This is a genomic window from Alistipes sp. UBA6068 (genome assembly GCF_949428155.1).
Lineage (GTDB): Bacteria > Bacteroidota > Bacteroidia > Bacteroidales > Rikenellaceae > Alistipes > Alistipes muris.
The window spans coordinates 1-57,671 of record NZ_CASQFS010000011.1; the positions used below are offsets into that span (position 1 = coordinate 1).

Consider the following 57,671-nt stretch of genomic DNA (forward strand, 5'->3'; position numbering starts at 1 on the left):
AAGCCTGCCGCTAGCGTTCATCCTGAGCCAGGATCAAACTCTCCATTGTATAAAATGTTTTGTTCTAAATCTTTAGCTCTAATCTCAAAGGTATTGTTTGAAATCACTCTCCGAAGAGAGTGGGAAAACTTTAGCTGCTCAAATACTTCAAAGAACGCTGTCCGTTATATTGCTATAAAGAACATTTTCTGTTTCTGTCGGAGGGTTGCCCCTCCCGGTTCCGTCCGCTGCTTTCGCAGAGCGGAAAGTGGTGCAAAGGTAAAAACCTTTTTTGAAACCGCCAAATCTTTTCGGAAGATTTTTTCAGAAATTTTTTCAGAACCTTTTTCGCTTCTTCGCCGACAAGGCGTCGTTGTCAAAGCGGATGCAAAGGTAATTCAAATTTCCGAAACTCCAAAAAATCCGGAACTTTTTTCAAAACTTTTTCAGAACCCGTATCGCTTCGGAGGGTTGCTTTCTCTCTCGAAGCGGGTGCAAAGATAAAGGTTTCCGGATGTTATTTCCAAATATTTCAGCGACTTTTTTTTGACATTTTTCCGCGCTTTTTTACACCCGGCTATAAGTCAGGAAGTTAGTTATGAAAAATTTTTACTATATTTGGCTTCATCGCAGATGCTGCACCCCGGCAATGCCCGAACTTATTTGGCATTGCGTTCGATTTGCGTTATCTTTCGCCTTGCAATCGGGTCGCCGGACGACATAGCAACACCGGAGAGCCCGCAGTACGAATTCATACACAAAGATTCAATAGGATGCGAACCCTTATATTATATATAGGTATATTGGCCGGGGCGGCATGCACCCAGCAGCGGGAACAGCTCCGTTCGGGTGACCTGCTGTTCCAAGTCGGCCACGAATCGGCCATGAGCGGCGCCATTATGGCCGCCACAGGCAAAAGCGAAGAGGTGAAATTCACTCACGTGGGAATCGCCGTCATCAGCAGCCGGGCCGATTCGGTGCTGGAGGCCACCTCCGACGGCGGTGTGCGCATGACCGCACTCAGCGACTTTCTGAACAAGTCCGCCCGACTGAATGGTCGACCCGTCGCCATTGCCAAACGCTTGAAAGACACCGCAGGCATCGCCGCTGCCGTCGCCCGCGCACGCACGTTCCTCGGACAGCCCTACGACTATTCGTTCCGCCCCGACAACGGGAAGTTATATTGCAGTGAATTGGTATGGGAAAGTTACCTCGCCCCCGACGGCCGTCGTTTGTTCCCGGCGCAGCCTATGAATTTTCGCGCCGCCGACGGTTCGATGCCGCCGTTCTGGAACGAGTTGTTCGCAAAACTGGGTGAAGAGATTCCCGAAGGATTGCCCGGCACCAATCCCAACGACATGTCGCGCGACACCTCGCTGACCGAGGTTTTCCGTTGGTTTTGAAAGCCGTGCCGCCGTCCCAGCTATCTGCCGCCGCTCCGAACCCGCCTTGCCGCAACACCACAGCAGCAAATCCGCCGCTCTCAGTCCGCCCTGCCGCCGCTCCGAACCCGTCGCGGCTCAGACAATCCGTTCGACCGTAATGTCCTGCGATTCCCGCAGCAGGTTGACGAATTCTTCCTCCTCGGCAATGCCCTTGGCCCGAATGACCAGCGTCGCCCGGTAGACGGTCGCACCGTCCATGCGAGTCGGTTCGATTTCGTAGGAGATGACCGTGTATTTCGAGGTCTTGAGTTTGTTGAACATGGCGTCGATTACCTCGCGGCGCCCCGACGAGTAGACTATCAGCGTGCGTTTGCGGCCCAGCCCGCCGAAAAAGAGGGTCAGCGCTTCAAGCCCGAAAAGCGTCAGCAGCGTCGCCGCCCCGGCCACTACATACATGTGCGCACCCGCCGCCAGCCCGATGCCTGCCGTTGCCCACAGGCTCGCGGCCGTGGTCAGCCCGCGCACCAGCTGACGGTGCAGAATAATCGTTCCGGCACCGATAAAGCCGATGCCGCTGACCACCTGCGCCGCAATCCGTCCCGGGTCGAAGCGCAGTCCGTCGTACGTCGCCAGCAGGTCCTCGAATCCGTATTGCGACACAATCATCATCAGGGCGCTGCCCAGCGCCACCAGGAAATGGGTGCGGAATCCCGCATCCTTCACCCGGTATTCGCGGTCAAGGCCGATAATCGTGCCGCACAGACCCGCCGCGCACAGCCGCCAGATAAAATTCCATTCCATGTTTTTTCCTTACAGCCAGCCGTTGTTGGCCGCCACCCGTTCGCGGACGATCAGTGCGATTTCGCGCGACACGGAGGTCTGGCCGATCTGCGTCGAAAGGCGGACCGTCGCCACACCCGTTTTCGAGCACGCAACAACAAGTTTGCCATTGCGCACCGCCAGCGTCCCGATGCCCAGCCGATCCTTCGCCTCGGGCGTCGCTTCCGCTTTCAGCAGTACTCCGGTCGAGCCGCCGAAATAGCGGTCGAGCGGGATTTCGCTCTCCTTGCCGCGCTGTACGTACACGCCCGGAGTTCCCTGGATATTCAGCAGCAGCAGATAGGCGTCCACATAGCCCGCTCCCATCTTCTTGCGGTAGTCCGTCAGATTGAGCAGCGACACACCGCCGTTCACATCCACAAAAGGTTTCGAGCCTTTCATATAGCCGTCTATGTCGTGTACGCTGCTCAGCAGCAGCGATTTGAACTGCGCGGGCGTAAAGCGTTTCCCGAGTTTGGAGGCATACGCAAGCCCCAGCGCCGCCACGCCCGAGACATGGGGACAGGCCATCGAGGTGCCTTGCATGTAGCCGACCGCCGCTTTCCGGCCGTCTTGGAACTGCATCGCGGGGTCTTCGAGTATCGTACTCAGCACAGCGCCCTCTTCTCCGTACAGATAGTCACCGCCCGGGGCCGTAATGTCGACCCAGCTTCCGTAGTCCGTATAGTAGGCAGGTGTGAAGTCCGGGGCCATCGACGCCACGGCCACCGTCGGCGAGTAGGCCCCCGGCCACATCATCTGGTCGCCCACTATGTCGCCGTCGTTGCCCGCGGCGAAAATCACCAGCCCGCCGCTCAGCGGTGCGTTCGGGTCGTCGGCACCCGCATACTTTATAAAATAGTCCACGGCACGTTTCTCCATCCCCTGGGCGATGCCTGCCCATTGGGCCTCGGTCTTCAGGTTCGTGCCGTAGCCCCAGCTGCACTGGGCGATCAGCGCGCCCCGGTCGGCCGCATAGACGAAGGCCCGGGCCGCCGCGTCGTCCGAATCGTTGGCCGGGTCGCCGTCGCTGTCCAGAATCTGGCACGACATGATTTTCACGCCGCCTTTGCCGTCGGCTCCGCCCGCTATGCCGCAGACGTCGATTCCGTTGCCGTTGACCGCCGCAATCGTTCCGGCCACATGGGTCCCGTGGTCAGCGTACATCCACTCTTTGTTCTCGCTGTCGTAATAGTTCCCCTGCCAGTTGAGTTTGTCCGTGCGGTTGCAGAAGTTGTAGCCATGGAGGTCATTGCCGAACTCCGCATTTTCGCCCGCATGGGGATTGACCCACATATTGGCCGCCAAATCGGGATGGGTGGACTGCACCGGTTCGTCGAGCACCGCCACCACGATTTCGGGCGAACCCGTACAGAGTTTCCACGCGTCGAACAGATTCACGTCGCACCCGGCCCGGAACTGGAATACGAAGTTGCCGTAGGAACCCAGCGTCTTGTTCCCCGTGTTGTTATAGTGCCATTGGTCCGGCAGCCGCGGGTCGTTGGCGGGCATCGCCGCACGCGTCGCAGGACGGGCCGCGGCGGCAGGAACCATCGGCCCCCGGCGCCCCGACTCGATGGGATGTCGGTACTCCACCGCCGAAACGCCCTCCACACGGCTCAGCAGCCCTGCCGCCGCGGTCAGTTCCTCCTCGCTGTCGAAACGGACCGTATACCAGCGGTGGAGCCCGAACTCGCGGTGCCGCTGCTCGAAGCGTGCTTCGTAGGGAAATACCCGGGCGAACCGCTCGGCCCCGATGCGCTCCAGCACAAGGTCCATGTCGGCCACGCCCGAACGGGTCATCGCTCCCCCGCCGCTGCGCGTCGCTGCCTGCGCCGTCTCGATACGCTCGGCCAGCTCGTCGGTCACTTCGACGGACAGGCACCCCGCAACAGCCCCCTGCGGCACACTGAGAATCTTCGCGCCGGACTGCGGAAGCGTCTTATCGGAGGCGGTCTCCGTAGCGTCATTCGCACAGGCGGCCAGACCGAGCAGCGCCGCTATCCATATCAGTCGTTTCATATCCTTTAATTATAAATATCCGTTTTTGCGCCGGAACACTCCGACCGCCGATAAAGGTAGGAATTTTTCGGTGAAAATCATATTTCGGCCGCCGGATTTTGCAATTTGCCGCCGAACGACTATATTTGTCTGAACATCCAAAACTTCCGAATCATGATGCGACTTTTACAATACGCTTTTCTCGCGTGCACACTCTTGTGCTCCTCGTGCAAGAACGACAAGGATTCTGTCCCCACGATTGAGCCCGCCGTGGGCATCGAAATCGCAGACTTCGCCGGGGAATGGCGTCTGAGCGCCTGGTCGGGCGGCACGGACCTCGACAAGGAAATCTACCTGCGGCTCAACGCCGACCAAACTTTCACTCTCTATCAGAACATCGTCTCGCACGGATTCGAGTGCTTCGACGGCACTTTCACGTTCGATTCGCAGAGCGCACTCATTCGCGGCACCTACGCCAGCGGCACCCCGTGGGGGGGGGAATACATCATCGGAGCGCTGACCGAAAACAGCATGCAATGGCAGATGACCGGGACCAGCGACATCGCCACCTACACCCGCAGCGTCATCCCCAGCCTACCGCTCCAACCCGCCTCGCGCAGCGGCAGCGTACCGTTCCTGTAACAAATACAACAAAACAGCAGAACCGAGGTTCTGCTGTTTTTCGTTCTGGCATAGCGAACGCAACCAATCGGCGTCATGTCATTCCGAATATCTACCCCCTGCTTTCCATACTTTCGATGGAAGGGTTCGTCGCAGTAACGTCCTGCTCGATCTGCTGCTGCGTAGGCGCTTCGCCTGCGGCGGCGGGAGTGATGCGCTTCCCGTTCTCGGGCATGTTCTGCGTCACGGTAGGAATGCGCATGGCGCATCCGGGACGCGTATCGGCGGGGGTCATCTTGTTATTTTGGCCAGGCATGGGCTTGCTGCAATCGGTCTTTTCCATAATCGTCATTTTCCTGCGACCGCTGCAAAACACGTACCGCCCCGAAAAGAAGCAGGCGGGGAACGCCGAAACGCTCTCCGCCTGAAAACAGCTGCCGTCCCCCGATTCGGGCCGTCCGACCCACTACCGGAATCCTGCAGCCATCGGACGGCCCTGCCTGCGGTGACCCGCAGCCCGGCCGTCGGCTACATTGCTATTTGACTGCTTTGACGATTGCCGCAAATGCTTTCGGCTCGTTCATCGCCAGGTCGGCCATCACCTTGCGGTTGAGCTCGATACCCTTGGCGTTGAGTTTGCCGATAAACTGCGAATAGGTCATCCCCTGCGCGCGGACCGCAGCGTTGATACGCGTGATCCACAGCGAACGGAACGTCCGCTTCTTGAGCTGGCGGTGTGCATAGGCATACTGCAAACCCTTTTCGACCGTGTTTTTCGCTACGGTCCAAACGTTTCCCCTTGAACCAAAGTTACCCTTGGCAAGTTTCAGAACTTTCTTTCTGCGTGCGCGGGACGCAACGGCATTGACTGAACGTGGCATAGTCTGAAATGTTTTTTTTTAAGAGCTGTCAGCGACGCGGTTCTCCCGCGTTCTTCGGGGCTGATTCGCTCCGGTTAATAATTCTGCCCGACGGTTATTTAACCAGCAGGTTCTTGATTTTGGCCTCGTCGGCCGGTGAAACGATCCCTGCGTAGCAAAGATTGCGTTTCTGCTTAGTCGTCTTTTTGGTCAGGATGTGACTGTGATAAGCGTGCTTACGCTTGATCTTTCCTGTGCCGGTGAAGGTAAAGCGCTTCTTCGCCGCGGCATTGGTTTTCATTTTCGGCATTGTCGCAAACAGTTATTTAGTTAAACATAGCCTGCAAAAGTACTATTTTTTTCGCATTCTGCAACCTTTTTTGCACGCATAAAACAAAAATTCTTCGTATCTTTGACTTTGTCTTGGATACCCGGGCCCCGGCGATGCCCGAATAAATTCGGCATTGCGTTCGGCTCACTCGTATCCTCGATTCACCCACATGTTGAAAGCAATACTCGTATCTATGTCTCTGCTCTCGTTTTTCGGCTGCGGCCGGACCAAGACCCCGGAATATCCCACCGACACGCTGACGGCGCGCGACGGCACCGAATTCACGCTTACGTTCTTCCAACACGCCTCGATAGGCATCCGGGTCGGCGGCCACCATATATATATCGACCCGGTGGGCAACTTCGCGGGCCAGCCCAAAGCCGACCTTATCCTGCTGACCCATTCGCACAACGACCATTTCGACCTGGCGACCGTCGAGAAACTGCGGACCTCGAAGACCGACATCCTCAGCGACCGCACCACGGCCGAAGCGTTCGGCATGGAAGGGCACGTGATGCGTCCGGGCAGCATCGCCACGCCGCGCGACTATGTGAAAATCGAAGCCGTAGCCGCCTACAACACGACCAAGGAACACCAGCAGTTCCACCCCAAACTGCGGGAAGACTGCGGTTATCTGCTGACCATCGGCGGCACACGGATCTACGTGGCGGGCGACACCGAACCGACGGCCGAAATGAAAGCCCTGCGCGACATAGACATCGCTTTCCTGCCTGTCAACCAGCCCTATACGATGACCGTCGACCAAGCTGTCGACGCAGTCAAGGCGCTGAAGCCCACCATCTTCTACCCCTACCACTTCGGGCAGACCGAATTCAAGACCGACATGGACCGCCTCGTGCGCGAAGTCCGCGCCTTGGACACCACCGACATCCGCGTTTTCCCGATGGAATAAGCGGGCCTACCCTACGGTACACGCACGTTCGCCGAGTAACAGATTCTTCGTCGGTCTTGCGACCTCCTCAGAATGACAGAGGAAAGGCCACAGAATGACAGAGGGGCGGGTAAAAGAATGCAGGGACGAAGCTCGGAAAGGCTGACGGACAGCACAAAGCAAAAAAAGCCCGGAACCCACTCAAGGCTCCGGACTTTTCATAAACAGCCGACCGAACTATTTGGCGGCTACGGTCTTGGGCTGGGCCTTGACCTTGAGCGAAGCGAGGCCCTTGACGATATTCTGGTCGGAATTCTTGGCGGCATCGTAAGTCACGCTGACTTCCTTGGCGGCCACATCGACCTGGACGTCCTTGATACCCTTGCCCAGCGAGGGAATATTGTTCATGATTTTCTGCGCGCAATGGTCGCAGTCGATGTCGGTAACGAAGACCGTCGTCACGGTTTTCTTCTCGGCCGCGGGTTTCGCAGCCATCGTCATGCCTGCGCCCATCACCAGCGCCAGGCAAAGCATTGCAAGTTTTTTCATGGTTACTTAAATTAATTCGGTTATGATTATTTCAACTTCTTAACTACGCTACGCTTGTTTTCCTCCTCCTTGCATGGCAAAAAGATTCTTCTCTTCGTTCAAAATGACAAAGGTAAGGATTCAGCGGCACATTACTTTTCACCTTTCACTCTTCACCTTTCACCTTAATAAAGGTTCCAGCGCATGCCGATGTAGAATTTGCGGCCCATGAGCGGTCCCCAAACGTTCATCGAGTTGAACTCCGCGGACCACGGGTTGCCGGCCCCCACAATGGGGTCCTTCTGGCGGTAGTCGGCAATGTTCTCGCAGCCCACATAGACGTCGAACTTACCCAGCTTGCGGCTCACCTGCGCATAGAACATCGGATAGCTGGGCGAATAGTTGTCGAAATCGGGCTGTCCGTCAGCCCCGAAACGCGGCACGCGCGACGGACCGTTGAGCTGCGCCGTAGCGTCGAAGACCCAGCGGCGGAACTTGGTGGCATACTGAATGTTGAGCAGCGTTTTGTAGCGGCTCACCAAGGGTCGTTCGACCCGCTTGGTGGTGCCGTCGGGACGGTCGATCGTCATTTCGCTGTCCGTATAGCGGAACGTCGCGAAGATGTCGAGCCGCTCGACGGGCGTCCACGAGAAATCCACCTGATAGGTATCCGTGAAGGAACGGCCGCGGCTGTCGTAGATGTTGATATACTGCGGGTTCCACTCTTGGTCGGCCACCACGGCACGGTAGAACTGCGTGCGGAAATAATCGAAGCTCAGCGTCATGTTGTCCTGCCCCAGCGCCGAGAAAGTCTGCGTCAGGCTTCCGCCCGCGGTCAGCGCCATTTCCATCCGGTCGAGGCTGCGGAAAGCCGTCTCGCTCGCCGCGGTGTCACCGTCGAAGATAATCCGGCGCCCGGTGGCCAGGATGCCGATGTTGTCGGTGATGACGTTGGTCGAACGGTAGCCCAGGCCCGCCGAAGCTCGCAGCGTGGTCGTCGGCGTAATGTTCCACTTCACATGCCCGCGCGGCGTGAAGTAGAACTTGTCGTAATAGCTGTTGTAGTCGCCGCGCACACCCGCCACCAGCGAAAACTTATCCTTAATAGTATAAGTATACTCGGCGTAGGCGCCCGCCTCGTGTTCGGTGCGGTTGAGCTTGTAGAGCGCCGCCCCCTGCCCCGCAATCCAGGGCGTTTTGTTGAGCAGCGTCTCGCGCACGGCCGAAGTATGGCCCTGCAAACCCACGTTGAGCGACGAACGGTAGGTGAAATAATGGGCATACATCAGATTGGCCGACAGCGTGTTTTCGTTGCCGCCGTAATCGTTGAGCCCGAAATAGGCGTCCTCGTTGAAGTGGTCGAAATCGACGACGAAAGCGAGGTTGGAACGCATCTCGTCGGCTTCCTCCTCATCGTAGACCGACGGACCGACGGGGGTGCCGACCTTGAAATACCCGTTGGCCCCACGGTTGCGGATGTGCGAGCCGTAGAGCGCCCGTTCCGCGCCCGTCTTGTCCCAGTCCTCGGCCATCGCTTCGCGCATAGCGGCCGTATTCTTATAGCCGATCTCCCCGCCCAAACGGTTTTCCTGCACGAACTTCCAGCCCCAGCGCACCTGCGTACCGTTGTCGGCCGCGTAGAGCCACTTGTTGGCCACGTTGATCTGGTCGGCCTTGGGCAGGTCGCGGAATCCGTCGTGGTTGTGGTCCATCTTGCGCACGTCGGTGTCCATCGAACCGTGGAGCAGCACGACGGACGAAAGTTTCTTGTCGCGCGAAACGGGAAAAGCCGACGACAGATTGACTTCGGGCCGCAGCTCGTCGTCGAGGTAGAGATTGACGAAGAGCCGTTCGTCGTCCGTAGGCTTGCGGTGCTCCAGATTGATCTGGCCCGTGATGGCCTCGTGGCCCGCCGTCACCGACGAAACGCCCTTGGAGACCTGAATCGAATTGAGCCACATGCCCGGCGTGTAGCTCAGCCCGTAGGGAGCCGACAGACCGCGCATGATGGGGCGGTTCTCGTCGAGAATCTGCGTGTAGGTTCCGGCCAGCCCGAGCATCTTGATTTGCCGCGCCCCCGAAATGGCGTCGCTGTAACCGACGGTGACCGACGCCGAATTCTCGAACGACTCGGCCAGGTTGCAGCAGGCCATCTTGCAGAGCCCCGCGAACGAAATCATTTCGCCCTTGAGAATGCCGTCGCGCTTGACGTAGTTGCCGCTGAGCGTACCCTCGATCACCACGTCGTCCAGCGCGACGCCCTCGTTCTGCAAGGCGAATTCGACGCGCGGCGTACCGGCCGCCACCTGCAAGGTGTCGTTCAGATAGCCCAGATAAGTAGCTACCAGCTTATTGTAATTCTTCACGCGGTGCAGTTGGAACGCACCCGTCGCATCGGTGCTCGCCCCCACGTTCGTGCCGGCCCAATAGACCGCGGCTCCGACCAAAGGCTGCCCTTCGGCATCGCGCACCGTCCCCCGCAGCTCCTGTGCGGCGACTGCGCCGCAAACGGCAAGGGACAAAAACGAAAGAATGAATGTCTTGATTTTCATGATTTTCCGTAATCGGTTAAAAACTCTTTTCCGGTCGGATGCCTGCACGAGGTATCCGCCGCAACGTTTCTAAGCCGACACGGGAGGAGCCCGCAGTCCGCCGACCGCCAAGAACGGCGCGGCTATCAAAGGAACGGGCTGCGCGGGAGCATTCCGGCGCAGGGCGGGCACATGGGCGGGACACGGACACTCGACCGCCAGCGACGGCGGCAGGAACGTCACGGCACAGCGCGTGGCTTTGTCGTCGTCGTTGTGGATGCCGGTGTAGAGCTTGACCGCGGTGGAATGGCGGTCGCAGGGACATGCCGTGTGCAGCGCTTCGGCACCGCCCACGGCCTCGGCGTCAACGTGTCCGGACGCACAGCAGAGGTGCTCCGCAGCGTGGACCGCTTCGAGACAACGGCACGACAACGAACGATAGGCCGTCCCGCCCGTCGCCAGCAGATAGACGACGAGCAGCAAGAACGATATGTATCTTCTGAAGCCCATTGTTACCATGGCCGGGAACTTGGCGCACCCAACGTCAAACGGCCCGACCGACCGCAAAGGTATGAAAAATAACGGAAATATCCAACAACCGGGCCGAAAGAGCAGCCGAAGGAACCCGAAGCGCGAATTATGAATTGCGAATTATGAATTGTGAATTCAAATTAAACTATCTTTGTGCTATGCAACCGGGCGACGAAAAAACATACGAAGCGCTGCGGCGCTACTGGGGATTCGGCGAGTTCCGGCCCGTACAGCTGGAAATCATCCGCTCGGTGCTGGCCGGGCGCGACACGCTGGCGCTGATGCCCACGGGCGGCGGCAAGTCGCTGACGTACCAGGTGCCGACGATGACCCGCCAGGGGCTCTGCATCGTCGTGACGCCGCTCATCGCCCTGATGAAGGACCAGGTCGACCGCCTGCGCGCACGCCGCATCCCGGCCGTCGCCATCCACTCGGGCCTCACACCGCGGCAAATCGACATCGCGCTGGACAACTGCGCCTACGGCGACGTAAAATTCCTCTACGTGGCGCCCGAGCGGCTGGCCACCGAAGCGTTCCGCCTGCGCGTCGAGCGGATGAACGTCCAGCTTATCGCCGTCGACGAAGCCCACTGCATCTCGCAATGGGGCTACGACTTCCGGCCGTCGTACCTGCGCATCGCCGAACTGCGCGAAAAACTCCCCGGCGTTCCGGTCCTGGCGCTCACGGCTTCGGCCACGAAACCCGTCACGGACGACATCATGCACCGTCTGCGATTCGCCGAACCCCGCCTGCTGCGAAGCAGCTTCGCCCGCCCCAATCTCTCCTACAGCGTCCGCCGCACGGACGACAAGAACGGCCAGCTGCTGCGTCTGGTGCGCAACGTGGCGGGGTCGGGTATCGTCTACATGCGCACGCGCGAGGGCACCGAACAAGTGGCGGCGCTGCTGCGCGACGAGGGCATCGCGGCGCTGGCCTACCACGGAGGACTGCCCTCCGCCGAACGCGCCCTGCGGCAGGAAGAATGGGTCAAGAACAAGGTCCGGGTCATGGTGGCGACGAACGCGTTCGGCATGGGCATCGACAAGCCCGACGTGCGGTTCGTGGTCCACTACTCGATTTGCGATTCGCTCGAAAGCTACTACCAGGAAGCCGGGCGGGCCGGACGCGACGGACAGCGGGCCTATGCCCTGCTGCTCGCGGCGTCGGACGACAACGCCCGCGCAGAACAGCGCTTCAAGAAGGAATTTCCGCCGCTGGACCAAATCAAGGATATTTACGAACAGGTCTGCTCCTACCTCCAGGTCGGCATCGGCGACGGGGCCGGAACGGCCTGCTTGTTCAACCTCCACGACTTCTGCGCCCGGCAGCACCTGTGGTCGGGCACGGTCGTGGGAGCGCTCAGGCTCCTGCAGCAGAACGGCTATCTGACGCTGACCGACGCGCAGGAGAACCCCGCGCGCATCATGTTCGCCGTCCACCGCGACGACCTCTACAAGCTGCGCGTCGAGCGCAGCGATCTCGACCACTTCATCCGCACGCTCCTGCGCCTGTACAACGGCATCTTCACCGAATTCCGCCCCATCGACGAAGCCGAAATCGCCACCTGGAGCGGCTACACCGCCGACAAGGTCAAGGAGCTGCTCAAGCGGCTGTGGCAGCTGCGCGTCATCCGCTACGTCCCCTCGAACCGCTCGCCTATCCTCTATTTCAACCAGGAACGGCTGCCGCGCGCCGACCTCTACATCGCCCCCGAGACCTACCAGCGGCGGCAGGAGCTGCTGCGCGAACGCTTCAGCCACATGACCGCCTACGCCGCCAACGACACGGAGTGCCGCAGTGCGGTGCTGGAACGCTATTTCGGTTCGGAAGAAACAACAGCGTGCGGCATCTGCGACCTCTGCCTGGCGCGCCGCCGGGCCGCGAAACAGGATGACGGGCTGCCTGCGCGGATACTGGAGCAGCTCGCGGCGGGCCCGGCCAAGGCACGCACGCTGGCAGACGCAGTCGCAGCACCGCCCGAACGGGTGGCCGAAGCGGTGCGCCGGCTGCTCGACGAGGGGAAAATCGCGGCCGACGAAGCGGGAAATCTGAGAATTATTGCGTAAATTTGCGGGAACATCACGGCTACCCAATGTCTACGACCAACACCTTTACGGACAAGATAAGCAACGAGCTGACGGCCGGGCTTCCGGCCATCGAATTCCGGGGCGAAATCCGCATTGTCGACCACGAACGCGACATCGCCGCGGCCTGCAAGGACCTTGCGCGGCACCCCGTCATCGGATTCGACACCGAGACGCGCCCCTCGTTCCGGCCGGGAGTGACCTACCGCGTATCGCTGCTGCAACTCTCCACACCGGAACGCTGCTACCTGTTCCGGCTGAACAAGATACCTCTGGCCAAACCCATCCTGCAACTGCTCGAAGACCGCAGCGTGCTCAAAATCGGCGCCGACGTCAACGGCGACCTGCGCTCGCTGCACCAGATCCGCCACTTCCGCGACGGCGGGTTCGTGGATCTGCAGCTCCTTGCGGCCGAATGGGGCATCGCCGAAAAGAGCCTGCGCAAACTCTCGGCCATCGTGCTGGGCAAACGCGTATCGAAAGCCCAGCGCCTGAGCAACTGGGAAGCGGCGACGCTGACCGACAAGCAACAACTCTACGCCGCGACGGACGCGTGGGTCTGCACGCGCATCTACGAACGTCTGCTGCGAACTCCGAAACTCAAAAAACCGCAACCATGATACCTCAAGTATACCTGCGCAAAGGCAAGGAAGAATCGCTGGCCCGCCGTCACCCCTGGATTTTCTCGGGCGCCATCGACTACATCAAGGCCGAAGAGGAGGAATTCGCCGAAGGGGCGCTGGTCGAAGTCTACACCCGCGCAGGCGAATTCATCGCCCAAGGCCACTACCAGGTAGGCTCCATCGCGGTGCGCGTACTCTCGTTCGAGCGCGAGGCCATCGACCAGGCGTGGTGGAACCGCCGCATAGCCAGCGCCTACGGCGTGCGCCGCACGCTGGGACTGACCGACGACCCGTCGACGACATGCTACCGGCTGATTCACGGCGAGGGCGATTCGCTGCCGGGGCTGGTAGTCGACATCTACGGCACGACGGCCGTGGTGCAGTGCCACTCGGTAGGCATGTACCTTGCGCGCCGTGAAATCGCCGAAGCGATCCGCGCAGCATACGGCGACAGCATCACAGCCATCTACGACAAATCGTCGCAGACACTGCCCTACAAAGCGGAGCTGAACGCGGTGGACGGCTATCTGTGGGGCACGACGGACCATGCGTCGCAGGTAGTGCTGGAGCACGGCGAGAAATTCGTGGTCAACTGGGAAAAAGGCCAGAAGACGGGCTTCTTCCTGGACCAGCGCGAAAACCGCGAACTGGTGAAACGCTACGCCAAAGGCCGCACGGTGCTGAACACGTTCTGCTACACGGGCGGATTCTCGGTCTACGCACTCTCGGGCGGCGCCAAGGAAGTCTGCTCGGTGGACTCGTCGGAGCGGGCCGTAGCCCTGGCGACGGAAAACATGCGGCTGAACTTCGGCGAAGGAGCCCCCCACACCGAAGTGGCGGCCGACGCGGTGGAATACCTGCGCGACATAGGCGACAAATACGACCTGATCATTCTCGACCCTCCGGCCTTCGCCAAGCACCACAAAGTGCTCGGCAACGCGATGCAAGGCTACAAGCGACTGAACGCCAGAGCCATGGCGCAGATAAAACCGGGCGGCATCCTCTTCACGTTCTCGTGCTCGCAGGCGGTATCCAAGGAGTTGTTCCGCACGACGGTATTCTCGGCGGCGGCCATAGCGGGGCGCAAGGTCCGCATCCTGCACCAACTGACCCAACCGGCCGACCACCCGATCAACATCTACCACCCCGAGGGCGAATACCTCAAGGGGTTGGTGCTGTATGTGGAATAGATTTCGGGGCGTTCGCACCTCCGACAAACAAAACCCCGCCATTTCATTCATTATTAACTATACGCTATTCACTCAAAAAACCGCGCCGGAAAAACCGACGCGGTTACTGCATAAGCGGATGGCCCGCTAAGCATTCTTACTTCTTCCGTGCGTGCTGCTGGGCCTCCTGCTGGCGCAGAAGCTCCTCGTAACGCTGTTGGAACTTCGATTTCTTGCCGTTGGACTTCTTGGCGGCATTGGCGGCCATGACGGCCTGAATCTTCCCGTCGTCGACCAGCCGCCGGATGACGAGCGTCTGCCCGATAGTCAGCAAGTTGGAGAGCAGGTAGTAATAGCACAGACCGCTGGCGTAGTCGTTGAACCAGAAGAGCAGCATCAGCGGCATCATGTAAACCATCATGAACTTCATGCCGGCCATCTGCGGCTGCGAAGAAGCGGTCTGCTGGTAATTGTAGTAAGAATAGGCGAAAGTCGAAAGGCACATCAGCAGCGCGAACAACGACACATGGTCGCCGTAGAACGGAATCGAAAACGGCAGGTTCAAGATGCTGTCGTACGACGAAAGGTCGTGCGCCCACAGGAACGACTGCCCGCGCAGCTCGATGGAAGCCGGGAAGAAGCGGAACATGGCGATAAGGATGGGCATCTGGATGAGCATGGGGATGCACCCGCCCATGGGGTTGATGCCTGCCTTTTTGTAGAGCTCCATGGTGGCCTGCTGGCGTTTCATGGCGTCCTCCTGCTTGGGATACTTCTTGGTCAGCTCGTCGACCTGCGGCTTGATAAGGCGCATCTTGGCCATCGAAATGTAGCTCTTGTAGGTGAGCGGCGAAATGACCAGCCGGATCAAGACGGCGAGAATCAGAATGATGATGCCGAAGCTGCCTATGTAATTGCGCAGGAAATCGAAGACGGGGATGACGCACCAGCGGTTGATCCACCCGAAGATGCCCCAGCCGAGCGGGATGAGCCGTTCGAGCGAAAGGCGTTCGCCGCCGGCCTCGACCTTGCGCAGGATGGAATACTTGTTGGGCCCGAAATAAAAGGCGAAGTCGTAGCCCTGCGTCTGCGGAGTATAGGGCACGGCCATCTGTGCGGCGAAGTCCTTGACGTAACCGCTGCCGGGCTGTGCCGTGGCGAACGACATGTCGGCGTAGGAGACGTTCTGCGGAGCGATGAAGACCGACGAGAAGAACTGCTGCTTGAAAGCCACCCAGTTGACCGCCGTGGTAACGTTCTTGGACTTGGTGCCGTCGCTCATGCCCAGCTCTTCGATGGACGATTCGTCGGGGAAACGGTAGGCGACGGTCGTATACATGTTCTCGTTCTTGAACCCGCGCTCGTTCTGATAGGAGACGTTGGCCCACTGGATGCCGATGGACGACTGGTTGGCCATTTCGGGCGCCATGCCGACCAGCCGCACGTCGAAGTCGACCAGATAGTCGCGCTGGGGCGAGACCCCATTATATATAAGGTATTCGTATTCGAGCCAGGCCCCGCCGCTGACGGGCAGACGCATGACCACCGACTGCGCACCCTCGGCCGCGGTCCGGACGGGCTCGGCGGCAAAGGTGTAGTCGGCCGTATTGACAGGCACGTTGTTCGTGCCGTTCTTGACGTAGAACGTGAGGGCGAAACGGGCGCTGGCCGGGTCGAACAGCTCGACCGGCTGGTGCCGCTCGTGACGCGGTGCATACTTCGTGTAATCCTTGAGGGTCACGCCCTTGATTTGTCCGCCGCGGGTGGAGAAACGCACCGTCATGACGTCGTTCTCGACGGTGAATTCCTCGGCAGCGGCGGCCTCGGCTGCTGCCAGCGTCTCGCCGACGAGCGAAACCCGGCGCTGCTGCTCCTGCTCGGTGGCCACCGATTCGGCGGCGCTTCCGCTCCCGGCCGCATCGGCGGGCAGCACGGCGGGTGCCGACGCTGCGGCGACCGAATCCTGATAAGCCTGCCACTGGGCCAGCTCCTGCTGGTAGCGCTTCTGCTCGCGGCTGCTGTAAAAGGTGAATCCCGCGAAGAGGAGCGCGATCACCACGATTCCTATGATTGATTTCTTATCCATCTATGAATTGACTATTTATTTTTTCTGTGCGTCGTACTTCAGCGCTGCGCCGACGAACGCGACGAACAACGGCGAGGGGCTCTGAACGGTACTCTTGTACTCGGGGTGGTACTGCGTCCCGACGAACCAGGGATGCCCTTCGATTTCGACCACCTCGACGAGCCCCGTATCGGGATTGATGCCCACGGCGTTCATCCCGGCGCTCTCGAACTGCGCCAGATAATCGCTGTTGAACTCGTAACGGTGGCGGTGGCGCTCCGAAACGTTGAGCTTGCCGTAAGCGGCGGCAACCCGCGAACCCTTCTTCAGCTGACAGGGATAGGCTCCCAGACGCATGGTGCCGCCCTTGGCCGTGACCCCTTTCTGCTCCTCCATCAGGTCGATGACGGGATGCGGCGTAGGCTCCATCTCGCTGGAATTGGCGTCGGCGAGGCCCAGCACGTTGCGGGCGAACTCGATGACGGCGCACTGCATGCCGAGACAGATGCCGAGGAACGGAATATTGTTCTCGCGCGCAAAACGCACGGCTTCGATCTTGCCCTCGATGCCCCGGTTGCCGAAACCGGGCGCGACGAGGATGCCGGCCATCTTGCCCAGCTGGGCTTCGACGTTGTCGCGGGTGATTTTCTCGGAATTGACGTAGCGCAGCTTGACCTTGCAGTCGTTCATGGCCCCGGCGTGGACGAACGATTCGCAGATGGACTTGTAAGCGTCGGGCAGTTCGGTGTACTTGCCGACCAAGGCGATTTCGACCCGCCGCGACGGATGCTTGACGCGCTCCACGAAATCGCTCCAGGCAGCCATGTCGGGCTCCTGCTCGGAGGGCAGGCTGAGCTTGTCGAGCACCACCTCGTCGAGGTGCTGGGCGTGCATGCGCAAAGGCACCTCGTAGATGGTGGGCACGTCGATGGACTCCATGACAGCGTTGGCGTCGACGTTGCAGAACAGCGCGACCTTGCGCCGCAGGGCGGGCGTGAGCGGATGTTCGGTGCGCAGCACGAGAATGTCGGGCTGCAAACCGTTCTCCAGCAGCGCCTTGACCGAATGCTGCGTGGGCTTGGTCTTCAGCTCGCCCGAAGCGGCCATGTAAGGGATGAGCGTAAGGTGGACGAGGGCCGTATTGCGGTGGCCGAGCTGGTAGCGCAGCTGACGCACCGATTCGATGAACGGCAGCGATTCGATGTCGCCGACCGTACCGCCGATCTCGGTGATGATGACGTCGTACTTCTTGGTCTGGCCGAGGAGCTGGATGCGCCGCTTGATTTCGTCGGTGATGTGGGGAATGACCTGCACGGTCTTGCCGAGGTACTCGCCCTTGCGCTCCTTCTCGATGACGCTTTTGTAAATCTTGCCCGTCGTGACGTTGTTGGCCTTGGACGTGGGATGGTCCGTGAAGCGTTCGTAATGGCCCAGGTCGAGGTCGGTCTCGGCACCGTCTTCGGTGACGTAGCACTCGCCGTGCTCGTAGGGATTGAGCGTTCCGGGGTCGACGTTGATATAGGGATCGAGCTTCTGGATGGTGACCGAGTAACCGCGCGCCTGCAGCAGCCGGGCGATGGAGGCGGAGATGATGCCCTTGCCGAGCGACGAAGCGACGCCGCCCGTGACGAAGATGTACTTGGGTTTCGAGAGTTTCATATTGGATGTATGCTATTCGTTGCTGGTGGACGGCCCGGAGACGGGGCGGTCGATTTCGCGTATCTTCTCGACGGTGGCAGCTATCTCGTCGCGCAGGCGGGCGATTTTGGCCTCGACATCGGCGATGAGTTTGTCGGCTCCCTTGGAGCGGGCGAAGAACCCGATGTTGTTTTCGAGCTGCGCGGCTTCCTGCTCCAGCTGGCGGACGCGCCCCGCGAGCTTCTCGCGCTCGGAGCGGAGCCGGCCCTCGCCGGAAGCCTTGAGCGAAGAAACCTTCTCGCGGAAACGGTTCAGCTGCCGGTCGCGCTCGGAACCCCGCACGGCGCGGAACAGCGCGTCGACAACTTCCTTGTAACGCTTCTGCAAAGTCTCCTTGTGCTTGATGGGCACGAAACCGATTTCGCCCCACCGCCGCTGGAAATCGCGGATAAGGTCGTAGCCGCCCTGCCGGACCTCAGCCGCCTGCATCTCGTCGAGCAGGGCGAGCTTCTTCTGCAAATTCTCCTCCTGCTCGCCGCCGACCGACGCGAAATGGGCGCTCTTGCGCTCGAAGAAGCGGTCGCAGGCAGCGCGGAAACGTTTCCAGAGGGCGTCGGAATGACGGCGCGAAACGGCGCCGATTTCTTTCCAGCGGGCCTGCAAGGCAATAAGTTCGTCGGTGGCCTTCTTCCACTCCTCGCTGTTCATCAACGATTCGGCCGCCTCGCACAACTCGCTTTTGAGCTGGAAGTTATGGTCCATTTCGGTCTTGAGCCCGGCGAAGAAGCGACGCTTGGCGTCGTAGAACTTGTCGCACGCAGTGCGGAACCGTTCGTAAATCCGGGTATTGTCTTTCTTGGGCGCAAAGCCGATAGTCTTCCAGGTCTGCTGAATGGCGAGCAGCCGTTCGCTGGCGCGGTTCCACTCCTTGCGGGCGGAGAGAGGCTGCGAAAGCAGTTCTTCGCAGGCGGCGCAAAGCTCGGTCTTGAGTTCTAAGTTCTTCAGCTGCTCGGCCTTCAGGGCGTCGAAATACTCCTGGTGCAGCTTGTTGATGCGCGAAGATGCCGCCTTGAAGCGCTCCCACAAAGTCTCCTTGAACTCGTGGGCCACGGGGCCCGTCTCGCGCCACTCGTCGTGGAGCTTCTGCAGCCTGCGGGAAGCCTCGACGATCGACGGTTCGAGCAGCAGCGCCTCGGCCTGCTCGCAAAGGGCGACTTTCTGCTCGTAGTTCTTCTTGAGGTCAAGGTCACGCAGCTCCTTGTTTATCTTGATGAAACCGTAGAAATTCTCGACATGGAGGTTGTAGGTCTCCCACAAATCCTTGACATGGGCCTGCGGCACGATGCCGGTCTCTTTCCAGCGGGCCTGCAGGTCGCGGAACCGGGCAAAGGTATGGTTGAGCGTTTCGTCGGAAGAAACCAGTTCCTTGAGTTCCTCGATGATGGCCAGCTTGGTACGCAGATTGTTCTCTTTCTCGGCTTCGAGGTTGGCGATGAATTCGTCGCGGCGGGCGCGGTAGTCCTTGAAAAGTTCCTTGAAGCGCGTTTCGAGCCCGTCGACCGGGGCCACGAAACTCTCCTCGGGCTCGCCCGATTCAACGAACGCGCGGCGGACGGCTTCGACCTCGGCGCGGCGAATCCGGTAGAATGCGATTTTCAGCGCTTCGACCTCGCGGCGGATGCTCTGGACAGGACGCTCGGAAAGCAGGCGGGCGAAGAGGGCCAACAGCTCCTCCTTGGTCTTGCCTGCGAAAGTCTCGGCCGCAGGCTGCGCTTCAGCTTCGCTCTCCTCGGCGGTCTCGCCCTCGATTTCGAGCCCGGCATCGCGGGCGGCCAGCGCGGCGTCCTCCTCCGAAAAATCGACCTCGGGCAGCTCCTCCGTCTCCTCGGCGGCCGCGTCGGCGGCTCCGACGCTTTCGGCCTTGATACGGGGACGCCGGGCCCGCGGAGCCTGCTCCCCGGCGGAGAGGGTCTTTTCGGGTGCCGCAAGCGTATCGGGCGACGGTTCGGCCGTTTCAGTCGGTTCGGTCATTTCGGCCTGCGGCCCGGCCGCAGGAACGTTCAGCGCATCTTCGGCCGCAGGGCCGGCATGCTCCTCGGGAGCCTGGAGAAGAGGATTTACGGTAGCCATCTCAATCACTTTTAGGTCGGTTCCCGGCCGCTGAGCCAAGGAATCTTGCAAATATAGCCATTTTTCCCGGGCCGCCGCACGATTTCCGGGGAAAATTCGTATCTTCGCATAAGCGACGGAGCAAGAACCGAAACAACGAACGATGACAAAACACCGCATCCTGCTGGTCGACGACGAAGCCGACATCCTGGAATTCGTGCGCTACAACCTGCTCAAGGAAGGCTACGAGGTCCACACGGCCTCGAACGGCGCCGAAGCGCTGGAGGTCGCCGCCGCGACCCGCCCCCACCTGATATTGCTGGACCGGATGATGCCCGTCATGGACGGTGCGGAGACATGCCGGGCCATCCGCCGCGACCCGCGCCTGCGCGGCACGATAGTGGTGTTCCTCTCGGCGCTGGGCGAGGAAGAGCAGCAGCTGACGGGATTCGGAGTGGGTGCCGACGACTATCTGGTGAAACCCATCCGGATGAAGCTGCTGGTGAGCCGCGTCAAGGCGATACTGAACCGCATAGACAGCCAGCCCGCACCGCCGCAGCCGGGCATCGCGATAGACCGCGAGCGCTACACGGCCACATGCGACGGCCGCGAAATAACCCTGCCGCGCAAGGAGTTCGCCCTGCTGGACCTGCTGATTTCCTCGCCGGGAAAACTGATTCCGCGCGAAGAGATCTACGCCCGCATCTGGGGCCACGAAGTGGTGGTCGGCGACCGCACCATCGACGTCCACATCCGCAAGCTGCGCCAGAAAATCGGCGAACGCCACATCTCGACGGTCAAGGGCGTGGGCTACCGTTACGAACCGTGACCGGCGTTTTTTGACGATTTTTCCACCGAAACGGGCAGAAATTCAGACGGACGGCAACTATTTTTTACGTAAATTTGTGCACTCGCAAAAAAATAGCTACATTTAACTTATCAATCTTTAATACGAAGAAATAACGACATGGTAATATTGGTACTCAACTGCGGTTCCTCGTCGATCAAATACCAGGTAATCGACATGGAAGCGGCATCGAGCGAACTGCTCGCAAAAGGCCTCGTAGAACGCATCGGACTTGCGGAGGGCGACCTGACCCACAAACCCGTGGGCAAAGAGAAATTCGAGCTGCACCGGCCGATTCCGGACCACACGACGGGCATCGAGCTGGTCATGGCGGCCCTGACCGACCCCCGGCACGGGGTCATCGGCTCGCTCGACGAGCTGAAAGCCGTAGGCCACCGCGTGGCGCACGGCGGCGAATTCTTCCCGCAGAGCTGCCTGGTCAACGAAGACACGAAAGAGAAGATACGTTCGCTGTGCCAGATAGCGCCGCTGCACAATCCGGCGAGCCTGGAGGGCATACACGCCATCGAGAAGGTACTGCCGGGCGTGCCGCAGGTCACGGTGTTCGACACATCGTTCCACCAGACCATCCCGGCCGTGAACTACATGTACGCCCTGCCCTACGAGTACTACGAGAAATACCGGGTCCGCAAATACGGATTCCACGGTACGAGCCACAAATACGTTGCCCGCGCGGGTGCGAAGTTGGCGGGCATCGACCCCGACCGCTCGAAAATCATCACATGCCACATCGGCAACGGCGGTTCGGTGACAGCCGTGCTCAACGGCCGCTCGTTCGACACCTCGATGGGCTTCTCACCGCTGGACGGTCTGGTCATGGGCACGCGCTGCGGCCAGGTCGACGCAAGCGCCGTCACGTTCATCGGCGAAAAAGAGGGAATGAGCTACGCCGATCTCGACACGATGATGAACAAGAAATCGGGCGTCATGGGGCTGACGGGCATATCGAGCGACATGCGCGACATCGACCGCGCCTATGACGAAGGCAACCCGCGGGCCATCCTCGCGCGCGACATGTACTACAGCCGCATCAAGAAATTCGTGGGCGAGTACGCGGCCGAAATGGGCGGTGTAGACCTCATCGTATTCACGGGCGGCGTAGGCGAAAATTCGGCCGAAATGCGCGAATCGGTCTGCACGGGGCTGGAATTCATGGGCGTGCGCTTCGACAGGAACGCCAACGCCGGGGCCCGCGGAGTGGACAAAATCCTTTCGGCGGCCGACTCGAAAGTGAAGGTGGCGGTCGTAGCCACGAACGAAGAGCTGGTCATCGCCACGGACACGTACAATTTGGTGAAATGAATAATTAATAATGAATAGTGAATAATGCGACCGAAGCATTGTTCCCGTTCGGAAAAACCGCGAAAACACTAAACAGATAACCATGATTCAACATCTTACCGAAATCGTCGAAGAGGCGAGAAAGAAAGGCCGCAAACGGCTGGCCGTAGCCTACGGGCAGGACGCCCACACGCTGGAGGCAGTCTACGAAGCCTATAAGGAAGGGTTGGTCGAACCGACCCTCTACGGCGAAAAGGCCGTCATCGAAGAAGTGTGCCGCGAACACGGCATCGACATCAACGCGTTCAACATCGTCGACGAAAAGAACGACATGAAGTGCGTGCAGCAGGCCGTGGCGGCCGTCGTGGCGGGCAACGCCGACGTGCTGATGAAAGGCCTGGTGTCGACCGACAAGTACATGCGCGGGATTCTGAACAAGGAAGCGGGCCTCTTTCCCCCGAAAGGCGTGCTGAGCCACGTGTCGATTTCGGAGATGCCCTGCTACCACAAGCTGCTCGTCATGTCGGACGTGGCGGTGATTCCGCAGCCCGACTTCAAACAGAAGATGAAGCAAATCGGTTACCTGGCGCAGACGGCCAACCTGCTGGGCGTCGAGACCCCGAAAATCGCCTGCATCGCCCCGTCGGAACAGGTGTTGCCGAACGTCGTGTCGTCGACCGAGGGCGCACTGCTGGCCAAGATGGGCGACCGCGGCCAGCTGGGCAACGTCATCGTGGACGGTCCTCTGTCGTTGGACGTGGCGCTGTTCAGGGAGGTGGCCGAGCACAAGAAAGTCAAGGGTTCGTCGGTCGCCGGAGATCCCGATTGCCTGCTCTTCCCCAACCTCGAATCGGCCAACGTCTTTTTCAAGTCAACGACCCACCTGTGCGGCGGCGAACTGGCCGCGATGGTCATGGGTACCAAAGTGCCGTGCGTGCTGACTTCGCGCGGCGACAGCAGCAAGACCAAACTCTACTCCATCGCACTGGCCTGCCTGGCCGCCAAATAAGAGACTCCCCCGGATACCGCCCGGGCTTCTGCCGATAGCAGAAGCCCGGGAACGGACCGGAGACCGCACCCGACGCCCCGCACGGCGCCATGCGGCCGGGCCCGGATACCGGACCACACACCCCCAAGAACCGAGAAACCTATGAGCTACAAGATTTTAGCTTTGAATCCCGGCTCCACCTCCACGAAGCTCGCGCTCTACGAGGACGAGCGCCCTTTGTTGGAACTGACCCTGCGCCACTCGACCGAGGAAGTATCGCGCTTCGCGAACGTCATCGACCAGCTCGACTGGCGCCGCGGGCTGATTCTCGAAAGCCTGCGGGACAACGGCTTCGGCCTCGGCGAGCTGTCGGCCGTCATCGGCCGCGGCGGACTGATACGCCCCGTCACGGCGGGCGTCTACGAGGTCAACTCGCGGATGCGCTACGACCTGCGCAACGCCCAGATGAAGCACGCCTGCAACTTAGGCGGACTGCTGGCGGCGCAAATCGCCCACATGGCCAAGGTCAAGGCCTACATCGCCGACCCGCCCGTGGTGGACGAAATGGACGACGTGGCCCGCATCACGGGGATGCCCATGTGTCCGCGCAAACCCATCTTCCACGCACTCAACCAAAAAGCCATCGCGCGCATGCACTGCCAGCGCGAAGGACGCGTCTACGAGGAAACGAACCTGATAGTGGCCCACATGGGCGGGGGGATTTCGGTGGCGGCCCACAAGCAGGGACGCATCGTCGACGTGAACAACGCGCTGGACGGCGACGGACCGTTCGCCCCCGACCGCGCGGGCAACATCCCGTCGGCGGAACTGATAAAGGTCTGCTTCTCGGGCAAGTACACCAAGGACGAACTGCTGAAATTCATATCGAGCAAGGGCGGCCTCGTGGCGCTCTTAGGCACGAATTCCGTGATACAGGTCATGGAGCGCATCGGGCAGGGCGACGAGCGTGCCGCCAAGGTGCTGGACGCCATGTGCTACAACATCGCCAAACAAATCGGCGCGATGGCGGCCGCGATGGCCGGAAAGGTCGACGGCATTCTGCTGACGGGCGGCATCGCCTACAACGGGCCGATCGTCGAAGCCATCCGCGAACGTTGCTCGTTCATCGCTCCGGTCCATGTTTACGCCGGGGAGAACGAGCTCGAAGCGCTCGCCCTCAATGCGCTGGTCGTGCTGCGCGGCGTTATCGAACCGAAGAAATACCTGTAAGCAGCCGTTCGGCAGAAGAAAGGCGGGCCGGGGATGGATTTTCCCGGCCCGCCCTGTTTCCACGGCCCGCAGCCCGGCATCGCCGGACCGCAGGCCGCTCTGCTTCGGGGCACCGAACCCCTACCGCCCGTCGGTATCGTAGTACGAAGCCAGGCGGTAGAGGTTAGCATGAAGCGTTTTCATCATCGACAGATAATCGGCATAGGGTTGGTACTCGACCGAGACAATCCCCTTGTTGGAGCCCCTGCCGCCGCTGTAACCGTCGGTATACTCGAAGTGCATCCACCCGGCGCAGCGGCGCGTTTCGAGCAGACGCAGGCAGAAATTCTGGTAGAACTCGCCGCGGTTGCGCTGGGTGCGGACCAACCAGCCGCCGCCGTCGGTATTGGGATAGGGGCGTCCCTTGTAGGAGGCGTCGTCAGCCTTGACGTAGAATTCGGAGATGATGAACGGCCGTTCGCCGCACCACGTGGCAAGGTTGGCCATGTAGACGGGTTCGGGCTGCCAGCGCGAATAGTAGTTGACCGACACGACGTCGCAATAGCGGGCGCACGCTTCGACAATCCCCTGCGTGTACTTGCTCCAATCGTGGAGACGCGCACCGAGAATCAGGTGGTTGGGGTCGGCCTTGCGGACGGCTTCGGTCGTGACGCGGAAATAATGGTCGGCAACCTCGGCGCGGAACTTCTCGCGGTGGGCCTCCGTGATGCCGGCTTCGGAAGCGATTCCCTCGCGGGTCATGAACGCCCGCGCGAAGTCGCGGGCGGCGCTGTAATCGTCAGGTAGCGAAAGGAAGTGCGCGAGCTCGACACCGAGAGTGACGCTGCTGTGTTCGTAGGCGACGAACGGCAGTTCGTTGTCCAGGTAATATCCGACGAAATGCTCGTCGTCGCGGAACAGGGCGCACTTCTCCTGCGCCAACTGCCCGGCGTACTCGGCGAACTTGGGCTCGAAAGCGAGCACCAGCCGGTTGTACTTGCCCGAATCGAAATCCTGCCCGTAGCCCAACGACTTCATGTCCCACATGAACGTGCGCAGCAGGTAGAGGTTTTCACCGTAGGCGAGCTTCTTTCCCGCGGGGCAAAGCAGGTTGGAACGGATGTCGTCGGGGAAGCGCGCGATGCGCTTGGCGCCGTAGGAAATATAGTTGAAGCCGTTGGACGCAAGCAGGCTGCCCGTCTCGGCGCTCCAGGCGGCGTCGGACGAAAAACGGGCCTTGTAACCCGCTTCGTGCTCCGGAGTGGGCGTGTCGTCCATGTGGTAGGGACGGACGTGCTGCGTACCGCGCAGGATGACCGCCCCGCCGTCGGGGTCGAGGAAATACCAGCGGTCGCCGGCCTTGGCAACGCGGAAAAAGCCCTCCGCACCCCGCACCGAGACGGGTTCGCCGTAATCGAGCCGCCCGCCCCACGGGGTTTCGACATGGAAATCGACAGGCCGGAACCAGTTCATGCCCGCGACGGTGCGGGTCTGGGTGGCATCGGCGATGTCGCCCCCGGCAATGGCTTCGGAGACGGTCCAGCCACGGAACTGGCCGTTGACCAGCCGCCGGAACTCAACCTGCGAATAGGTGTACTCGGGCAGGTCGCCGGGGCCGGGCCGCTGTTCGGCGCCGGGCGCCGGGTCGTCGGTGCAGGCCGCAAAAAAGCCTGCGCAAAGAATCGGAAGGAGAAGTTTCTTCATGGTGCTAAAACGTTTTAACAGGTTGGTTTTCAGATTGGAGCTGCAACAAGGCGGCGGCATAGCGCGCACCCAGTTCGCGCTGGCTCGCGGCGGAGAAAGCGACGGCGAAACTGCCCGCAGGCCCGACGCGCTGCATGCCGAGCTCCTTGCGCACGGACGAATAGCGGTTCAAAAGCCCGGCAGCAGGCTCGAAACGCCCCTCGGCGTTGAACAGAAAGACCCCGGGCAAGGTGTCGCGCGCGGCAGCGTCGAGCGGTCCCCGCCCTGCCATGTTGGACTGCCCGATGCAGAGCACAAGCTGCAACCGCTGCGGCTGGGCGGCAAGCCCCAGCGGCAGGAGCACGAAAAGGAGTAACAATCGCTTCATGGGTCAATGATTGCGGTAGATGCGGATGGCGTTCAAGACGGGTTCGCCCTCGACGGGAAGGAAGTCGATGCGGATGCCCTGCCCGTTGCGGACGACGACTTCGGCCTTGCGGACCAGGGCGCGGGCGAATCCGGCTTCCTCGGCAATGGAGAAATCCTGCAACAGCCTGGAACCGTTGACCACGACGTCGAAACGGCGCCCCCGGTAACGGGTCCCGGCGTCATCGGCCCCGAGGTTGTAGGCCAGCGCCTCGCGCTTGTCCTCGGTGTCGAGTTCGGCCCAGTGGAAATAAACGGAATAGGTGCCGTCGGGTACGTCGGCTCGGAACTGCTCGATGCCGACACGCTGGGTCTGGAACAGGGCGTTGCAGTCGGTGCCCTTGATGTCGGCCGCCGAACCGAGCCACCCGGTCCCCTCGCGGCGCAGGGGACGGCCGCCCACGTAACCCCAACTGCCGGGGGTGTAAGGCTGCTCGGGAATCCACGCCGTACCGGCCGCGCGGTCATCGAAATAACGGGGCGAACCGAGCATGACGCAGAGTTCGGAGAACCCGCGCGGCGAAGCCTTCATCAGGCGGAAATCGACGGTGAGGGCATCGGTGAGGGTGCCCGCCGTGGCGACGAGCCTGTTTTCGCCGTCGACGAACGGCACGTCGAACATGGCCACCCCGCCCTCGGTACGCTTGGTAGCGAGCTTGCGCTCGTTGTGGAACAGCGTGACGGACGAACGGTCGGTGAAGACCGGAACGGGCTGCGTGCAGCGGCCCCTGCCGTCGTCAGCGCCGCCGCGGTTGAGCCAGCAACGGTTGCCGATCAGAAGCTGCGGCCCTGCCAGACGGGCCTTATAGAAAAGGTAGGTATCCTTGGGCTCGCGGTCGAGCCCGGTGAGCCCCTTGAGATTGACGTGGGGCACGGCGTCGGCCCGCGGCTCGGAATAGAAGCTGTTGAGGTTCCAGACCGACGACCCGGCGACGAACGGCCGCCGCATGATTTCGCGCAGATAGTGCCGATGATAGACGAGCCCGTACTCCTGCGAAAAATCGAACTGCTCGGGTGCGAACGAATGGACCCGCTGGTCGACGTCGGCCCCGTACTCGGTGACCATCAGCACCTTGTCGGGATACTCGGCATGAAGACGGTCGAGAATCTTCTCGAAACGGGTGATGTCCTTTTCGTACCAGCCCTGGTAGAGGTTCCAGCCCTGAATCATGGGGATGCGGGTGAGCCCGGCCGCGGCGTAGGCGTCGGGCGCGTTGTGGTAGGCCATCATGGTGTAGCGCGAGGGGTCCTCGGCGCGCACAGCCTCCTCCAACGCCCGGGCGACGCGCTCGACGGCCTTGTAATAGACGGCGAGCTGCGCGGGGTCCTTGTAGGGCGGACGCAGCAGCACCTCGTTCATGTAGGCCCAGATGATGACCGAGGGGTGGTTGAAATCCTGCCGGATCATCTCGCGGGCCATGCGGACGCTGTTGTCGAGAAACGCGTCGCTCTCGGTGACGGCGTTGACAACAGGAATTTCGACCGACGCGAGGATGCCCAGCCGGTCGCACATTTCGAGCACGACAGGGTCCTGCGGATAATGCGAAATACGCAGGAAATTACCGCCCATCCGCTTCAGAAGGCGGATGTCGCGCTCGTGCATGGCATCGGTGAGCGCCCAGCCCCGGCCCTCGTAGTCCTGGTGGCGGCAAGTGCCGACGAGCTTGCGGGGCCGCCCGTTGAGGAAGAATCCCTTGTCGGGGTCGAACGAAAACCACCGGAGCCCCAACGAACTGGAAACGCAGTCGAGTTCGGAACCATCCTCGGCGACGATGCGCGTGAGAACGCGGTAGAGGTTGGGAGCGTCGAGGTCCCACAGCTGCGGGTCGGCGATGCGGATGCCGCGGCACACGGGCTCGGCGACCTGGCCGGGCTCCACGACGAGGGGACACCCGGCGCGGGCGGCTTCGGAACCGTCGGGAGCGAAGATACGGTGTTCGACGCGCAGACGGGCCGTGCGGTCGGAGCGGTTGGCGACCAGCGTCCGGACGTCGACTTCGGCCGACTGCGCCGAGACGCGGGGCGTGGAGAGGCAGACGCCCGAAGAACCCATGTCGGTGGGCGCGATGTGGACCTTATGGGTCAGCAACAGGCTGACATCGCGGTAGATACCGCCGAAGAAAGTGAAGTCGGCCGAGAGAGGCGGCATGTCGGGGTCGTGGCGGTTGTCGGCCTCGACGGCGACGAGGTTCTCACCGGCGGAGACGAACGGCGTGATGTCGACGGCGAAACGCGTATAACCGCCCGCATGCCTGCCGGCGAAATGGCCGTTGACATAGACGCAGGCGGTTTGGTTGACCCCCTCGAAACAGAGGTAGACCTGCCCCGACACGGCGTCGCCGGAGAGGAAGAAGCGTTTGCGGTACCACGCCGGACCACGGTAGAACCCGGGCTCGTCGTCGTCGGCATCCTGCGCGTTCCAGGTATGGGGAACGTCGACCGTCGGCCAGGCGGAATCGTCGGCCGCGGGAAGGAATGCCCCGTAAGGCGAACCCTGTGCAAAGCGCCACGCCTCGTTGATGGTGTAGCGCTCGCGGGCGGAGAGCTCCGCGAGCGACACCAAGGCGAAGAAAAGAACGGAAAGGAATCTCATATCGTCGGAACATTAAAAAGTACACACGAGAGGCCGGCCGTCGTAACGAACCGTCTGTTCGGCAGGGGCGCAACCGGGGCGGAACAGCCGCAGGGCGAATTCCTGCTCGCAGGCCATCCCCTCGTAAGCCCCCTCGCGGCGGGAGATGCGCAGCGCGGAAGCGGCATCGTCCCAATCGAAACGCACGAGGGCATAGCGGCCGTCGGCGTAGCCGAACCCGTCGCCGGAATCGTCGTAGAGGTCGAAACGGGCGTCGGCTCCGGCGTAAATGCGGATTTCGAGCCGCGCATCGGGGCCCTCCATGACGGACTGCTTAGGCTCGCCGAGGGGCAGAACCGAACCCCCGCGCACATAGAGGGGCAGCTCGGTGAGGTCGCACGCCTTGGAGACGCGCTCGCCGCCGGGGTGCGCTTCGCCCGTGAAGAAATCGTACCACCACACCCCGCGGTGCTGCGGCAACAAGGTAGCGACCTGCTGGTGCGAAGCCCCGGCGGGCATGGGCCGGAAGACGGGCCGCACGAGCAGCGCCCCGCCGAACAGAAAGGCGTCGTCGGCCGAAGCGACGGCGCGGTCGGCGGGAAAAGCCATGCCGAGGGCCTCGAACATGGATGCGTCCTCGGCGGCGACACGCCGGGCGACGGAATAGACGAAAGGCGTCAGGCGGTAACGCAGGCCGATATACTTGAGCTGGTTGCGGTAGAACACGCTCTGCCCGCCGCCGAACTGCCACGGCTCGCGCGGAACGTCGGTGCCGTGGGCGCGGAAGATGGGCAGAAAAGCCGCGAACTGGAACCAACGGGCGTAGAGGTCGAGGTAATCGGGGTCGGCGAGCCCGCGCGGATAGGCTCCGCCGTTGGAACGGACGAAGAACCCGCCCGCATCGACCGTCCACCACGGAAACCCCGAAGCGGACAAACCGACGCCCGCGGCGAGCTGCCGCCGGAAATTGTCCCACGAAGCGACGACGTCGCCCGACCAGACGGCCGTGCCGAAGCGCTGCTGCCCGGCGAACGCCGAACGGGTGAAGAGGAAAGGCCTGCGGTCGGGCTGTGCGTCCCTCAGCCGCCCGCAGAGGTCGGACATCCACACAAGCGAATACACGTTGAGATAACGGTGGAAAGGCCCCCAGGCGGTCTGCCCGGCCGACTTGGAGCGCTCCTCCTGCCGCCGCTGGGTGAATCCCTCGCGGAACGAGGGCTCGGTAGCGTCCATCCACCAGCCGTCGACCCCCGCAGCGAGGAGCCCGCAGCTGAAATGGCGCCAAAAGATGTCGCGCGCGGCAGGGTCGAAAGCGTCGAAAACCTTGTACCCGGCCCAAGTGCGCTCGTCGAACAGCGCCCCGGCCTGCTCCAGCTCGCGGTAAACTTCCGTCCGGGGCCCGAAACCGGGCCAGACGGAGAGCATGAGCCGGACGCCGCAGCTGTCGTGCAGCCGGGCGATGCGGGCGGCGGGGTCGGGAAAACGCAGGGAATCCCACCGGAGCGAATTCCAGTGCGGCCTGTCGCCCCAGTACTCCCAGTCCTGCACGATGACGTCGAGCGGAATACGCCGCCTGCGGAACTCCTGCGCGACGCTTTCGAGCTCGTCGAACGACTTGTAACGTTCGCGCGACTGCCAGAACCCGAAGACCCACTTGGGCGGCAGCGATGCGGCCCCGATGAGCTCGCGGTACCCCCGCACGCAATCGGCGGGGCTGTCGCCGCGGACGAACCAATAATCGACGGCATCGGCAACCTCGGAGACGAACGCGAACCGTTCGCCGCAGTCGCGGAACTCGGACGAAGAATAATTGTCCCACAAGATGCCGTAACCGCGCGACGAAACGAGGAAAGGATTGGCGATCTCCTTGTTGGCCTGGAGCAGGAGCACCGTATCGTGCTTATGGTCGACGCGGCCCGTCTGGTACTGCCCCAGCCCGTAGAGCGATTCGTCGGGCGAAGTGCGGAACGACTGCTCTATGGCCAGACAGGCCTCGCCGCCGACGGTGTCGGCAACCAGCGTGCGCGCGTCTTCTTCGAGCAAGGGCCGCTCCGAAGCAGGGTCGAAGAACGAGAAACGCCCCGACGCCCGGTCGTAACGGACCTCCAGGCGCGAAGTACGGAACAGATACCCATCCTTGTCGGAAAGGCACCGCACGGCGACGGGAGCGTCGGCAGGGACGGTAACGAGCCTGCGGGTGACGAGCCGTGCCGTATCGGGCCGCACGAGGATGCGCACGGCGCGCTCGGAACGGAACTCGACGCAGCAGGTCATGCCCCGGTCGTCGAAACGGAACGTATTGCCGTCGCAGGAGGGGCCGCAACCCACGCAGACGAAAAAGAGCGCGGCGAGGAGGGATGCCCGGCAAATCATCGGAACAAAGTATAGTGGAACGAAACGTCGCGCACCTGGACGGGCCCCTTGAACATGAAAGTGAAGTTGGGCGACGCGTCGTAACGGATATTTTCGGGCGGGAGCTCGACCCGCACGCGCCGCCAACGGCCCGAACCGTCGGTGCGGAACTTGGCGACGGTGGAGAACAGCTCCTTGGGGCTTCGGTCGGTACGCGAATAGACGAAAGCGAAGCGGTCGGTCGGCGCGCCGTCGAAGTACTCGAATTCGAGGTAGCCGGAATGGGCCCGGGCGGTCATCAGGGGACCGAGCGCCCACGCGGGGAAGTAAACCTTCAACTCGGGGTCGGCGCTCCAAGCCCCGTGCAAGGGCTCGCTGCTGAAACGCAGGTCCGAAACCGCTATGTCGAGCGCCCGCCGCCGGAACTTCTGCTCAACAGCGGCAAGGAGCCCGCCGGCGTCGTCGAGCAACTGCCGGGCGTCGGCATAGCGGGCGTTGGCGATACAAAGGGCGGCCTTGTCGAGCAAGGCGTCGGCACCGGGCGCCTTACGGCCTGCGGCGGCGAGAAAAGCACTGCGCTTCCGGGCACCGAAGAGCTGCGCGGGCAACTCCAGACCGGAAGAATCGGCGGCGAACTCCTTGAACGCCGAAGCGTAACGCAGCGTAGTGCGCAGCTCGCGGTCGCCGTTCTCGCGGGTGGGCTCGATTTCGTGACCCTCGGTATAATCGCTCCACGAAGCGATGAAAATCATGTCGAGGCTGTCGCGCGACTCCATGCAGAACTGCCACAGCCGCTCGTAGGTACGGCCCCCGTCGCGGGGGATGCAATAGAAATGCTGTCCGCCCCACCCTGCGCAGCCACGGTTGTCCATCCCGGGCGCGACGAACCCGGACTTGACGGTATAGGCGGGGTGGGGGCTCAGCCAGACGGAATCGCGGAAAGGCTTCATGAACCCGATGCAATCATCGGGCGCGGCCCAATGGTCCCACTCGGCGTAGGCGGCATCGCGGGTGCGGACGCGGGCGGGCAGCCAAGGGGTCGGCACGGTCCCGAGCCTGCGCCAGGCCTCGATGTCGTCGCTCCACCGGACGGGCTCGTAACGGTCGCCGTCGAGCCTGCCCCACTCGGCCCAGCGCCGCAGGACGGCAGGCCGCGGAGACCCCTCGGGGAAGCGGACCTGCGCGACGACGCGCGCGTACTCGGCGGGCGAAGCGCCGGGCCCGAAGAGGTAGAAGACGGGCCGCCCGCCGACGCGGGGAGCGGTAGGACCGGAAAGGACGCTGTCGACGAGGTACTGATAACACCGGACGTAATGGTCGGTCTTCTGTTCGCGGGTGACGATATGGGGGTGCAGGCGCGTAATCCAATCGTAATAGAGCCACCCGTCGCACCAATTGACGCCTATCTCGAAACCGTAGCGGGCCGCGACGGGCTGCATGGCCCGAAGCAAGAGGTCGTTCTCGTGGCCCATGAACCCCCACTCGATGAAGAAGCCGTCGATACCGGCGGTCTTAGCCGAGAGAATCTTGTACTCAATGGCGTGGGGGTCGAGGTCGGACTGCATGCCAACGGCGGGATAAGCGACGGCGGCGATGTCGTGGCGCCCGAGCGAATCGACGAAATCGGCGTTGTAACAAAGCCGCTCACGCCCTGTGGCCGACTTCCGGGTATCGGCGTGCATCTCCCAGCGGCCCAGCTTGCCGTCGTGGGCGCGCGAATAACGCACGCCGTGGAAATCGGCATAGACCTTCTTGCCGTTCTGGGCCGAGAGGGACAGGACGCCGCAAAGCGCGGGCAGCAAAAACAGACGGAAAAGTTTCATACGAAAGAAATCGGAAAAAGGGGAATCCCCGGGCCCTTACGGACCCGGAGAATCCCGGAAAACAACGACGGCTACTCCTTGGGGAACTTGACGGAAACAATCACGGTCGACTTCTGGGTGTCTTTCGGAGCGCCCGTTTCGGTCGTATACGAAACGATGTCCATCACCTTGAGAATGCCGACCCTGTTACCCCCGGCCGAAGACTTGCCGCCCGTCTTGAAAGCGATGACGTCGCCGACGTTCGCGTCGATTCGGGATAAAGTCAACTGCCCTGCAACAATCTGCTCGGTAATCGTTGCTGCCGTGGCGCTGTCGAAGTCGATGTCGTTGCGAAGCTGGTAGCGGGTCAGAACGGCTGCCGGAAGATTGCTCAGCGTACGCCCGTCCGCCGCCTTATACTCGCTTTTCTTTTCGCCGTCGGGAGAATAGATGCGGAAAGTCTTGTTACTCATGTTGTAGTAGCAAATGTCCACATCGGCGCTTGTGGAAGTAGCATTGTCGAGCACCTCGGTCATAGGGAGGGTCTTCATGTACTTGAGCGAAAAGAGCGAATAGACACCCGGCTGAGAGGCATTTCCATCGGTAAAGCCTATGCCCCCGATTACCGCGTCCTCGACGAACTCCATGCCGACAATGGCCTTGATGTCGACGGACGTCGAACGGCCGACGTTGTCGGTGACGACGGCCCGGACGCCGGAAACATCGTCGGAGAAAGCAAGCGATTCAGCGAAAGCGAGCGTATTGGGCTTATCGGCGTAAGTCTTGGAAAGGACGGGGTCGGAACCGACCGTCTTGCCCTTGCGCAGGAACAGCTCGACCTTGACCACACCGGCCATGGACTCGATGTCGAGCACAACGGCCTTGCTTTCGTCGCGCTCGGCGACGATGGTTTCGGCGGCCGGCGTAACGGTCGGCGGGGGCACGGTCTTATACTTGACAGGGAGCGAGACGATGCGCACCTGGTCGTAGCTGTCGACGGCCCGGACGCGGAAACCGCGGTCGTTCTCGCCGTAGGCAATCAGCGCGTCGAACTCGTAACGCACCCACGGGTCGGTATCGCCGCCCGTGACGGTACCGCCGTACTGGGTCTGCCCCTCGGTGGAGACGCGGAACATCTCGATGCTCTTGAGCGCCACCTCGCTGGTGACGACGAAGCGGGTATTGGGCAAGTCGCCGCCGACGGTTTCGTCGTACTCCCAGCTTTCGGGCGAGAAGACGATGACGGGAGGTTCGACGATGTCGATAATCCGGATAGGCAGTGCAGCCTCGGCGCGGCGGCCCAGCAAATCCTCGGCCGAAACGACGGCCGAAACGTAATCGGACTTGTAATTGATCTTCTCCGAAAGGCTGAAGCTGTGGCGGTCGAAGAACTCGGTGACGGTGCTGACGGGAATCGTCTCGCCCCCGTCGGTGAGGATGGCGAGCGCAACGCTCCGCAGCCCGGCCTCGGACTTGACGATGGCGACGACGGGCAGATTGTCGGCCTTGTTGAGGTCGGCGACGAGCGTCTCGTAGGGATAAGCCACGACGGGCTCGGCGGACGACGGGTCGATGCCCTCGCCGTCGGAGCAGGCCGCCAACGACACGGCGGCGAAACACCAAGCCAACAGGGATATGATTGAATGCTTGTTCATAAGGATTCGGTTTTGAAGCTGCTACTTCTTGTAATAACAATGGCTCTCGAAGACGTGCACGACGCCGTTCAAGGGCATGATGTTGGAGCTGACGGCCAAGCGCATAGGCGAGGAGCCGTTGCTGCCCGTGTTGTTGACGACGATTTTACCGGCGTCGGCCATCCACGGATTCTTGCGCGTGAGCATGGTCATCAGCCCCTCCTCGCCCCGCAGGAGCGTGAGCACGAAGATGGGCTCGACGGGCAAATCGCCGTAACTGCTGTAAACACCGTCGACGATGTGGTAACGGATCAGGTTCTGCAAACTCTCGGCGGGCACCTCCTCGACCGACGAAAACCCGGCGCCGGAGACGAAACCGTCGACGGCCGTATTGGTGAGGGCGAGGAACGTATAAGGATGCGCGGTCTGAGTGTAGTACTCCTTCATGTCGGCGAGTTCGATGGCGGTCATAAACTTCGAGAAGATGTCGGAACGCGTCTCGAAGTACTCCCACGCCGTCATGTCGATATGGGGGTCGAGCACCGAAGCGTCGAAATCGGCGTCGGTCTGCAACTTCATGTCGCCGCAGCCGACGGCCACGAGGGCCGCGAACAACGACAGGGAACGGATGATATGGCTGAACATAACTTTGCGAATTTGAAGATTATTCCTGGGTTTGGGCATAGTAGGCGTTCTGCTTGAGCGCCTTGTTCTGGTCGAGGTGCGAATAATGGACGGGGAAGAGCTCGTTGCCCTCGGTGCTGCACCCGTTGATGGGCCCCATGACCGTCTTCCAGCGTCCGGTGCGCACGAGGTCGAACCAACGCCGCCCCTCGCCAAGAAGCTCGCGCTGGCGCTCGTCGAGGATGAAGTCGACCAGTTCGTCCTCGGTGGCGAACGAATCGGCCTGGGGCGTATCGAGCCCGGCACGCGTGCGGACGAGCTTGACCAGATCGAGCGCCTCCTCCCACTTGCTCAGACGGGCCAGCGCCTCGGCCTGCAAAAGGAGCATGTCGGAATAGCGGTAGACGGGATAAGCGACCTGGCAAGTCTTGTTGAGCGTGGACGAGATGTCGCCCGCGATGTACTTGCGCATCTCCCACCCGGCCTGGTACTCCTTGGCGACGAGGGGGAAGCGCAGGTCGCGGTCCTGCTCGAACTTATTGCGCAGGGTCTCCGAAACGACCCCGGCGCGGTTGCCCGACCCGGTGAACCACTGGTACATGTAGCTGAAACCGTTGGTCCCGACCTCGTCCATGTTGAAGTGGATAACGAAGATGAACTCCTTGGTCGAATAATCGTCGTTCTCGGGGGTGTTGTCGCTGGCCTTGCCGTTGAGCTCCTCGGTGAACATCTTCTTCCAGGTGCCGATGCTGGGCTCGAAAGCCATGAACGAGGCGTCGTTCTTCATCTTCTGGATGGTCTGGTCGGCAAGGCTGTACTCGCCCAGCCACATGTAGGCGTCGGCCATGATGGCCCAGGCACCGTAGACCGAAATACGCTTGCGCTCCTTGTTCTTGGTGCGGTCGAGAAGCCCCTCGGCTTTCTTGGCGTCCTCAAGAATGATTTCGCGCAGGATGTAATCGCGGTCGGTGCGCTCGCGGTAGATAGCGTCGCTGTATGCCTCGTTGGGCTCGACGAACAAAGGCACGTCGCCCCACACGCGCACGGCATAGAAATAAGCCAGGGCACGCATGGCGTAAGCCTGCCCGAGCAGGTCGTCGCGCTCGGCGACCGACGGCGTGTCGATGCCGGGGATGTACTTGATGCAGAGGTTGGCCTGGTTGATGACCTTGTAGAGGTCGGTCCAACGGGTGCAGCGGTGGTCGGTGGTGAGCTGGTTGTCGATGACGCGCTGCTGGTCGGCGGCCGACGAAGCGCCGGGCGCGAGGTTGTCGGAACGGAACTCGCCCCAATAAAAGTAATTCTCGCGCATGGCGGTGCGGAAGAACCCGTAGATCTGGTTGACCCCGGCCTTGGCGTCGCGCGAAGTCTTCCACATGTTGCCTGCGGGAACCTCGCTGACGGGCTGCTCGTCGAGGAACGAACCGCACCCGGCGAGCGAAGCCGACAGAACGGCGGCGAGGATGACGATATGTTTTTTCATGGCGGGAATCGGTTAAAATTTGACGTTCAGGCCCGCACCGAACTCACGCTTGTGGGGATAACGGTACGTATCCTTGCCGATGCGCAGCGGATTGGCCGACGAAAATTCGGGGTCGTAGCCGCTGTAAGCGGTCCAGGTGAGGGGGTTGTTGGCGAAGAAGTAGACCTGCAGCGACTTGATGCGCACGGGCTTGAGCCACCGCTCGGGCAGGTCGTAGCTGAGCCGGATGTTCTGCAGGCGGATGAAATCGCCCTTTTCGAGGTAGAACGAATTGGCGTAGCGCGCATTGTTGAACTCGTCGTTGTAGGGCCGCGGGTAAAGCGCCTCGTCGCCCTGGTGCACCCAGATGTTGTTGATGACATGGGGCGAGGGAGTGGTCGACGAATACTTGAACATGTTGCGCTGGTGCTCGGCGTCGTTGTAAATCTTGGCGCCGAACGAATAATAGAACGACACGAAGAGCGAAACGTTCTTATAGGTGAAAGTCGTGGAGAGACCGCCCGTATAGGTGGGCAGGGCGTTGCCGAGGACCATGCGGTCGTTCTCGTCGATGACCCCGTCGCACGAACCGGGAGCCTCGTCCCAATTGATGTCGCCGCCGCGGAAAGGCTTGCCGTTGGGCAGCTTCTTCTGCACGACGTCGCCCGTATAGGCCTGGCCGTTGAGCGTATAGCCGCGGAACTCGCCCCCCTCGAAGACGGGCGTGAGCTGCTGCCACGTATCGGGCGTGAAGGCGTTGGACTGGTCGTAACGGAAGATGCCGAGCTGGCGGTAACCGTAGAAATCGCCGACCGAACCGCCCTCCTGCATCCACCACAGGTCGCCCTCAAGGTAAGGTTCGCCCGTCGAAAGACGCTCGATGCTGTTCCAGTTGCGCGAAATATTGAACGACGCGTTCCAACGGAAATCGCGCGTGCGGACCAGGTCGCCTGCGACCGAGAGCTCGAAACCGCGGTTGCGGACCTCGCCGATGTTGGTGCGCATGGACCCGAAACCCGACTCCTTGGGCAGTTCGAGGTTGGCCAGCAGGCCGTCGGTATACTTGTCGTAATAATCGGCGGTGAGGGTGAGCCGCTGGCCGAAGAAGCTCAGGTCGAGACCGACGTCGGTCTGGCGGGTCTCCTCCCAGCGCAGGTTGTCGACGGCGAGCCGGGCGGGATAGACGCCGCCGATGCCGTCGTAGATGTCGCCCGTGGTGTAGGAATAGAGATAATCGTAATTGCCTATCTGCTCGTTGCCGGTGACACCCCAGCTGACGCGTATCTTGGCGTCGTCGAGCACGCGGCGCGAGAACTTCATGAACGGCTCGTCGGAGAGACGCCAGGCGGCCGACACGGAGGGGAAGTTGCCCCAGCGGTTCTTCTTGGAGAAGCGCGACGACCCGTCGCGGCGGACGGTGGCCTGCACCAGATAACGCGACTTGTAATCGTAATTGACGCGTGCGAAGAGCGACGCCATGGCGTGGTTCTGCTGCCAGGCCCCGGTTTCGGAGAGGATGAGGTTGGCCGAAAAGGCGTTCATCGTCGTGAGGAAGTCGGACGACGAATTGATGCCCGACAAGACGTTGCGGTCGTAACGCCACTGCTGCTCGCTGAAACCGACCATGGCGGTGAAGTTATGGCCGCCCCACGAATTTTTGTAGGTGAGGACGTTCTCGTTGAGCCAGTTCCAGTTGAGATTGTCGTTGGAATAGCCCGTATTGCTTTTCTGCCACTCGTCGGTAATCATGCTGGGATAGACGCGGCGGCGCTTGTCGAGGTAGAGATTGGCGTTGATGTTGGTGGAGAAAGTGAGCCCCTTGGCCAGCCTGACCTCGAAACCCTGGTAGAAATTGACCTTGTAGTACTCGGTGCGGTCGGTGGTGTACTCGACCTGTGCGAGCGGACTTTTCTGCCCCTGGAAGACGCCCGCGAGCGACCCGTCGGGATAATAGAGATTGAAATAGGGACGGCGCGAAAGCATGGCCGTCATGAGCTGGCCCTCGTTGATGCCGTTCTTCTGCGAATAGCCCAGCGAGACGCGGCTGTGGAGCGTGAGCCAGCTGTTGGCGTTGTAATCGGCGTTGAGACGGGCCGTGAGACGCTGGAACCCGGTGTTGGGCACGATACCGCGCTCGTTGTAATAGCCCGTGGAGCCGTAGTACTTGATTTTGTCGGAACCGCCCGAGACGCTGAGGTCGACCTGGTCTTTCTGGCCCCATTGGAACAGGATGTCCTGGTAGTCGTTGTCGATGTTGAACGACGCGTTGAGCGAATCCTGGATAATCATGAAGCTCTCGTCGGGCGTACCGATTTTGTTCTCAAGGAAGAACGCCCGGCGCTTGAGGTCGTAGTTGCGGCGGTCGGCGCGGGTGGCCTGCGCGAGCTTGTGGGAGAGCTTGCCCCACGAATGGTAGTACTTGACCTCGACGCGCGGCGCGGAGACCGAACCGCCCTTGGTGGTGATGATGAAGACGCCGTTGGCCGAACGCGAACCGTACATGGCGGCCGACGCGGCATCCTTGAGCACCTCGACCGAGAGGATGTCGGAAGTGTTGATGCCGTCGATGTCCTCCATGGGGATGCCGTCGACGACGAACAGGGGCTTGACACCCTCGGCCGAGAAGGTGGAGATACCGCGCACGTTGACCGAAGCGGACTCGCCGGGCTGGCCCGAGCCGGCCGTGATGTGGACGCCGGCGACCTGTCCCTGCATGGCCTCGAAGACGTTGGAAGCCATCTTGCGCTCGATGGCCTCCTCCGAAAGGGAGGTGACGGCGCCCGTGATGTCGCGCTTCTTCATCGTGCCGTAAGCGACGACCATCACCTCGTCGATCTGCTGGGCGTCGGCCACCAGGTCGATGCGCAGGCGGTCGGCCTGCGCGCGCAGGGTGCGGGTCTCGTAGCCGATGAACGACACCTGCACCTCGGCGCCCCGCCGCGAAAGGCGGAGCGAGAAAGCGCCGCCGGCACCGGTGACGGTACCGTTGGAAGTGCCGGGCTCGGTGACCGTAGCGCCTATAAGAGGCTCACCGTCGGCGTAGACCTCGCCGGAGAAGGTAAAATTCCCCCCCCCCGGCATTTTGCGCCGAAACAAGCCCCGGAAACAGCAGCACGAGCCCCGCGAGGAGCAGCCACTGCGAATGGAGTTGCGTCAAAAGTTTCTTCATAAAGGTTTATATTAAGGTTGGTCTGTCATTATTGGGCGAAGAGCGAACGGGCGATGCCCAGCTCCAGCCCGCGCAGTTCGGCGAGCCCCCGCAGGCGCCCGTAGCACGAATAGCCGGGGTTGGAACGGCGGCCGAGGTCGTCGCACATCTGGTGCCCGTGGTCGGGCCGCATGGGGATGGAACGGCCCTGCCGCTGCTGGATTTCAAGCAGCGCCTTCATGACCTCGAACATCGGCACGTTGCCCTCCAAATGGTTGGCTTCGTAGAAATTGCCCTCGGCATCGCGCTGCGTGGAACGCAGGTGGACGAACCCCACGCGGTCGCCGAACTCGCGCATCATGGCGGGCAGGTCGTTGTCGGCGCGCACGCCGAACGACCCGGTGCAAAGGCACAGCCCGTTGGAGGGGTTGGGCACTGCGTCGGTGAGCTTGCGGAAATCGTCGGCGGTGGAGAGGATGCGCGGCAGCCCGAGGATGGGATAAGGCGGGTCGTCGGGATGGATGACCAGCACGGCCCCCGCCTCGTCGGCGACGGGGCAGACTTCCTTGAGGAACGCCACCAAATTGGCGCGCAGCTGCTCGGCACCGATGCCCTCGTAACGGTCGAGTTCGCGGCGGAACCGGTCGAGCGTGAAACTCTCCTCGGCACCGGGAAGCCCGGCAATCATGTTGCGCGTAAGGAGCTCCTTTTCAGCGTCGTCCATCCGCTCGAAACGGGCCCGGGCGACGGCCTTTTCAGCGTCGGAGTACTCCTGTTCGGCAGCGGGCCGCCCGAGAATGAAGAGGTCGAACGCCATGAAAGCCGCCCGCTCGAAGCGCAGGGCCTTGGAACCGTCGGCGACGGTGAAAGCGAGGTCGGTACGCGTCCAGTCGAGGACGGGCATGAAATTGTAGGTTATGGTACGGATGCCGCAGGCGGCGAGGTTGCGGATCGACTGCTTGTAATTGTCGATATACCGCCGGAACTCGCCCGATCGGGTTTTGATATGCTCGTGAACGGGCACGCTCTCGACGACGGACCAGGTGAGCCCGGCATCGGCGATGAGCTGCTGCCGCTTGCGGATTTCGTCGACGGGCCACACCTCGCCGTTGGGGATGTGGTGCAGCGCATGGACGATGTCGGTGGCGCCTGCCTGCCGGATATACTCCAGCGATACGGGGTCATCGGGCCCGTACCAGCGCCAGGACTGAGTGCAAAGGATAGGCATGGGATGATTATTCGTTAAATCGAAAAGGCGTCGAAACCGCCGTCGACCACGGCCAGGGCCCCGGTCACGAACGACGAAGCGTCGCTGATGAGGTAATGGATGGTACCCAACAGCTCCTCGGGCTCGGCGAAGCGTCCGGCGGGCGTGTGGGCGATGATGGTCCGCGCGCGGTCGGTATAGGAACCGTCGGGGTTGGTCAGCAGCGCCCGGTTCTGGTTGGTGAGCAGGAACCCGGGGACGATGGCGTTGACGCGCATCTCGGGGCTGAACTTGGTGGCGAGCTCGGCGGCCATATATTTGGTATAGTTGCCGATGGCGGCCTTGGCGGCGCCGTAGCCCACGACGCGGGTAAGCGGACGCAGGGCCGATTCGGAGCAGAAGTTGACGATGACGCCTTTCTTGCGGGCGGTCATGGCCTCGCCGAAGACCGTAGTGGGGAGCACCGTACCGAAAAGGTTGAGGTCGACGACCTTCTTGAAAGCGTCGATTTCGAGGTCGAGGAACGACTTGTCGGGAGCGATGGTCGCACCGCCCATGTTGCCGCCTGCGGCGTTGAGCAGGACGTCGATACGGCCGTACTTGGCGAGGATGTCGGCACGGTTGCGCTCCAGCACTTCGCGGTCGAGCACGTCGGTGGTGAGGAAAAGCCCGTCGCCCCCCTGCTGCCGGATGGCGTCGAGCAGCTCGCCGCCCGCCTGCGCGTCGCGGTCGAGCACGACGACCGAAGCGCCCTGTTCGGCCAGGTAGCGGCAAATGGAACGGCCCAGGATACCGGCACCGCCCGTAACCACGACCACGAGGCCGCGAATGTCGAAAAGATTTTTCATAATCAGATGATGTGGCTATTATAAAATTGTACGTTTTCGCGGAGAACGATGTCGATGGGCATCAGGTTGTCGGTCGGACCGCGGCGGCCGCTGACCAGCATGTCGCAGAGCGCCATGACCCCGTGGTAACCCTGCGCCGCGGGACGCTGGGCGACGAGCGCCGTGACGACCCCTGCTTCGAGCATCTCGCGGTTGCGGGGGATGACGTCGTAGCCGACGAGCCGCACCCCGTCGCGGCCCGAAGCGCGGAGGTAGTTGGCGAGAATATAGCAAGTCGAATTGAAGGTGACGGCCCCGGCGATACGAGGGTTCCGGACGAACAGCTCATCGAGCACGCGGCGGTTGTAAGCCTCGTCGTCGAGCCGGAGCGAAACCCCGAGCAGGCGGCCGCGGAACCCTGCGCGGCCGAGGTAGTCGCGGAAACCCGCCTCGCGGTTGCGGCACTGGTTGGACCCACCGTCGCCGCGGTGGACGATACTGCCCACGAGGATGTCGGCGTCGGGCGCGATGCGGTCGGCGAGCAGCCGGGCCGCGACACACCCGGCGTCGGCCGATGAAGTGCCGAAATAGGCCAGGCGGTTGCAGCCGGCAATGTTGGAATCGACGAAGACGTAGGGAATCCCCTCGGCGTCCAACTCGTGCGCATAGGCCACGACCGAATCGGCAAAGAGCGTAGCGAGCAGCACGCCGTCGAAATGCTCGTCGCGCACGCGGGCGAGCGTCCTTAAAAAGGTGGCGTGGTCGTACTGGTCGAAGAAGAAACGGCGGACCCGGACGTTGAAACGCTCGGCCCCGACGGCGGCGCGCGAAATCCCGGCGTCGACGTCGGCCCAGTAATCGCCCTCGCGGAACGAGGGAATGATGACGGCCAGGGTCCGTTCGCGGCTCGAAGCCAGCGACCGGGCCACGAGATTGGGCTGGTAGTCGACCGCCGAGAGCACCTCGCGGATGCGGCGCAGATTCTCCTCGGAGACCTTGCCCCGGTTGTGGAGCACGCGGTCGACCGTCCCGGCCGAAACTCCGGCCATACGGGCGATGTCGACGATGCGGATATGTTCTTTGAGCTTGTCCATCGTTGTATGCAAACATAGAAACAATTTTCCGAATATCCAAAGTGTGTGCGCACACACTTGTGATTTTCCCAAAATACGACCCGGAAGCAACCCGCCGGACGCAATCTGCGAACCCGCCGGACGTCCGGAAAACCGAAGCCGGAAAAACCGCACGGCAAAGGATTTGCGGCGCGCCGCGACAACAAAAACGGACACTCCGGCAACAAAAAAAGAGGCGGAAAATCGCAGGATTTTCCGCCTATCAAGAAACGGCGATTTTTACGCTTACTAAATTTCGTGCGGCGGCGCGGCGAACTGCCTGCGGACGATGTCGCGAAGCTCGCGGAACGCCTCCAAGCGGAAAAGCAGCGAGAGAAGCAGATAGACGACCGCTCCGCAGACGGCCTCCAACAACAGCCGCAGCCACGGGTTGGCGATGGGAGCCCCCGCCACCCCTCGGACGGCCGCATACATGGCCCCGGCGACGCACGCTATCGGAAACAGCGTCCGCACGAAACGCCGCGCCGGCAATGCCGAGACACGCAGGGCGGCCCAGACGTTGACAACCATTTCGCATGCGGCGAAAACGACCAGCCCCCACACAACGGCCTGCACGCTGCGGGGAATCGTGAGGGCGAAGATGGCCGTCAGGACAATCTTCTTGGAGACCTCCAGCCGGACGATAAGGGACCCCCCGCACCGCACTTTCATGACGTTGTAAGCCACCATCGCCACCGGATAGAAAAGCCCGGCCAAGCAAACGGCCTCGAAATAAGGCACCGTAGGCATCCACTTGTCGCCCAACAGCACGGCGAACATGTCGCGCGCCACAGCCGAAAGACCGAGCATGACGGGAAACATGGCATAGGCCACAATCATAGTCACCTGCCGGAAACTTTCGGCGAACTTGCGCCCGTCGCCGGCGATGCGGGAGAACGCCGGATAAGTGACCCCCTGCACGGCGGTCATGGTCGAAGAGACGGGCAGGTCCTTGAGCTTGAGCGCCTGGTCGAAGAAACCGAGGGTCTGGGCCGAATAGAGCCTGCCGATGAAGAGCTGCGGAATCTTGTTATAGACAGCCGAGATGAGGTCGGTGGCCAACAAACTGAAACTGAACGGCGCCATCTCGCGCAAGGCCGCGAAACTCCAACCCGCGCTGCGCCGGGGCCGCCAATCGCTGAGCCACCACAACAGCAAGGCCCGCACGGCCATCTGCAAAACCCGCTGGGCAACCAAGCTCCACACCCCGCATCCGGCCAACGCCAACAGCACGGCCGCAACGCCGCTGACCAATGAAGCAGTGAAAGTGACCTTGGACAAAAGGGCGAATCGGAAACGCCGGGTGAAAATGGTATTTTGGATGACGCACAGCGCATTGACGGGCACCAACAGAAAGAAGACCGGGGCGATCTGCGTGATGACGGGCATGTCGTAATAACGGGCCACCACAGGCGACAAGGCCGTGAGCAACACGTAAAGCACGGCCGAAACCCCGATGTTGAAGAGGAACACCGAACAGTAATCCTCGGCCGAAGGCTCGGCCTTGCGGATGAGGGTCTGCGAAAAACCGCTGTCGACGACGACCACAGCGAAGGCGGCGAAAGCAGTGAGGATGGCTACGACGCCGAAATCGCCGGGCATGAGCAGACGCAACACGACGATCGACACCCCCATTTGCAGGAGCATCGTCCCGACTTTCTCGCCGATGGACCAGGCCACGCCGCGCGCGACGCGCTCTTTCAATTCGCCCGCCACGGCATCAATGGGTCTGGCAGGCACTGTACTCGTTGCGCTCGCGGATACGCTTCACGTCGGCGATCTCGACGTAGGAAGCACCGCCGTCGGGACCGAAACTGCCGCCGACGATGGCCAGCAAATCGCTATCCTCCAGATGCCCCACCACCTCCATGGCATCCGTCAGGAAGTGGTAACGGTCGCACAGCTCCTGCTTGCGCAGGATGGGCACGACGCCGTAGGAAAGGGCCAGAATACGCTGGGCGTGAAGCTGGTAGCAAACGGCGACAACGGTTTTCTGACCGCGGAAAGCCGCCAGGTAACGCCCCGTGCGCCCGGTCTTGGTATCGAGAACGACGTAACGGATGGGCAGGTTGGTGGACGCCCGCACGGCCGACCGGGCGAGCTGGGCCGTAATCTCGTGGTTGACCGAAATCATGTCGAGGTCGACCATGGGCTTGAAATGGCTTTCGTCGCGCTCGATTTCGCGGGCGATGCGGGCCATCGTAGCCACCGCCTCGGCGGGATAATCGCCCATGGCGGTCTCGTCGCTGAGCATCACGGCGTCGACGCGTTCGTAGATGGCGCTGGCCACGTCGCTCACCTCGGCCCTCGTGGGACGCGGATTGCGGACCATGGAATAGAGCATCTGGGTGGCGATGATGACGGGGCGCTTGGCCGAAATACACTTCTCGACGATGCGCCGCTGCGTATTGGGGATGACCTCGGCGGGCAGTTCGACCCCCAGGTCGCCGCGGGCGACCATGATGCCGTAGGAGGCCTCGATGATTTCGTCGATGTTGTCGAGCCCCTCCTGGTTCTCGATTTTGGAGATGATTTTGATGGGGCTGCCATGGGCGTCGAGGATGGCCTGCACGGCCTGCAAGTCGCGCACGGAACGCACGAACGAATGGGCAATGAAATCGACGTCGTGCGAAATGGCCCACTCGATGAAACGGCGGTCCTTGTCGGTGACCGACGGCAGGTCTATCGAGACGCCGGGAACGTTGACGCTCTTGCGCGACCTCAAAGCCCCGTCGCCGACGAACTCGCAGGCGAGCTCCGAATCGGACTTGCCGACGACGCGCAGCTCGACCTCGCCGTCGGCAATAAGCATGCGGGCCCCGACGGGGATGTCGGCGACGATGCCGGGCACGTTCATGTAGACCACCTCGCGGGTGGTGGCGTCGGAACCGTCCGACCCCCGAACGGCGACGCGGTCGCCGGCCTTGAACTCGATGCGCTCGCCGAACTCGGGCGCGAGGGTCGTGACGCGGATTTCGGGTCCCTTGGTATCGATCATGACGGGAATGGCGGGATTGACCCGATGGACCGTCTCGACGATGCGGGAAGCCCCTTCGAGGGTGACATGCGCCGAATTGATGCGCACGACGTCCATCCCGGCGTCGGCCAGCTGACGGACGAACTCCTCGGTACACCGGAAATCCGACATGGTGGCGACGATTTTGGTCTTCTTCAACTTATCCATTTTCTACTTGTTTTGTTTTTTACTGCTGCAAAGCGGATGCCCTTGCCCTTTCGAGCAGCGCCTCGATACCCAGTCTGTAAGAATCGAGCCCGAAACCCATGACCGAACCGACGGCCACGGACGCGAGCAGCGAGACATGGCGGAACTCCTCGCGGGCGAGAATCGACGAAATATGGACCTCGACGACGGGCACCGACACGGCGGCGACGGCATCGCGCAGGGCGACGGAAGTATGCGTATACCCCCCGGCGTTAAACACCACGCCGTCGAAACGCCCCTCGGCCTGCTGCACGGCGTCGATGAGCTCGCCCTCGATATTGGACTGGAAATACTCCAGCCCGACCTGCGGATAACGCTCCTGCAACGCGGCGAAGAAGTCGCCGAACGGCTGCGTACCGTAGACCCCGGTTTCGCGCCGGCCCTGCAAATTGAGGTTGGGCCCGTTGAGAATCAATATTTTCATGGCTCTGCAAACTGCCCGGCACCCCGGGCGAATCCGGGCACAAAGATAACGCAAGCGAACCACAAAACAATGAATAATCAATAGTTAATAATTAACGGTTAATGATTTTTGCCGTGTCGGGCCGATCATTCATTAACTATACATTCTCTCCTCCCGCGGGCCCGGCCGGGGCGGTCGCGCGTAAGCGCGAGCCGGGCTCCGCGTAAAATTTGTCATTCTGAACGTATGCGAGGACCCGACGCTCGCAGCATGAGCCGAGACCGCTGGCGGGCTATGCCATGCAAGGAGGAGGAAAACAAGCGCAGCGAAACATCCGAAAAAAGACCATTTGCTCTTTCAGAACGCCAGTATAATTTTTAATTCTTAATTTTTCATTTTTAATTACCTTTGCAGGGTATGACCGAATTCGGATTCATAGAGAGCCTCCGCACGCTGTGCGCCGACCTGCCGCCGGGCGGCTTCGAGGGCATCGGCGACGACTGCGCCGTCCTGCCGCTGGACGACGGGCAGGCGCTGGTGTTCACGGCCGACCTGCTGACGGAAGGGGTGCACTTCCTGCGCGAAGCGACGACGCCCGAGGAGCTGGGCGCCAAAGCGCTGGCGGTCAATCTGAGCGACGTGGCGGCCATGGGCGCCCGCCCCGTGGCCACCCTGCTGTCGCTGGCCCTGCCGCCGGACGCGACGGACGAATGGGCGGCCCGCTTCATGCAGGGCTACCACGCGCTGTCGGCCCGCTACGGAACGGCGCTCGTGGGCGGCGACACGACCCGCTCCGAACACGGCATCACCCTCAATGTGACGGCCATCGGACGGGCGGACGAAAAGCATCTGAAACGCCGCAGCGCCGCGCGCGAGGGCGACATACTGCTGGTGACAGGTCCCTTGGGAGCGTCGGGCGCGGGCCTGCGCGACATTCTGGCAGGCAGGTACGACACCCCGCTGGCGGCGCTGCACCGCAGCCCGCTGCCGCAGGTCGCCGAGGGGCAATGGCTCGGAACGCGCCGGGAAGTACACGCGATGATGGACCTCTCGGACGGGCTGGCGTCGGACGTGCGCCACATCATGGAACAATCGGGCACGGGCGCGGCTATCGAGCTGACGCAGATACCCGTGGCCGAGGGCAGCGACCTGCGCACGGCCGCCTGCGGGGGCGAAGACTATCAGCTGCTGCTGACGGCGGCGCCCGAAGCGGCAGAGAAGCTGACGGCCGATTTCGCACAGCGGTTCGGCGCGCCGCTCTACCCCGTCGGCCGCATCGAACCGGGCGACGGACTGCGCTGGCTGCGCGACGGCGCCGAAACCGAACTCGACTGGCGGGGATTCACCCACTACTAAGAAAAACGCCCGCCGGAACCGACGGGCCAACAATCCGAGCAGATACCCCTAACGGGATTCTTCGACGATGTAGACATGGTCGTCGTGCCGCCGCATCCGGTAATGCTCGCGGGCGTACTGCTCCAGATATTCGTCGTAGCGAAGCTGCCGGAGCAAAAGGCTGTCGGCGGTAATCTTGGTCTGAAAAACCGCCTTCTGCCGGTTCAGCTCGTTGATTTGCCGCTGAATCTTGATGGCGTGGACGACGTTCCGCCCCACAACGAAGAGGGTGAAAGCCATGATCAGCACCGTAGCGCCGATCCAGAATCTTTTGACAAGCCGGGCATCCATGGACATCAGGGAATCTGCATGTATTTGTGGGTCTGGACGGAGACGTTCCACCGCGGATGCGCCTTGACGTACTCCACAATGGCGGGCATGACCTTTTCGGCGGCGCTCCATTCGGGCTGAAGATAGAGCAGGCACCCCTCGCCGACGCGCGCGGCGTTTTGCTCGGCCCACGCGAAATCCTCCTCGCAGCCGACAACGACCTTCAATTCGTCGGCCCGTGCGAAAGCCTCGTCCAGCGGCGGCCGGCGGCGCTTGGGCGAAAGACACACCCAGTCGAAACGCCCGCTGAAAGGATGCGAGCCCGAAGTTTCGAGGTGAATCCGCACCCCCTGCCCGGCCAGCGCGCGGGTCAGCGGCTCCAGCGGATAAATCAGCGGCTCGCCGCCCGTAACCACGACGGTCTGCGCCCCGCAGGCGGCCACGCGCCCGACGACCTCCCCGACCCCGACGGGCGGAAAGAGCGCCGGATTCCAGGCATACTTGGCGTCGCACCACTCGCACCCGACGTCGCACCCGCCCAGGCGGACGAAATAAGCCGCCCGCCCTGCATGGCGCCCCTCGCCCTGCACGGTATAGAAATCCTCGGCGACGGGCAGCGAACGCCCGCCGTCGAGCACGCCGCTATCGGGAAACGCCGCCATTACTCGGTAACTACGTAAATATCCTTGAGACTGCGCCCCAGCTGGTCGTAGTCGAGCCCGTAGCCGACGATGAACTCGTTGCCGATCTCCATGGCGCGGTACTCGATGGGCCGCTGCTTGCGGTAGGACCCGGGCTTGAAAAAGAGCGTACAGACGGCGATGCTCGCGGGCTTGCGGGCTTCGAGGTCGCGAATCATGTGGTCGATGGATTCGCCCGTGTCGACGATATCTTCGACGATGATGACGTGGCGCCCCTCGATGGAATTGTTGAGCCCCAACAGGCTCTTGACCTCCCCGGTCGAGGAAGTGCCCTCGTAGGACGAGAGCTTGACGAACGAAAGCTCGTTGTTGAACTCGATTTTCTTGATAAGGTCGCTCATGAACATGAACGACCCGTTCAGCACACCGACGAACAGCGGGGTCTGCTTGTCGGCATAATCGCGGTTGATGCGCTGGGCGACCTCGCTCACGGCCCGGTCGATCTGCTCGGCGGGAATCATGATGCGGAATTTCTTGTCGTGAAGCTGTATGATCTCCTTCATGGGGTCAGAATTTGTTTTTGCAAAAGTAACGAATTGCACGCAAGAAATAAGCGTTTCGGCAGAAAAATTATTGCGGGAGGGCGCAATTTCCTGCCCCGCACGGAAATCCTCCGCTGCACCCGCAATTCACCTTTAAGCCCCCTACCGGGGCTTGACTTGCCTGCGGCTTGGATGGGCGGCACCTCGGCATAGCTCAAGCAATGCTTGGCTCTGCACTCGGTTTGCACCATCATCTGCTCCCGCTTGGCATAATCCGCCTGCGGTGGCTTCTGCCCTCGCCTACTCGCAAAGTTCACCTTTCTAAAAAAGTTCGTCCCGGGGAAACACACTCCCCCGGGACGAAAACGAACGGTTCGCAGGAACTGCCCGGCACTACACGAGCCCGGAGAAACCCATGAACGCCATGGCGAGGATACCGGCGGTAATCAACGCGACGGGAATCCCCTTGAAAGCCTTGGGCACGTCCTCGAAATCCAACCGCTCGCGGATACCGGCGAAGAGCACCAGCGCGAGGGCGAAGCCGAGGGCCGTAGCGACCGAGTAAGTGACGCTCTGCAAGAGGTCGAACTCCTTCTGAATCATAAGGATGGCCACACCCAGCACGGCGCAGTTGGTCGTGATAAGCGGCAGGAAGATGCCGAGCGCTTGGTAGAGCGACGGCGAGAGCTTCTTGAGGATGATTTCGACCATCTGCACCAACGCCGCGATGACGAGGATGAAGACGATGGTCTGCATGTAGACGATGCCGAGCGGCACGAGCACATAGGTCTGAATCAGCCACGCGACGACGGCGGCGATGGCCATGACGAAAGTTACGGCCGCCCCCATGCCCAGCGAAGTCTCGACCTTCGACGACACGCCCAGGAACGGGCAGATGCCGAGGAACTGCGCCAGCACGACGTTGTTGACGAAGATGGCGCCGATGATGATTGCGAAATAGGAAAGCTCCATAACTATCTTTTGGCTAATTTATTGAACAGAACCATGAGGTAGCCCAGCACGAGGAAGGCACCCGGCGCGAGGACGAAAATCAGGGGCGTGAAATCGGAAATGCCAAGGCTGAGCCCGAAGAACGAGCCGCTGCCCAGGATTTCGCGCACGGCGCCGATGACCGTCAGCGACAAGGTGAAGCCCAACCCGATGCCGATGCCGTCGAGCACCGAATCGAACGCCGAATTCTTCGATGCGAACGCCTCGGCGCGGCCGAGGATGATGCAGTTGACGACAATCAGCGGGATGAAGACGCCCAGCGACGCGTAGAGCGCCGGCACGAACGCCTGCATCAACATCTGGATGATGGTCACGAACGACGCGATGATGACGATGAACGCCGGGATGCGCACCTTGTCGGGGATGATGTTCTTGACGAGCGAAATCACCAGATTGGACATAATCAGCACGGCCATCGTGGCCAGACCCATGCCCATGCCGTTTTCGGCCGAAGTGGTGGTGCCCAGCGTGGGGCACATGCCGAGCACCAGCACGAACGTGGGGTTGTTCTTGACGATGCCGCTCAAAATAATCTTCAACTTATTCATTCTGACCTCCTTCCTGAGCCTGGGGCTCGCTGGTTCGGGTGGCGCCGGACACCGTGTCGGCAGGCATTTCGCCCGTCGAAACGCTCTTGAAAGCCATCCAGGCGCGGTTGATCGCGTCGACGTAGGCGCGCGACGAAATGGTGGCGGCGGTCAGCGCATCGACGTCGCCGCCGTCCTTGGTGACGGCCAGCTTGCCGCCGACGAGCTTCTTCTGCTCCAGCTGCTGACCCTTGATGCTGTTGATAAGGGGGTTGCCCTCGTCGGCCATCTTGGTGCCGAGACCCGGGGTCTCGGTCTGCTTGAGAACGTTGACGTTGATGACCTCGCCTGCGGGCGTGAAGCCGACCATCAGGCTGACGGGACCGCCGAAGCCCTGCTTGGAGATGGCTTCGACCGCATAGCCGACCGTCATACCGTCGAGCGATGCAGTGTGGACCGTGACAATCATGTCGTCGATAGTCAGCTCGTCGCTGAGCGTCTCGTCGAACGCGGGAAGCACCCCGTTGAGCGCTTCGGTCTTGGCGGCCAGCTCGGCCTGCGCGATGGGCTCCAGCGTAATCATGTTGACGACGCCGACACCCGCCGAAGCGATAAGCGTAATGCCGAACAGAACGGCCGTCATGTTGAGAAGTGTGCTTTTCATCTTGCCGTTCCTCCTATTTGACGCCGAAGCGTTTGGGTTTGACATACTTGTTGATAAGGGGCACCGTCGAGTTCATGATAAGGATAGCGAACGACATACCCTCGGGGTAAGCGCCCCACAGACGGATGCACATGGTGATGGCACCGATGCCGACAGCGAAAATCACGCCGCCGCGCACGGTCATGGGCGAAGTGGAATAGTCCGTAGCCATGAAGATGGCACCGAGCATCGCACCGCCCGCCAGCACGTGGAACAAGGGGAACTGCCACAAGGCGGCCTCCTCGGCCCCGCGGCTCAGCGCCACGACGAAAGCGAACGCAGCCATCGTAACGAGCACCGTCACGGGGATGTGCCACGTAATGACGCGGCGCCACAAGAGGTACACGAAGCCTGCGAACAGCGCCAGCGCGGCGACCTCGCCCAGCGAACCGGGCATGTTGCCGAGCAGGAGGTCCTGCACGCCGAGAATGTCGGCGGCGGCCCCGTGCTTGACGGCGGCCAGCGGCGTAGCGCCCGACAAGGCGTCGAGCCCCTCGATTTCGGGGAACGCGGTCATCTGCACGGGATAGGCGATCAGCAGGAAGACACGCCCGACCAATGCGGGGTTGAACGGATTCTTGCCCAGGCCGCCGAAAGTCATCTTGGCGATGGCGATGGCGACGAAGGCACCCATGACGACGATCCACCAGGGAATCGACGCGGGGAGGTTGAAAGCCAGCAGGACGCCCGTGACCACGGCCGACCAATTGCCGACGGTGGGCTTGCCACCGACCAGAAAACGCTGGATAAGGTACTCGAACCCTACGCACGAAAGCACCGAAAGGGCCGTGACGCAGAGCACGCTCCACCCGAAGACGACCGTCGAGACGATCAGCGCCGGCACGAGCGCGATGACGACGTCGCGCATGATCCGGCCCGTGGACTGCATGGTCTGCACGTGCGGAGCGGGAGCGACGATAAGTTTGTTAGCCATTGTATTTGTGTTTTTCAGACTGCGGGGTTAACTACTTTTTAGGTGCTGCCGCGGCGGCGCGCTGGCGGATGATGCCCATGACGCTCTGTTTGCCCAGGCGTATCCAGTCCAGCAGGGGCAGGTACGACGGACAGGTCGACTGGCAGCAGCCGCACTCGATGCACGAAGTGATCATCTGCGCTTCCAGCTCGTCCCAGTTCTTCTTCTGGGTCATTTTGGAGAGGTAGTAGGGCTCCAGACCCATCGGGCAGGCAGCCACACACTTGGCGCACTTGATGCACTGCGAGGCCTCGCGGCGCACGGCATCGCGGCCGCTCAGAACGGTGATGCCCGAGCAGCCTTTCGTGACGGGCGACGCAAGGTTGACCATCGCACGGCCCATCATGGGACCGCCGTTGATGACCTTGCCTGCGTCGGTGGGCAGACCGCCTGCGGCGTCGATAAGCGACTGAATGGGAGTACCCATGCGCGTCAAGAGGTTCTTGGGCTCCTTGACGCTCTTGCCGGTAATAGTAACGACGCGTTCGATGAGCGGCTTGTTCTTCTGCACAGCGTAGTAAACGGCCAGCGTGGTCGACGCGTTGCAGACCACAGCCCCCACGTCGATGGGCAGTGCGGGCGGCGGCGGAACCTGACGGCCCGTCACGGCGGCAATCAACTGCTTCTCACCGCCCTGCGGATAACGCACCTTGAGGGGCACGACCTCGACGCCGTGGTACTCCTTGACGAGTTTGGAGAGATGGGCGATGGCGTCGGGCTTGTTGTTCTCGATGCCGATGAAAGCGCGGTCTACGCCGATGGCCTTCATCAGAATCGAAACGCCGACAAGCAGCTCCTCGCCGTGCTCCAACATGGTACGGTGGTCGGAGGTGAGGTAAGGCTCGCACTCCACGCCGTTGATAATCAGCGCGTCGGCTTTCTTGCCCGGAGGCACGGAGAGCTTGACGTGCGTGGGGAACGTGGCGCCGCCCATGCCGACGATGCCGGCGTCCTTGATTTTGGCGATTATCTGCTCGGCCGACAGGCTGCACTCCTTGACGAGCGTCTCCGAACGGTCGATGCCCTCGGCCCACTCGTCGCCCTCGCGCTTGATGGTAATCATCATCTGACGCAGACCCTGCCCGTTGGGCTGCATGTCCACAGCCGCGACGGTGCCCGAGACGGGCGAATGGATGTTGGCCGACATGAAACTGCCCGCCTCGGCGATAAGCTGCCCGGTGAGAACCTTGTCGCCCTTGGCGACCTTGGCCACGGCGGGCGCGCCGATATGCTGGGCCAGCGGAATCATCACCGTCTCGGGCAACGGAAGCACCTCGACGGGCTTGCCGCAGCTCAGCTTGTTTTCCGACGGATGAACTCCGCCCATTGGAAATGTTTTCATAGGTATGTATCCTTTCTTTGTACCGAGGGTCCGTTTCCGGTCCGAATCGCAGGTTCGAGCGCTGTTGCTCGCGGCCGCGGGCCGCGTATTCAGGTCCGACCCTCCCCTAAATCCCCTCCTCGGAGGGGACTTGGTGCCGCTAACGCGGCAAAACCGACACTATCGATCCTCGGTACATGATTGAACGATTTCTTATTCAGCCTTGACAGCCTTTCCGGCAGCGGGCGCAGCAGGAGCGGCTTTTTCGGCGGGAGCCTTGGGCTCCTTGGGCAGGGGCTCCATGTTGACCAGTTTGATGGCACCCGTGGGGCACTCGTTGACGCACTTGCGGCAGAGCTTGCACTTCTGCGGGTCGATGTAGGCGAGGTTGTTCTCGACGGTGATGGCACCGAACTGGCAGACTTTCTCGCACTTGCCGCAGCCGATGCAGCCGGCCTTGCAGGCTTTCATGACGACAGCGCCCTTGTCCTTGGATACGCACGACACGTAGACGGCGCGGTCCTTGGGCCACTTCTTGCGCAGCTCGATGATGGCCTTGGGGCACGCCTTCACGCAGGCACCGCAGGCAGTGCACTTCTCGGGGTCGACCTCGGGAAGCCCGGTCGCAGGATTGATATGAATGGCATCGAACGCACAGACCGTCACGCAGTCGCCGAAGCCCAGACAGCCGAACGAACAGCCCGTCTCGCCGACATAGAGCGACGAAGCGACGGCGCACGAACGGGCCCCGTTGTACTCGTTGGTCCGGGGACGCTTCTCGCACGTGCCGCCGCAGCGGACCGTAGCGGTCTGCGGCTCCTTCTCGGCCGCCGCCTTACCCAGGTAGGCCGCGATGGACTTCATGCAGTCGCCGCCGCCCACCGGACAGAAGAGCGCCGAAATATCGTCGTTCTTGACCAACGCATCGGCCATGCCGCGGCAGCCGGCGAAGCCGCAGCCGCCGCAGTTGGCACCGGGCAGCATCTTCTCCACCTGGTCGATGCGCGGGTCCTCCTCGACGCGGAACTTCTGCGCGACGAAGTAGAGGATCACGGCGGAAAGTACTCCCAGGACACAGAGCGTCAGGATGGTGTAAAGTAATACTTCCATTAGTTTTTAGTTATTGTAAATTGAATTGTGTGTTCGATACGACGGCGGAAAAGCCACAATACCATATAATATAGGAGCACGGCCCCGAGCGATGCCAGCGCGCCGCGGCCCTCGCTCCACCCTGCCGCGCCGACCGTAAGGCCCAGCACGGCCAGCAAAACGACGAGCGCCCCGCCATAGGCAAGAGCGACCGACAAAATCCCGATGCGGCGCCGGACCCCCACGGTCACGGCATCGCCCGGAGCGAACGCCCCGGCCTCGGAAGCGGCCACCTCGACGATTTTTTCCTGCGTCTCGGCCAGCCCGCAGGCCTGCCGCGCGCTGCACGCCCCGCAGGCGCTGTGCGAAGTAATCCGCACGAAGACTTTTCCGGCTTCCGTGCGTTCGACGGTCCCGCTATGTTCTATCAGTTCCGCCACGGTCTCAGTCCCCGTATTTGTTGGTCAGCGGCATCAACCGCTCGTGGCCGAACGAACACATCGACAGCCGCAGCACGGGCGGGAACTGGTAGCGTTTCTTCTCGTTGCGCATGATCATGGCGTGGATTTTCTCGACGACCTCGGAATCGAATCCGGCGTTGATGATCTCCTCGCGGTGCTGTCCCTCCTCGATCATGCGGAACAGAATGGCGTCGACCACCTCGTAGGGCGGCAAAATATCGGAATCCTTCTGCCCGGGATGCAGCTCGGACGACGGTTCCTTTTTAAGGATGTTTTCGGGAATAGGCTCGCCCTGCGTGCGGTTGATATAGCGGGCCATGTCGTAGATTTCCCCTTTGTAGAGGTCGCCCGTGGGGCTGAAAGCGCCCGCCGTATCGCCGTAGAGGGTACAGAAACCCAATGCGTTCTCGCTCTTGTTGGACGAATTGAGCAGGATATAGTCGTTCTTGTTCTGCACGGCCATCAAGAGGATGGTGCGGATGCGGGTCTGTATATTCTCCTCCGTAGCGTCGAACTCGGTGCCGCCGATGACGGGCTTGAGCGTGTCGATGACGCTTGTATAGATTTCGGAAATGGGGATGACGTTGTACTCGATGCCCAGCCGCACGGCCAGTTCCTTGGCATCCTCGACCGAATCCTCGGACGAGAAAGGCGAGGGCATCAACAAGGCCCGGACATTCTCCCGGCCGAGCGCATCGGCGGCCAGACACACCACCACGGCGGAGTCGATACCGCCCGAAAGGCCGATGCAGGCTTTCTTGTAACCGTTCTTGAGGAAGAAATCGCGCAGGCCGCACCGCGCAGCCTCGTAGACCATCCGCGTGCGGTCGCCGGACGAAGGGATAGTGACCGGCTCGCCCTTGGAACGGGTATCGAAGACCCGGAAATCCTCCTCGAAACTTTTCATCATCAGCACGAGCTCGCCGCGGCTGTTGAACGCTCCGGACGTACCGTCGTAGACGATGTCGGTAGCACCCCCGACCTGGTTGACCAGCACGAGGTTCTTGCCCTCGACGAACGAGAGGTTGCGCATCATCTCGTAACGCCGGGTCATGGTTCCCTTGCCGTACTTGCGGGCGTTGATGGAGATAATCGTATCGACCGAACGGTCGAAATCGTGCTCGCGGCTCAGGTCGTCGCCGACGATGACGGCGCACTTGCGGCCCTTGACCGTGACATACTCGAACCCTTTGGACGGAACGAGAAAACCCATCTCGCGACGGGCCGTGATGTATTTCTTGCCGACGTACCGCAGCACCTTGCGGTCCTGGATGAGCGCCGCGGCGCTGACCGTGCCGTCGGCCGTGAGGAGCGGAAGCCCCACGATGGCGGCGATGCCGTCGCAGCACGACGCGATTTCTACCAGCGCCTCCTCGCACAACTCCAGGAAAGTGGTCTTACGCAGCAGGTCGAAACCCGGCGTTCCGCTCAGCGCCTGCTCGGCGAAAATCACCAGGTCCGCATTCCTGGCTTTCGCCTTGTGGATCGCGCCGATGATTTTCGACGCATTGCCGTCCACATCGCCGACGGTATAATTCAACTGGGCTATAGCGATTTTCATCTATGGCAATTTAAGTCCGGAATTACAACTTCGCAAAGTTAAGGATTATTTGTAAAAGTCGGAAAAATTTTCCATGTTAATAAATTAACATGACTGCGAGGGCCGGGCCGTGGCAACAATGAAACGCAAGACAGCCGGAACCCGCTGGGGCTCCGGCTGTCGGAACGCAATGCAGCTGCGCTACTCCTTC

Annotated in this window: 50 protein-coding genes (1 of these 50 running past the window's edge); 12 read left to right on the top strand and 38 right to left on the bottom strand. The window is 61.6% G+C overall.

What is annotated here, in order from left to right:
- Both QVG21_RS07300 and QVG21_RS07305 read left to right on the top strand, forming a co-directional pair.
- A partial coding sequence (locus tag QVG21_RS07300; protein WP_287923581.1) for a hypothetical protein occupies positions 1-483 on the top strand: 483 nt, incomplete at its 5' end.
- 269 nt (positions 484-752) lie between these two features.
- The gene (locus QVG21_RS07305) at positions 753-1,382 is read left to right on the top strand and encodes a YiiX/YebB-like N1pC/P60 family cysteine hydrolase (protein ID WP_287923584.1); all 630 of its coding nucleotides are present in this window, start codon (positions 753-755) and stop codon (positions 1,380-1,382) included.
- Positions 1,383-1,499: 117 nt separating this feature from the next.
- Here the strand turns inward: QVG21_RS07305 and QVG21_RS07310 are convergent, their stop codons facing one another.
- Positions 1,500-2,165, bottom strand: coding sequence for an MgtC/SapB family protein (locus QVG21_RS07310; protein ID WP_287923587.1), 666 nt, complete (start codon positions 2,163-2,165; stop codon positions 1,500-1,502).
- 9 nt (positions 2,166-2,174) lie between these two features.
- Positions 2,175-4,205: a S8 family serine peptidase gene (locus QVG21_RS07315; protein ID WP_287923590.1), complete on the bottom strand. Its 2,031-nt coding sequence runs from the start codon at positions 4,203-4,205 to the stop codon at positions 2,175-2,177.
- Positions 4,206-4,358: 153 nt separating this feature from the next.
- Between QVG21_RS07315 and QVG21_RS07320 the strand changes: the two genes are divergently transcribed.
- Positions 4,359-4,826, top strand: coding sequence for a lipocalin family protein (locus QVG21_RS07320; protein WP_287923593.1), 468 nt, complete (start codon positions 4,359-4,361; stop codon positions 4,824-4,826).
- Between the two features lie 91 nt (positions 4,827-4,917).
- Here the strand turns inward: QVG21_RS07320 and QVG21_RS07325 are convergent, their stop codons facing one another.
- The 3 genes from QVG21_RS07325 to rpmI form a co-directional block, all read right to left on the bottom strand.
- Entirely contained in the window at positions 4,918-5,148 is a 231-nt protein-coding gene (locus QVG21_RS07325; protein ID WP_251214696.1) for a hypothetical protein, read from the bottom strand.
- A 193-nt stretch (positions 5,149-5,341) separates the two neighbouring features.
- A complete protein-coding gene (gene rplT / locus QVG21_RS07330) occupies positions 5,342-5,686 on the bottom strand; it encodes a 50S ribosomal protein L20 (RefSeq protein WP_251214695.1) in 345 nt (114 codons plus the stop codon).
- Between the two features lie 94 nt (positions 5,687-5,780).
- Entirely contained in the window at positions 5,781-5,975 is a 195-nt protein-coding gene (gene rpmI / locus QVG21_RS07335; protein WP_251214694.1) for a 50S ribosomal protein L35, read from the bottom strand.
- A 214-nt stretch (positions 5,976-6,189) separates the two neighbouring features.
- On the opposite strand from rpmI, the gene QVG21_RS07340 reads away from it, so the two are divergent.
- A complete protein-coding gene (locus QVG21_RS07340) occupies positions 6,190-6,909 on the top strand; it encodes an MBL fold metallo-hydrolase (RefSeq protein ID WP_287923597.1) in 720 nt (239 codons plus the stop codon).
- A 216-nt stretch (positions 6,910-7,125) separates the two neighbouring features.
- Here the strand turns inward: QVG21_RS07340 and QVG21_RS07345 are convergent, their stop codons facing one another.
- The 3 genes from QVG21_RS07345 to QVG21_RS07355 all read right to left on the bottom strand — a co-directional run bounded on the left by QVG21_RS07345 (position 7,126) and on the right by QVG21_RS07355 (position 10,457).
- Complete coding sequence (locus QVG21_RS07345; RefSeq protein WP_287923600.1) at positions 7,126-7,437, bottom strand: heavy-metal-associated domain-containing protein; 312 nt, start codon at positions 7,435-7,437, stop codon at positions 7,126-7,128.
- A 164-nt stretch (positions 7,438-7,601) separates the two neighbouring features.
- On the bottom strand, positions 7,602-9,968 hold the full coding sequence (locus QVG21_RS07350) for a TonB-dependent receptor (protein WP_287923603.1): 2,367 nt from the start codon (positions 9,966-9,968) through the stop codon (positions 7,602-7,604).
- 69 nt (positions 9,969-10,037) lie between these two features.
- Positions 10,038-10,457 carry a hypothetical protein gene (locus tag QVG21_RS07355; RefSeq protein WP_287923606.1) on the bottom strand — a complete coding sequence of 140 codons (420 nt, stop codon included), beginning with the start codon at positions 10,455-10,457 and terminating at the stop codon, positions 10,038-10,040.
- Between the two features lie 179 nt (positions 10,458-10,636).
- On the opposite strand from QVG21_RS07355, the gene QVG21_RS07360 reads away from it, so the two are divergent.
- Genes QVG21_RS07360 through QVG21_RS07370 form a run of 3 tightly spaced genes read left to right on the top strand, consistent with a single transcriptional unit; the run spans position 10,637 to position 14,375 of the window.
- Positions 10,637-12,544 carry a RecQ family ATP-dependent DNA helicase gene (locus QVG21_RS07360; protein ID WP_251214689.1) on the top strand — a complete coding sequence of 636 codons (1,908 nt, stop codon included), beginning with the start codon at positions 10,637-10,639 and terminating at the stop codon, positions 12,542-12,544.
- A gap of 26 nt (positions 12,545-12,570) precedes the next feature.
- Entirely contained in the window at positions 12,571-13,182 is a 612-nt protein-coding gene (locus QVG21_RS07365) for a 3'-5' exonuclease (protein WP_287923608.1), read from the top strand.
- Positions 13,179-14,375 carry a class I SAM-dependent rRNA methyltransferase gene (locus QVG21_RS07370; protein ID WP_287923611.1) on the top strand — a complete coding sequence of 399 codons (1,197 nt, stop codon included), beginning with the start codon at positions 13,179-13,181 and terminating at the stop codon, positions 14,373-14,375. Before QVG21_RS07365 ends, QVG21_RS07370 begins: the two co-directional genes overlap by 4 nt.
- Before the next feature lie 136 nt (positions 14,376-14,511).
- Here the strand turns inward: QVG21_RS07370 and yidC are convergent, their stop codons facing one another.
- From yidC to QVG21_RS07385, 3 genes are read right to left on the bottom strand one after another with little or no spacing between them, the layout of a single operon-like run.
- Positions 14,512-16,440, bottom strand: a complete 1,929-nt coding sequence (gene yidC / locus QVG21_RS07375) for a membrane protein insertase YidC (protein WP_287923614.1) — start codon at positions 16,438-16,440, stop codon at positions 14,512-14,514.
- Between the two features lie 15 nt (positions 16,441-16,455).
- Positions 16,456-18,078, bottom strand: a complete 1,623-nt coding sequence (gene pyrG / locus QVG21_RS07380) for a CTP synthase (RefSeq protein WP_287923617.1) — start codon at positions 18,076-18,078, stop codon at positions 16,456-16,458.
- 12 nt (positions 18,079-18,090) lie between these two features.
- Positions 18,091-20,187: a DUF349 domain-containing protein gene (locus QVG21_RS07385; RefSeq protein ID WP_287923619.1), complete on the bottom strand. Its 2,097-nt coding sequence runs from the start codon at positions 20,185-20,187 to the stop codon at positions 18,091-18,093.
- Between the two features lie 142 nt (positions 20,188-20,329).
- Between QVG21_RS07385 and QVG21_RS07390 the strand changes: the two genes are divergently transcribed.
- From QVG21_RS07390 to buk, 4 genes are all read left to right on the top strand, one after another.
- On the top strand, positions 20,330-20,995 hold the full coding sequence (locus QVG21_RS07390; RefSeq protein ID WP_287923622.1) for a response regulator transcription factor: 666 nt from the start codon (positions 20,330-20,332) through the stop codon (positions 20,993-20,995).
- Between the two features lie 138 nt (positions 20,996-21,133).
- The gene (locus QVG21_RS07395) at positions 21,134-22,336 is read left to right on the top strand and encodes an acetate/propionate family kinase (RefSeq protein ID WP_287923624.1); all 1,203 of its coding nucleotides are present in this window, start codon (positions 21,134-21,136) and stop codon (positions 22,334-22,336) included.
- 82 nt (positions 22,337-22,418) lie between these two features.
- Positions 22,419-23,324: a phosphate acyltransferase gene (locus QVG21_RS07400; RefSeq protein ID WP_287923627.1), complete on the top strand. Its 906-nt coding sequence runs from the start codon at positions 22,419-22,421 to the stop codon at positions 23,322-23,324.
- A 141-nt stretch (positions 23,325-23,465) separates the two neighbouring features.
- Positions 23,466-24,533 (top strand): butyrate kinase, encoded by a 1,068-nt coding sequence (gene buk / locus QVG21_RS07405; protein ID WP_251214680.1) that lies wholly within the window; start codon positions 23,466-23,468, stop codon positions 24,531-24,533.
- Positions 24,534-24,653: 120 nt separating this feature from the next.
- Here the strand turns inward: buk and QVG21_RS07410 are convergent, their stop codons facing one another.
- The 15 genes from QVG21_RS07410 to aroQ form a co-directional block, all read right to left on the bottom strand.
- Complete coding sequence (locus QVG21_RS07410; RefSeq protein ID WP_287923630.1) at positions 24,654-26,216, bottom strand: glycoside hydrolase 5 family protein; 1,563 nt, start codon at positions 26,214-26,216, stop codon at positions 24,654-24,656.
- A gap of 4 nt (positions 26,217-26,220) precedes the next feature.
- Positions 26,221-26,583, bottom strand: a complete 363-nt coding sequence (locus tag QVG21_RS07415; RefSeq protein ID WP_287923633.1) for a sialate O-acetylesterase — start codon at positions 26,581-26,583, stop codon at positions 26,221-26,223.
- 3 nt (positions 26,584-26,586) lie between these two features.
- Complete coding sequence (locus QVG21_RS07420; RefSeq protein ID WP_287923636.1) at positions 26,587-29,214, bottom strand: glycoside hydrolase family 2 TIM barrel-domain containing protein; 2,628 nt, start codon at positions 29,212-29,214, stop codon at positions 26,587-26,589.
- A 12-nt stretch (positions 29,215-29,226) separates the two neighbouring features.
- Positions 29,227-31,566, bottom strand: a complete 2,340-nt coding sequence (locus tag QVG21_RS07425; protein ID WP_287923639.1) for a glycoside hydrolase family 31 protein — start codon at positions 31,564-31,566, stop codon at positions 29,227-29,229.
- Positions 31,563-33,368 carry a glycoside hydrolase family 99 protein gene (locus QVG21_RS07430; RefSeq protein WP_287923642.1) on the bottom strand — a complete coding sequence of 602 codons (1,806 nt, stop codon included), beginning with the start codon at positions 33,366-33,368 and terminating at the stop codon, positions 31,563-31,565. Before QVG21_RS07430 ends, QVG21_RS07425 begins: the two co-directional genes overlap by 4 nt.
- A 71-nt stretch (positions 33,369-33,439) precedes the next feature.
- Complete coding sequence (locus QVG21_RS07435; protein WP_287923644.1) at positions 33,440-35,002, bottom strand: hypothetical protein; 1,563 nt, start codon at positions 35,000-35,002, stop codon at positions 33,440-33,442.
- Positions 35,003-35,023: 21 nt separating this feature from the next.
- A complete protein-coding gene (locus QVG21_RS07440; protein WP_251214673.1) occupies positions 35,024-35,626 on the bottom strand; it encodes a fasciclin domain-containing protein in 603 nt (200 codons plus the stop codon).
- Between the two features lie 19 nt (positions 35,627-35,645).
- Positions 35,646-37,088, bottom strand: a complete 1,443-nt coding sequence (locus QVG21_RS07445; protein ID WP_287923647.1) for a RagB/SusD family nutrient uptake outer membrane protein — start codon at positions 37,086-37,088, stop codon at positions 35,646-35,648.
- Between the two features lie 12 nt (positions 37,089-37,100).
- Positions 37,101-40,148: a SusC/RagA family TonB-linked outer membrane protein gene (locus QVG21_RS07450; protein ID WP_287923650.1), complete on the bottom strand. Its 3,048-nt coding sequence runs from the start codon at positions 40,146-40,148 to the stop codon at positions 37,101-37,103.
- A gap of 116 nt (positions 40,149-40,264) precedes the next feature.
- Positions 40,265-41,443 (bottom strand): mannonate dehydratase, encoded by a 1,179-nt coding sequence (gene uxuA / locus QVG21_RS07455; protein WP_287923653.1) that lies wholly within the window; start codon positions 41,441-41,443, stop codon positions 40,265-40,267.
- Positions 41,444-41,457: 14 nt separating this feature from the next.
- On the bottom strand, positions 41,458-42,270 hold the full coding sequence (locus QVG21_RS07460; protein ID WP_287923656.1) for an SDR family oxidoreductase: 813 nt from the start codon (positions 42,268-42,270) through the stop codon (positions 41,458-41,460).
- 2 nt (positions 42,271-42,272) lie between these two features.
- Positions 42,273-43,343, bottom strand: a complete 1,071-nt coding sequence (locus tag QVG21_RS07465; RefSeq protein WP_287923658.1) for a LacI family DNA-binding transcriptional regulator — start codon at positions 43,341-43,343, stop codon at positions 42,273-42,275.
- 267 nt (positions 43,344-43,610) lie between these two features.
- A complete protein-coding gene (locus QVG21_RS07470; RefSeq protein WP_325362612.1) occupies positions 43,611-45,101 on the bottom strand; it encodes a lipopolysaccharide biosynthesis protein in 1,491 nt (496 codons plus the stop codon).
- The gene (gene pyk, locus QVG21_RS07475; RefSeq protein ID WP_287923660.1) at positions 45,082-46,545 is read right to left on the bottom strand and encodes a pyruvate kinase; all 1,464 of its coding nucleotides are present in this window, start codon (positions 46,543-46,545) and stop codon (positions 45,082-45,084) included. Before pyk ends, QVG21_RS07470 begins: the two co-directional genes overlap by 20 nt.
- Positions 46,546-46,564: 19 nt before the next feature.
- Positions 46,565-47,008 (bottom strand): type II 3-dehydroquinate dehydratase, encoded by a 444-nt coding sequence (gene aroQ / locus QVG21_RS07480; RefSeq protein WP_287923662.1) that lies wholly within the window; start codon positions 47,006-47,008, stop codon positions 46,565-46,567.
- A gap of 396 nt (positions 47,009-47,404) precedes the next feature.
- Between aroQ and thiL the strand changes: the two genes are divergently transcribed.
- Entirely contained in the window at positions 47,405-48,343 is a 939-nt protein-coding gene (thiL, locus tag QVG21_RS07485; protein ID WP_287923665.1) for a thiamine-phosphate kinase, read from the top strand.
- Between the two features lie 48 nt (positions 48,344-48,391).
- Here the strand turns inward: thiL and QVG21_RS07490 are convergent, their stop codons facing one another.
- The 12 genes from QVG21_RS07490 to QVG21_RS07545 all read right to left on the bottom strand — a co-directional run.
- A complete protein-coding gene (locus tag QVG21_RS07490; RefSeq protein ID WP_251214663.1) occupies positions 48,392-48,673 on the bottom strand; it encodes a septum formation initiator family protein in 282 nt (93 codons plus the stop codon).
- A gap of 5 nt (positions 48,674-48,678) precedes the next feature.
- Positions 48,679-49,314 (bottom strand): 7-carboxy-7-deazaguanine synthase QueE, encoded by a 636-nt coding sequence (locus QVG21_RS07495; RefSeq protein WP_287923670.1) that lies wholly within the window; start codon positions 49,312-49,314, stop codon positions 48,679-48,681.
- The gene (gene hpt, locus QVG21_RS07500; protein ID WP_251214661.1) at positions 49,314-49,856 is read right to left on the bottom strand and encodes a hypoxanthine phosphoribosyltransferase; all 543 of its coding nucleotides are present in this window, start codon (positions 49,854-49,856) and stop codon (positions 49,314-49,316) included. Before hpt ends, QVG21_RS07495 begins: the two co-directional genes overlap by 1 nt.
- A 372-nt stretch (positions 49,857-50,228) precedes the next feature.
- Positions 50,229-50,807: an electron transport complex subunit RsxA gene (rsxA, locus tag QVG21_RS07505; RefSeq protein ID WP_251214660.1), complete on the bottom strand. Its 579-nt coding sequence runs from the start codon at positions 50,805-50,807 to the stop codon at positions 50,229-50,231.
- Positions 50,808-50,809: 2 nt separating this feature from the next.
- Positions 50,810-51,394: an RnfABCDGE type electron transport complex subunit E gene (locus tag QVG21_RS07510; protein ID WP_251214659.1), complete on the bottom strand. Its 585-nt coding sequence runs from the start codon at positions 51,392-51,394 to the stop codon at positions 50,810-50,812.
- Positions 51,387-52,037 (bottom strand): RnfABCDGE type electron transport complex subunit G, encoded by a 651-nt coding sequence (locus tag QVG21_RS07515; protein ID WP_287923675.1) that lies wholly within the window; start codon positions 52,035-52,037, stop codon positions 51,387-51,389. Before QVG21_RS07515 ends, QVG21_RS07510 begins: the two co-directional genes overlap by 8 nt.
- Positions 52,038-52,050: 13 nt before the next feature.
- Complete coding sequence (locus tag QVG21_RS07520; protein ID WP_251214657.1) at positions 52,051-53,010, bottom strand: RnfABCDGE type electron transport complex subunit D; 960 nt, start codon at positions 53,008-53,010, stop codon at positions 52,051-52,053.
- A gap of 31 nt (positions 53,011-53,041) precedes the next feature.
- Positions 53,042-54,391, bottom strand: coding sequence for an electron transport complex subunit RsxC (gene rsxC / locus QVG21_RS07525; protein WP_287923677.1), 1,350 nt, complete (start codon positions 54,389-54,391; stop codon positions 53,042-53,044).
- A 192-nt stretch (positions 54,392-54,583) separates the two neighbouring features.
- Positions 54,584-55,480: a Fe-S cluster domain-containing protein gene (locus tag QVG21_RS07530; protein ID WP_287923680.1), complete on the bottom strand. Its 897-nt coding sequence runs from the start codon at positions 55,478-55,480 to the stop codon at positions 54,584-54,586.
- Positions 55,480-55,899, bottom strand: a complete 420-nt coding sequence (locus QVG21_RS07535) for a SoxR reducing system RseC family protein (RefSeq protein WP_287923683.1) — start codon at positions 55,897-55,899, stop codon at positions 55,480-55,482. Before QVG21_RS07535 ends, QVG21_RS07530 begins: the two co-directional genes overlap by 1 nt.
- Positions 55,900-55,903: 4 nt before the next feature.
- Positions 55,904-57,481 (bottom strand): NAD+ synthase, encoded by a 1,578-nt coding sequence (locus QVG21_RS07540; protein ID WP_287923686.1) that lies wholly within the window; start codon positions 57,479-57,481, stop codon positions 55,904-55,906.
- A 180-nt stretch (positions 57,482-57,661) separates the two neighbouring features.
- A protein-coding gene (locus QVG21_RS07545; RefSeq protein WP_251214652.1) for a zinc ribbon domain-containing protein crosses the window boundary here: on the bottom strand, positions 57,662-57,671 show its end. Its footprint extends 752 nt past the window's final position; 10 of the gene's 762 nt are visible here — the last part of the coding sequence; its start codon lies beyond the right edge, outside the window; the stop codon is at positions 57,662-57,664.

Bases quoted from the DNA above. Each gene is read 5' to 3' on its own strand.
- QVG21_RS07305 (WP_287923584.1), top strand. From the start codon at position 753: ATGCGAACCCTTATATTATATATAGGTATATTGGCCGGGGCGGCATGC.
- QVG21_RS07310 (WP_287923587.1), bottom strand. From the start codon at position 2,165: ATGGAATGGAATTTTATCTGGCGGCTGTGCGCGGCGGGTCTGTGCGGC.
- QVG21_RS07315 (WP_287923590.1), bottom strand. From the start codon at position 4,205: ATGAAACGACTGATATGGATAGCGGCGCTGCTCGGTCTGGCCGCCTGT.
- QVG21_RS07320 (WP_287923593.1), top strand. From the start codon at position 4,359: ATGATGCGACTTTTACAATACGCTTTTCTCGCGTGCACACTCTTGTGC.
- QVG21_RS07325 (WP_251214696.1), bottom strand. From the start codon at position 5,148: ATGGAAAAGACCGATTGCAGCAAGCCCATGCCTGGCCAAAATAACAAG.
- rplT (WP_251214695.1), bottom strand. From the start codon at position 5,686: ATGCCACGTTCAGTCAATGCCGTTGCGTCCCGCGCACGCAGAAAGAAA.
- rpmI (WP_251214694.1), bottom strand. From the start codon at position 5,975: ATGCCGAAAATGAAAACCAATGCCGCGGCGAAGAAGCGCTTTACCTTC.
- QVG21_RS07340 (WP_287923597.1), top strand. From the start codon at position 6,190: ATGTCTCTGCTCTCGTTTTTCGGCTGCGGCCGGACCAAGACCCCGGAA.
- QVG21_RS07345 (WP_287923600.1), bottom strand. From the start codon at position 7,437: ATGAAAAAACTTGCAATGCTTTGCCTGGCGCTGGTGATGGGCGCAGGC.
- QVG21_RS07350 (WP_287923603.1), bottom strand. From the start codon at position 9,968: ATGAAAATCAAGACATTCATTCTTTCGTTTTTGTCCCTTGCCGTTTGC.
- QVG21_RS07355 (WP_287923606.1), bottom strand. From the start codon at position 10,457: ATGGGCTTCAGAAGATACATATCGTTCTTGCTGCTCGTCGTCTATCTG.
- QVG21_RS07360 (WP_251214689.1), top strand. From the start codon at position 10,637: ATGCAACCGGGCGACGAAAAAACATACGAAGCGCTGCGGCGCTACTGG.
- QVG21_RS07365 (WP_287923608.1), top strand. From the start codon at position 12,571: ATGTCTACGACCAACACCTTTACGGACAAGATAAGCAACGAGCTGACG.
- QVG21_RS07370 (WP_287923611.1), top strand. From the start codon at position 13,179: ATGATACCTCAAGTATACCTGCGCAAAGGCAAGGAAGAATCGCTGGCC.
- yidC (WP_287923614.1), bottom strand. From the start codon at position 16,440: ATGGATAAGAAATCAATCATAGGAATCGTGGTGATCGCGCTCCTCTTC.
- pyrG (WP_287923617.1), bottom strand. From the start codon at position 18,078: ATGAAACTCTCGAAACCCAAGTACATCTTCGTCACGGGCGGCGTCGCT.
- QVG21_RS07385 (WP_287923619.1), bottom strand. From the start codon at position 20,187: ATGGCTACCGTAAATCCTCTTCTCCAGGCTCCCGAGGAGCATGCCGGC.
- QVG21_RS07390 (WP_287923622.1), top strand. From the start codon at position 20,330: ATGACAAAACACCGCATCCTGCTGGTCGACGACGAAGCCGACATCCTG.
- QVG21_RS07395 (WP_287923624.1), top strand. From the start codon at position 21,134: ATGGTAATATTGGTACTCAACTGCGGTTCCTCGTCGATCAAATACCAG.
- QVG21_RS07400 (WP_287923627.1), top strand. From the start codon at position 22,419: ATGATTCAACATCTTACCGAAATCGTCGAAGAGGCGAGAAAGAAAGGC.
- buk (WP_251214680.1), top strand. From the start codon at position 23,466: ATGAGCTACAAGATTTTAGCTTTGAATCCCGGCTCCACCTCCACGAAG.
- QVG21_RS07410 (WP_287923630.1), bottom strand. From the start codon at position 26,216: ATGAAGAAACTTCTCCTTCCGATTCTTTGCGCAGGCTTTTTTGCGGCC.
- QVG21_RS07415 (WP_287923633.1), bottom strand. From the start codon at position 26,583: ATGAAGCGATTGTTACTCCTTTTCGTGCTCCTGCCGCTGGGGCTTGCC.
- QVG21_RS07420 (WP_287923636.1), bottom strand. From the start codon at position 29,214: ATGAGATTCCTTTCCGTTCTTTTCTTCGCCTTGGTGTCGCTCGCGGAG.
- QVG21_RS07425 (WP_287923639.1), bottom strand. From the start codon at position 31,566: ATGATTTGCCGGGCATCCCTCCTCGCCGCGCTCTTTTTCGTCTGCGTG.
- QVG21_RS07430 (WP_287923642.1), bottom strand. From the start codon at position 33,368: ATGAAACTTTTCCGTCTGTTTTTGCTGCCCGCGCTTTGCGGCGTCCTG.
- QVG21_RS07435 (WP_287923644.1), bottom strand. From the start codon at position 35,002: ATGAACAAGCATTCAATCATATCCCTGTTGGCTTGGTGTTTCGCCGCC.
- QVG21_RS07440 (WP_251214673.1), bottom strand. From the start codon at position 35,626: ATGTTCAGCCATATCATCCGTTCCCTGTCGTTGTTCGCGGCCCTCGTG.
- QVG21_RS07445 (WP_287923647.1), bottom strand. From the start codon at position 37,088: ATGAAAAAACATATCGTCATCCTCGCCGCCGTTCTGTCGGCTTCGCTC.
- QVG21_RS07450 (WP_287923650.1), bottom strand. From the start codon at position 40,148: ATGCCGGGGGGGGGGAATTTTACCTTCTCCGGCGAGGTCTACGCCGAC.
- uxuA (WP_287923653.1), bottom strand. From the start codon at position 41,443: ATGCCTATCCTTTGCACTCAGTCCTGGCGCTGGTACGGGCCCGATGAC.
- QVG21_RS07460 (WP_287923656.1), bottom strand. From the start codon at position 42,270: ATGAAAAATCTTTTCGACATTCGCGGCCTCGTGGTCGTGGTTACGGGC.
- QVG21_RS07465 (WP_287923658.1), bottom strand. From the start codon at position 43,343: ATGGACAAGCTCAAAGAACATATCCGCATCGTCGACATCGCCCGTATG.
- pyk (WP_287923660.1), bottom strand. From the start codon at position 46,545: ATGGATAAGTTGAAGAAGACCAAAATCGTCGCCACCATGTCGGATTTC.
- aroQ (WP_287923662.1), bottom strand. From the start codon at position 47,008: ATGAAAATATTGATTCTCAACGGGCCCAACCTCAATTTGCAGGGCCGG.
- thiL (WP_287923665.1), top strand. From the start codon at position 47,405: ATGACCGAATTCGGATTCATAGAGAGCCTCCGCACGCTGTGCGCCGAC.
- QVG21_RS07490 (WP_251214663.1), bottom strand. From the start codon at position 48,673: ATGGATGCCCGGCTTGTCAAAAGATTCTGGATCGGCGCTACGGTGCTG.
- QVG21_RS07495 (WP_287923670.1), bottom strand. From the start codon at position 49,314: ATGGCGGCGTTTCCCGATAGCGGCGTGCTCGACGGCGGGCGTTCGCTG.
- hpt (WP_251214661.1), bottom strand. From the start codon at position 49,856: ATGAAGGAGATCATACAGCTTCACGACAAGAAATTCCGCATCATGATT.
- rsxA (WP_251214660.1), bottom strand. From the start codon at position 50,807: ATGGAGCTTTCCTATTTCGCAATCATCATCGGCGCCATCTTCGTCAAC.
- QVG21_RS07510 (WP_251214659.1), bottom strand. From the start codon at position 51,394: ATGAATAAGTTGAAGATTATTTTGAGCGGCATCGTCAAGAACAACCCC.
- QVG21_RS07515 (WP_287923675.1), bottom strand. From the start codon at position 52,037: ATGAAAAGCACACTTCTCAACATGACGGCCGTTCTGTTCGGCATTACG.
- QVG21_RS07520 (WP_251214657.1), bottom strand. From the start codon at position 53,010: ATGGCTAACAAACTTATCGTCGCTCCCGCTCCGCACGTGCAGACCATG.
- rsxC (WP_287923677.1), bottom strand. From the start codon at position 54,391: ATGAAAACATTTCCAATGGGCGGAGTTCATCCGTCGGAAAACAAGCTG.
- QVG21_RS07530 (WP_287923680.1), bottom strand. From the start codon at position 55,480: ATGGAAGTATTACTTTACACCATCCTGACGCTCTGTGTCCTGGGAGTA.
- QVG21_RS07540 (WP_287923686.1), bottom strand. From the start codon at position 57,481: ATGAAAATCGCTATAGCCCAGTTGAATTATACCGTCGGCGATGTGGAC.